The sequence below is a fragment of the Yoonia sp. R2-816 genome, assembly GCF_046762905.1.
Lineage (GTDB): Bacteria > Pseudomonadota > Alphaproteobacteria > Rhodobacterales > Rhodobacteraceae > Yoonia.
This window is the reverse complement of sequence record NZ_JBKQXN010000329.1, coordinates 228,286-285,956: the sequence shown is the minus strand read 5'-3', so window position 1 is coordinate 285,956 and position 57,671 is coordinate 228,286. Positions and strand designations below refer to the sequence as shown.

Below are 57,671 nucleotides of genomic sequence, written 5' to 3'. Positions count from 1 at the left end.
GCGTCAGCGTGCGGCGCTGTTGCGCACCGTGGTGCAAGGCCAGCCCGTGCAGCTTCTTGATGAACCGTTTGGCGCGCTTGATGCGCTGACCCGGACCCAGATGCAGACATGGTTCGAAGAACGCTGGCGCACTGCACGCTGGACGACGCTGCTGATCACCCATGACGTGCGCGAGGCCGTGGCGCTGTCCGACAGGATCTACGTCCTGTCACCCCGTCCTGCCCGCATCCGCGCCGAAATCGCGGTCCCCGCACAGCGCCCACGCCTTGGGCAGCCGATCACGACAGAGGCACATGCGCTCGAGGCGCATCTGCTGGACATATTACTTAACCAAACCGGAGAAACCTGATGAAACACCTGATCGCAACCGCATTTTTCTGTGCCACCCTTCCCGCCACGGCGCAGGAAAAGCTCAGCGTCGCGCTCGACTGGACACCCAATACAAACCATGTGGGCCTGTATGTGGCACAGGCGAAAGGCTGGTTCGAAGACGCCGGTCTTGATGTCGATATCCTGCCCTATACCGATACCTCATCCGGGGCACTGGTTGCGACCGGCATCGCGGAATTCGGCATTCTGAGTGCCGTTGGTTTTCACACCCAGCGCGCCACCGGGGCGGATATGACAACCGTGATGGCGATTGTGCAGCATGAAACCGGGCGACTGGTCTTCAATGGCGAGCGCGACGATATTCAGCGCCCTGCTGACTTGGATGGCATGATATATGCTGGTTTCGGTAGCGCGTGGGAGGAAGCTCTGATTTCAACCATTATCCGCAATGACGGGGGCAAAGGCGTATTTGACACGGTAACGCTTGGGACCTCGGCCTATGAAGCGCTGGCGAATGGCCGTGTTGATTTCACACTAGAGATCAGCACTTGGGAAGGCGTGAACTCAATTCTGCTGGACCGGCCGCAGCGCGCCTTTCGCTATGCTGATTACGGTGTGCCTGATCAGCACACAACGCTGCTGGGTGGCAATAGCACGTGGCTGGCCGCAAACCCGGATGCCGCGCGCGCATTCGTTCAGGCAACGCAGCGCGGATATGAATTTGCCCAAAACAACCCGGCGCAAGCCGCCGATATTCTGATCGCTGAAACTGCCGGTATGCTGCCGAACCCAGCGCTCGTTCACGCCTCAATGGAGGCACTGGTCGCGGGCGGATATCTTCAGGAGCCGGGGGAACCCATTGGTCTCATCGATGACGAGAAGATGGAGAGCATCAACCGATTCCTGTTCGATGCAAATATCCTGCGCGACAAAAATAGCCAACCACTGGACACGATACCGGACGTTTCCACATGGTTCACAAATGATTATCTGGCGCACTGATGAACCAATAGCAGCACAGTTCTGCCAGGGTGCCTCCGAATTCCTACCTTATTCCAACAAGATGAACGACCGAGACGCGACTTCTGTCGTCTGTTTTACAACAAATGGGATGCTGGACAGTCAGAGTTGAGGTCAGACAATGAGGATGCCCTTCCAAGCTAGGGTATATGGTCAATCAGCCGAATATCAGGACAAATACTGTAGCGCCCGCAATCATTCCATATATGAAAACGCCACTAACATACTTGCCTGACGACGCGCCGGAGTTCTGGTGACCCCGGCAGGATTCGAACCTGCAACCTGCCCCTTAGGAGGGGGCTGCTCTATCCAGTTGAGCCACGGGGCCACGCTAGACCATTCAATGCCCACCTTTGGGCATCTGGTCAACGGGCCAAAGGGCCGTTAACAATGACGGAACGAACAGCAGGATCGCCCCTTGACCCGACAGATCAAACGCCCGCTCACGCTCCGCGATGTTTCCGAAGCCTCGGGGGTCAGTGAAATGACGGTCAGCCGGGTATTGCGCAACAAGGGCGATGTGAGCGAGGCGACGCGCCAAAAGGTCCAGGATGCGGCCAAGCGGCTGGGCTACGTACCCAACAAAATCGCAGGCGCGCTTGCGTCCCAGCGAGTAAATTTGGTGGCGGTGATTATCCCGTCCCTTGGTAATATGGTTTTTCCAGAGGTCTTGTCAGGCATATCGGAAACGCTGGAAGATACCGAACTGCAGCCGGTCGTCGGTGTGACCGACTATATGCCCGAGAAAGAAGAAAAGGTCCTGTTCGAGATGTTGTCCTGGCGGCCGTCAGGCGTGATCATTGCCGGGCTGGAACATTCCGATGCCTCTCAGGCGATGTTGCGTCAGTCAGGCATTCCGGTGGTCGAGATCATGGATATCGACGGTGAACCTATTGACGCCTGCGTGGGTATTTCGCATCGGCGGGCGGGCCGGATCATGGCCGAGGAAATCATCACCGCCGGGTACAAGCGCATCGGTTTCATGGGCACCAAGATGCCGCTGGATCACCGGGCACGCAAACGGTTCGAAGGGTTCACCCGGACACTGGCCAAAGCAGGGATCGAAATTGCCGATCAGGAGTTTTACTCAGGCGGATCTGCCCTCGCCAAGGGCCGAGAAATGACAGCCAAGATGATCGAACGGACCCCGGACCTCGACTTTCTTTACTACTCGAACGACATGATCGGGGCGGGCGGGTTGCTCTACCTTCTGGAGAAAGGTGTTGATGTGCCCGGTCAGATCGGGTTGGCCGGGTTCAACGGAGTCGAGCTTTTGGACGGCCTGCCGAAACGACTGGCCACGATGGATGCCTGTCGGCGGGAAATCGGCGTCAAGGCGGCCCAGATCATTGCCGCGCGAAACGCGGGCGAAACGATATCAGATGACCCGATCGTCAAGCTGGAGCCAAAGCTGCAGCCGGGCGATACACTGCGCTGCAACTAGGGCGCGTCACGCCTTTACAGCATTCAATCAGATGCGGGCCGGACTCTGCGGAGCTTGCATAGGGCGGTCGCAATTCGCTATACAAAACATATGTTTAACGTCATCCTTTCCATATTGATTAAGATTTTACGAAACGCGGGACTTGGCCGCAAAATCTGGTAGAACACACCTCCTGTGTGTTGATTGAGTAGACGGGTGAAAGATGGCGACCGAACGTACGGCCCCTTTGGATCAGATGATCGAGTTTGTGATGGAAGAGATGTTGTCCGGCAACACCCAACGCAAACAGGCAATGGTGCGCAATTTGGCAGAACGCTGGCCGGACCAGCCTGCTCTCGCGCTGGTCTATGCAGTCACCTCCGCGACCGAAGCGATCGAAGACAGCTTTCGCGAAGCCGCGACCGAGGATCCGGTCATCCCGCTTGGCTACAGGCTGTCGGCCCTGATTTCTGCAGATGTGCATGCCGTCCAATCCATGGGCCAGACACCATCTGTCGCCGAAGATCTGCTGCATTTCTGGCGGCGCGTCGATCCGCAGTTCCTGCGGCTGCAATAGTATTTGAACCGTTCTATGCTGCGATCCCAGTGTTTTTTGTGATACGCAAAGGCTGCTCCATCAGCGCGAGCTTTCGGATTGCGGGCAAAAACAGGTTGTGCCGCTGCACCTGACCAAGTGCGGCCATCCCGATGCAGTATTTCGAGCATTTGCGCGTGGGGTGCAGGTGATGGCTGCGCAGGATCTTGTCGGCGATCCCGTTGCCACGCGCCGATTTGGTTTCGAGAATGAGCATATCGGCGGATGCATCCCGTTCCACATTGGCGGCGCGAAACTGCAACCTTGTGTCGATTGTCATCCGTTCGCCCCCTTCTTTGGCGACAAGAGTGATCCGTTCGTATTCCATCCCGATGGCCGGTTGCAGGTCGCGTCCCAGCGGTACGCCGTAAAGATCGGTATGGCAGGTATCGATGAATGCGCGGCTTTCCTCGCAGAGCCCGTCAGCGAATGGCGGCAGTTTGAGCCGCTTTTTGACGGTGACATTGCGGGTATCCTTGAGTTTGACCTCAAGATAGCTGAACCCGGCGTCGACATAGTGCCGGATCCGAACCTTGCAGCGTTTGCGCCGCCCCTGATGGTGGTCGTTGTAGGATTGCGCGGCTTCATTGTCGAAATAGTTGGTGGCATAGGTGAATGCCCGCTTACCCTTGATCTCAAGCACGTCAAACAACTCACCAAACTGCGTGAAGACCGGCACCAGCCGTACTGCGGGGACGATGTATTTGTTGTCCAGCCGTTCCAGCATGGCGGCTTTGCCATTCAGTCCATCGAGAGAGATCGTGTCGAAGGTCGACAGACATTCTGCAATTCGCGAGTCCATGGTCATTTCTCCCTTGTTTATTTGCGGTAGTAGACGTTGATCTGGGCCATATCGGTGATGTAGTTGAGCGCCGTAATCTGATAGCTCATCACCTCGACCCCCAGCCTTGCCGACAGGTCAGTGCGCATTTTTTGTGGGTCGGACAGGGCATCATGTTCGATCTTGTCCAGCGTGATTTTGATCCCATCGACGGATTTGAGGATACGGGGGTGGTCAAAGACAAAGGCCCCCAGCAGCACCAGCCCGACCACGACGGTCACAAATGGCAGCGTCGTGCCCTGGATCGAACAAATCACAGCGAGGGCGACCGACCCGAAAAAATAGGTAATCTCAATCTTGCTGATCTGTTCGGACCGGAGCGTAAACAGAGCCAGAATAGCGAAGAGGCCAAAACCGGCAGCCAGTGAGAATTCTACGGAGCCGAGGATTGACAGCACCCCGAACGCGAAGATGTTGAACAGCGATGCAGCGGTTGCCAGTTCCTTGTCCCTGTAGCGCGGGTAGAACAGCGCATAGATAAGCACCGTCATTGCGGAAAGATTGATCGCAAAGCGGATCACAACGCCAAGGTCCAGAAAATCAGTCATCATTCCACTCTTCATATCTTGCGATGCGCCGGGAGTTACCCGACCTACCGCGCTTGTTTTGATGAAGGGATATTCGGGCCGAATGGCATGCGCCTTTCGCCAAGATGACAGTTTTATGACAGGTGCATGAAGGTTTTGTCATAACGCCGCAAAATGACGTTTCAGCGGGCCGTACACATAGAAACGGCGACACCATAGGTGCCGCCGTTCAGCCGTGAGTGGCCGGGTATTTTCTAGCCGATGCGATAGCCCACGTTGCGCAAGGTCGTGATCACATCGCCGCATTGTCTCAACTTGCGGCGCAACCGTCCGATATAGACGTCAACAACATTCGTCAGAGGGTCAGAATTCATGCCCCAAACCGCGTTCAAGATCCGTTCGCGTGTCAGCACCCGCCCGGGGTTTGACAGGAACAGGACCAGGATATCGCGTTCCTTGGCCGACAGTTCGACCTGTTCGCCGCTCACCTCGACACGGTAAGACAGCCGGTCAAAAATGATGTCGCCGAACTGCAATGTCGTTTCCTCGGCAGATTGGGCATAGCCATTTGCGCGCCGGTGCAGACTTTCGATACGTGCCACCAGCTCATCAAAGTCGAACGGTTTCGGCAGGTAGTCGTCGGCCCCGATCCGAAGCCCTTCGACACGCTCTTCGGTTGCGTCCAGCGCGCTCAGCATCAGGATGGGGGTTTTGATCTGACGCGCTCGCAGTTTGCGGCACACATCCTGCCCGCTGATACCTGGCAACATAAGGTCCAGCAGCACGACATCGAACTTGTCTTGCGACAGCATCTCAATGCCGGTTTCGCCGTCAGGCGCATGCTGCACATTCCAGCCTTCGCCGGAGAGTCCGCGGCGCAAGAAATCTGCGACACGTGTCTCATCTTCGATCAACAGAATATTCATGTCACCCCCAACCAGTTTGCTGTGCATCTTCGGAATCTTTCGCGACTCTCATCAAACAACATACTTTCGTTGAGCTTCGTAAATCAGGTTTTGGTGTCTCACGTAAATCAACTTTGGGTGCACTCAGCGGGAATAAACCTTTGTTTATGACGAAGATCGGCGCATTGCCGCCCCCGATGTTGTCAAAGTCAGAGGTGCCATGGTCCGTTGTCGTCAGCCGCCATCGAAAGCTGAATTGGTATCGATGGTCCGAAAAGAGCTGAATGAATAAGCCGAGCTAGCGCGACGACGCCAGACAATGACTGACTTCAGAGTCCTAGCCAGTCTGTTTTAGGTCAACCAGCGACAGTGATTTTTTGCGCGACAGGGACAGCACGACGCATAGGCCGCCGGCATCGGCATCAACAAGCGATGCTGTGCCGCCATGTGCCTGCATGATCGCGCGAACGATCGGCAAACCCAGCCCGGTGCCTTCGGTCGGTGTCCGCGATGCATTCGTGCCGCGATAAAAGCGCTCAAATGCCTGCGCCTTGTCTTCATCGCTCATCCCCGGACCATTGTCGGACACTGCGATTTCGAGCGATTCACTGTTGTCCCGCACAGCAATCACAATGTCGGGGCCACCATATCGTAAGGCGTTATGCAGCACGGACAGCAGGCATTGACGCATGCGCAACCGGTCCACGCGCGCCCGGGTATTCTTGGCCTCGATCACGACCTTGATCGGAGCTTCGAACATATCCTGCGCATCGGTGATGACTTGGCGGATATCGATATCCTTGGGATCAAGGCGCAGTTCGCCTGCTTCGTGACGGGCGACCAGCAGCATGTCATCGACGATCTGCGAAGTGTGGCGTGCGGAATCGCGAATGCGTGCAAGCGTATCTGACACCGCATCCGGATCTCGCAGCGTACCGCGCAGCGCGACGTCTGCCTCGCCCCGGATGATCGTCAGCGGCGTCCGCAATTCGTGGCTGATGTCGGCCATCATCCTGCGCCGGTTTGCCTCGGACATTTCGATCTGGTGCAAAAGATTCTCCAGCTCATGTGTCCGCTCGGCGACCTTGCGTTCCAGCAGTTCATTCTGTTGCCTCTGGTCCAGTTCCCGCTGGCGTAAAAGAGCAGCCATATTGCTAAGTACGCCGGACATTTCACGCAATTCCTGCCCCCCGAGTTTGGGCACGTCTTTAGCGAAATCGCCGGTGCCATAGGTCTTTACGGCGCCGATGAGGTTGCGGAAGGGGAGGTGCAGCAATCTTGCATAGGACCAGAGCGCGCCGATCAATGCGACAACTGCTGCGGCAATGGTGGCCCATGTGACGATTGTCATTTCATTGCGAAAGGCAATCGCGGCCGCGCGGGTCTCTCTCACTTCTTCCCGTTCCTCTTCGACCGCTGCCTGAATGAGCGTGGCCAGTTCGACATCTATTGTCTGGTCCAGCAGATCCACCAGAACATCGCCATCGGCTGCATCTGCGTCCTCGGGGGTCAGGCGAGCCAGTACCCCGTCCACTTCGGCGATCTTGCTTTCGATCTGGGCAAGAAGTTCCAGTTCTTCATATTCCTCTTCGCCCACAAGTTCGATCTCACTGGCGATGATGGTTCTGATCCGCGAGATTGAGCCTTTGATCTTTTCATTCAACTCCTCTTCCAGTGCCCCCCCGTCAAGGTCACCGATAATCAGCGCATCCCCATGCTGCTTGAGTAACTGAAACACCTTGGATTGAAGCAACAGGTGTTCTTCAAGCGACGCATACGCCAGTTCGGTTCGTTCATCCCACCGTTGGCTTTGCTTGAGGTTACTGAGTGTCACGGCGGTCAGGCCAGTGATCAAAATAACAAAGATACCCGCATAAAATACAAAAAGTGTCGTCAGGCGCACGGTCGTCTCCTCAAGGAATCTTTGCGCTTCAAAAATGTTGGGGAAGCGTGTCCCATCACGCAGCCGCTATCAAGCCGGTGCAGGCCTGCCATCGGCTGCAGAACGATGGTGCATGTCGTCCCTTGCTGCATGATATCCAGATATCTTTCTGTTTGGGGCTCCAAAACGGCGCGGCTGCCCTCGATCAGGACAACCTCAGCCCGGGCAAGCGCAGCCCGGGCCAATTCAACGCGGACCTGTTCAGGTGCTGACAGATCGCGCCCCGCCTCGGCGACGCGCCGGTCCAACCCTTTGGGGCCATCTGCAAGATGCCGCAGATCAAAATCGGCCAGAACCCGGCAGATGCGGCGATCCTTGGGTCGGGGATGCAGACCAAGGGTCAGCGCCCGTCGCAGACTGCCCTGTAGGATAGCCGGTTGATCACCAATATACGCGCAGCGCGGTGTAACGGTGTGCCCTTCGGCTTGAAACCGGACCTTGAAATCGCTGTTCCGGTCAAGACCGGCCATGATGCGTAGAATATTTGCGTCTTTCGGCATCTGATGAGGGCAGAGTGTTATTCGCGCCGCTGCTGCAACTGATAACCTCACCGGCCCGTCAACCGAAATGGCGACAGCCCGCCCATGACCGGACACCTCGCGGTTAGCGCTGTCCTGCCGCAACAGGTTCTGCGCTTTTTCACCTGCCACCCGCCAGGCACAATACCGGTCCCAGACCAGCGCCAGCTCCCGCAAAGGTGCCACGAGAATGGCGATCATCGCCAAGGCGGCGGCCACTGCCCCGGTCATCGCGCCAATCATGCCTGCTGTGATCAGCACACACACGCCAGCGATAGCGGCACCCGCTTCGATCATACCCGACAGTCCATTGCGCAGCCCGGCCCGGCTCAGGCTGTTGCGGCGCAACCGCTGTCCATTCTCTGAAAGTGTTTCAATTTCCTTGTCGGTTCGCCCCAACAGATCAAGCATTGGTGCTACGGCAATCCGTTCGATCATTGATATTGATATTGTGGCCCGTTTGCTGCGAAGCGTCCGATGTCGCGTTTCCAGTCCGACCGCAATAGCGATGGTCAGGCCCGCCATTACCGCCAAAGGCAGAAATGCGGCCAGAGCAAGGTGCGGACTAAGAAGCCAAAGCACCGCCCCTGCGCCAGGCAACACAAATATCGCCGAAATAGCCAGCGGCAGGCCGCGACCGAACCAGTTGCGCGCCGCACTCAGATCGCCAACAAAGCGAAGCGACAGCGCACCGACCCGGCGCTGTTCGACTGCCGTAAGGTCCATTCCGGCAATATGCCGGTAGATGGTGATCCGCAGATCGTTGGCATAGCTTTGCCCCAATGCCTCGGCCCGCTGTTTGATGCACCATCCAAACAGGGCAACGGCCAGACCCGCACCCAGAAGTTGGGTCAGCACAGGCAGATCAGGCGGATAGCCGGTATGCAGTGCAGCGAATGCATCGCGGGTGGCAAAGGCACCCAACCCCATCGCGACCGCCTGCATAGTGCTGAATACCGGAATAAGGACCGCATCGCAGATGCGGTCCTTTGTCATCAATCTGGGAAGTTTTGTCATGCCACCTCTTGCATCTGTCTGTTCCGCATCAGGGGTTCCACATGTTCGGCAATCACGGCAGGGTCCCACAGGTCTTCGCGGGACAGGATGGGCAGGCCGGTAACTTCCTCGGCCTCGGTCGCCGCAAGCGGAGAGCAACTGACCATACCCGAGATCGCAAAGGGGCTGAGCCCGTGCCAATCCAGCACGATGACCGACCCAAGCGCGCTAAGCGCATCGGGGGCCGCAAATAATATCCCATCAAGCCGGTCCCGGATCGCCTTGCCCTGCAGGACCGCCCGCGTTTCTTGCTGAAACACACCGTCGGCGATCTCGACCACGATAACCTCGGCCCCTTGTTCGGCAGCCGCGGCCACCAGTGTATTAAACCCTTCCTCGATCCGCTCCATCGGTTGGCGATAGGTTGTCGCCATCCCCACATCGGTGAAGTCCGATACCGGCACGCCAGCATCCTCAAAGGAGTTGAAGTCACCGAATGCACCCGTACCGGTCGCCTTGACGCCTGCCACCTTGTAACCTGCAGATTTCAAGCCGTGAGCGAGGCTGGATGCCGCCGTGGTCTTGCCGGAATTCATCGACGCACCAAAGACACCAATGACGGTGGCCGTTTCATTGCGCGGCCGGCTGTCCAGCGCGTAGTCACCGACATTCATGATCCTGCCATCACCATTGATCAGCAATGCAAGGGGTTTCAGAAGGGTTGGTTCATCCATGCGGGCATGCGCGGCCTCAACTGTGCCGGCCACACCGCCGCTGGCGGCAAGGTGAATGAAATCGCTGCCGATCTCGGCCCGGGCCTGAAACTGGTCTGGTGCATAGCGGTCCGCCAGACACAGAACCACCAGATCGCCTGGGTAACTGGTTGAGTTGCGCCGGTCGGCCAATTGGATTTTCTTGTGCTGTCCGATCTCAACGATCCGGCAAAGCAGCAAGTCACCGGCGCTGGCAGCACCCAGATCGGTGCTGAAACTTTGAACATCAGCACGATTGACCCGCCGCGTTGTAAACGCCCATTTGACGGCATCGAGTAGAGTTGTGTCGAAAGAGGTCATAAAGGTCATTGTCATCTTCCTTGTCAGAAACTGTGTATGCTCTGACTTTTGGGCCATCGTGATGACACAAGTTCACCTGCTTTGATGAACTGGGGCGGGACGGTTAGATGAACATCAGATGAAAGCCTGACATCCTGACCACTGAAACCCTGACTTGTCTGCGATCCGATACCGTGCCAGCCTTTGGGCATATTTGACGAAGAGGTTTCGACATGACTCGCTATCTGGTCTCTGTTTTTTGTGCGATTTTCATCGGTTTTCTGGGCAACACGGCCGCAGCAGACGGGCCTGTCCCCGATACCCGCACGATTTATGAACCGGGGATTGATCTGGTTGGCACCGATCTGGCGAACATCTTTGACACTACCTTGCGCACCTGTGAGGCAGCCTGCCTGAATACTGATCGTTGCGAGGCGTTTACATTCAACCAACGTTCGAACGCATGTTTTCCCAAGACAGACATCACAGATGTGATTCCCTTCGATGGTGCCGTATCGGGGCGGGTCTACGCCACTGACCCCGAGGTTCTGGCCAATGCCCAGTCTCGTGCCGCTGATCTATCGTTTCTGAATGCACGCGAATTTATCCGTGCTGCGACATTCATGGAGCTGTCGAACTGGCCGGAACATAGCAACAATTTCCAGCTGCGTCGTGCGGCTGTGAAGGCCCGCGAAACTGACCTGGCCGCAGATTGGCTGGCCTACGGTCGCATTCGGGTTGGGTCGAACAACCGCCCGCATTCCGGTGCACTGACAGCAACCATCACGTCTTATCTGCGGGCAAAGGACGACATCGCGCGGCGCGCCGCAGCGGTATACATGGCCGAGGTTCTGGAAGATCAGGGGCGTGGGCGCACAATGATCCCCGCCCTGCGTCTGGCGCAGGATATCCGCTACAATCGCCAGACCGAGATTGCGCTGGACGATGCAATTGGCAAATACGGTTTCCGTGTTGCCGATACACGGGTGGAAAGCGACAGCGCGACGCCCCGTATCTGTGCCATCTTCAACGAAGATCTGATCAAGGTTGGCACCGATTATGCCCCGTTTGTCCAACTCGCCGATCCGCAATTGGTGGTCAGTGTCAGTGATGCCCAGTTGTGCGTTGAAGGGGTGGAGCATGGCAGCCGCCACCGCATCGTCCTGCGCGAGGGTTTGCCCGCGGCAAGCGGTGAAACCCTGGTGCGCCCGGTCGAACTGACCCTCTATGTCCGCGACCGTTCCCCTGCCGTGCGATTTGTCAGCCGCGCCTATGTGCTGCCCCGGTTGGGCGATATCGCCGTCCCGGTTGAGACCGTGAACCTGACCGAAGTCGAATTGCAGCTGCGCCGCGTCGATGACCGCAACATCATGCGCAGCATTCAGGAGGGTCTGCTGGGCAGCCCGATTTCGCAATATGAAGAGGACTACGTGTCCACCCAGATCGGGGTCGATGTCTGGTCCGGCACGGCAGAGGTCGGGCGCGAGTTGAACCGCGATATCCTGACCCGCATACCGCTCAACGAGGCGTTGGCGGGGGAACCTGCGGGGCTTTATGTTCTGACAGCTGCGGCCAAGGACGCGGATCGTGACAGCCCTGCGGCAACGCAGTGGTTCGTGCTGTCTGACCTGGGTGTGGCCACATATCTGGGCAATGATGGCCTGACCGTTGCCGTCAGATCATTGGGGAGTGCCGACGCATTACCAGAGGCGTCCGTGACCCTTATTTCGCGCAGTAACGCGGTGTTAGGAAATGTCGAAACAGATGCAGACGGCGTGGCCCGTTTTCCCGATGGCCTGACCCGTGGCACAGGCGGCAACGCGCCGGCGCTTGTTACCGTTGAACAGGGGGGCGACATGACTTTCCTGTCGCTGACCGACCCTGCCTTTGATCTTTCAGACCGTGGCGTCGAAGGCCGTGAGCCCAGCCCGCCGATGGATGTGTTTGTCGCCACGGATCGCGGGGCTTATCGTGCGGGCGACACTATTCATGTGACCGCATTGATGCGCGATCAGGGGGCTTATGGTCTGTCGGGTATTCCGCTGACGGCGGTGCTGACCCGCCCGGACGGGGTGGAATATCGCCGTGTGACTTCAACCGATGATCTGTCCGGTGGTCATGTGTTTGCTCTGCCAGTAGCCAGCACGGCCCCGCGCGGGACATGGCGCATTGCGCTATTGGCCGATGTCGATGCGCCGCCCCTGGCCCGCACATCGGTTCTGGTCGAGGATTTTTTGCCGGAACGCATTGATTTTGAAATGGAATTACCGGACCAGATCCGGCTCGGCGATGTGCCAAATCTGCGGATCGACGCCCGCTATCTCTTTGGTGCCATCGGGGCCGACCTGAGCGTGGAGGGTGAGGCGCTTTTGCGTGGGGCCAGCAATGTGGATGGCTATCCGGGTTATCGATTTGGCGAATATGATGCCGCCTTTGACGCCCGGCAAACCTATCTGGACGGAGCAAAAACCGATGCCGATGGTGTCGCCAATCTGGCCGTAGACCTGCCCGATATCAGCGCGTCACAACCGCTGGAACTGCGGGTCACTGCCCGCGTGAAGGAAGGGTCCGGCAGGCCGGTTGAGCGTCAACAGACCGCAGCTGTCCTGCCCGACAAGGTGATGATCGGGATCAAACCGCTGTTTGATGGCGTGATCGCAGAAAACACCGAAGCACCGTTCGAATTGATCGCGCTGAACCCTGACCTGTCGCCCGCCGACATGGAAGTCCAATGGACCATCAACAAGGTCCGAACCCGCTATCAGTGGTACTCGCTGGGCGGCCGCTGGGATTGGGAACCGGTCACCACCCGCACCCGTGTCGCAACAGGCAAAGCGACCCTTGGTGCGACACCCGTGCGCGTCGGGGCCGATGTGGATTGGGGTAGTCACGAGATCATCGTCGAAACCATCGGCGGAGATTATTCCGCCGCGTCGACCCGGTTCTATGCAGGCTGGTATGCAGCGGCGACAGCCGACGACACCCCCGACCTGCTGGAGGCTTCTCTGGACGCCGAAAACTATGTGGTCGGCGATACGGCTACCTTCCGGATCGTGCCTCGCTATGCGGGCACCGCAGTCGTGACCGTCATGTCGGACCGTGTGATTTCCATGCAGGCGGTTCCGGTATCCGAAGGTGAAAACCTGATCACCCTCCCCGTGACCGAAGAATGGGGGGCCGGTGCTTATGTCAGCGCGTCGGTGATCCGCCCGATGGATGTCGCCGCCGGGCGCAATCCGGCCCGCGCGCTGGGCCTGGGCTACGCTGGGGTGGCCCCGGGTGAAAAGGCACTGACCGTGTCCATGACCGCACCTTATGTCATGCAGCCGCGCGGCGCGCTGGATATCGGCATTCAGGTTGATGGGATCAAAGCAGGCGAGACGGCTTATGTCACACTCGCTGCCGTCGATCTGGGCATTCTGAACCTGACAGGGTTCCAGTCACCCGCGCCACAGGACCATTACTTTGGTCAGCGCAAGCTGGGTGTCGAATTGCGCGATGTCTATGGCCGCCTGATCGACGGGCTGAACGGGGCGATGGGCACGATCCGGTCCGGCGGCGACGCGATGTCAAAGGACGGGATGCAAAGCCCGCCACCAACCGAAGAACTGGTGACATTCTTTACCGGCCCGGTAACGGTTGATGCTAACGGGCAGGCGCAGGTCAGTTTCGACGTGCCCGCATTCAACGGCACCATCCGGCTGATGGCAATTGCATGGTCGGATACCGGTGTCGGACAGGCCGAGCAGGACGTCATCGTCCGCGACCCCGTAGTTGTGACCGCCAGCGTGCCACGTTTCCTCGCCCCCGGCGATCAGAGCCGGCTGCTGCTGGAGATCATTCATGCCGATGGTCCGGCAGGAGAGATGGGTCTGAATGTCAGCGCCAACGGTTTGGGCATGGTCTCGCAGATACCGGCAACATTCACGCTGGCTGAGGGTGGAAAGCAGGTGTTCGAAATCCCCTTTGCGGCGTTCGATCCGGGCAATCATTCAATCGACGTGGTCCTGACCACGCCGGACGGGCGCAGCCTGACCAAATCGCTCAACGTCCCGGTTGTGGTCAACGATCCCGAGGTCAGCCGGATCAGCCGATTCACCCTGGCCGCAGGCAGCACGTTCACCTTTAACGATGATGTGTTTGACGGGCTGGCCACAGGCACCGGCAAGGCCACGCTGTCCGCCGGACCCTTGGCGCGGTTCGACGCGCCGGGCCTGCTGAACGCGCTTGACCGCTATCCATATGGCTGCACCGAACAGATCGCATCGCGCGCACTGCCGTTGCTCTACCTCGATGGTGTCGCGACGGCGATGGGTCTGGCGACCCGTGACAAGATTGCCGAAAGGATCGATCAGGCCATTGGCGAGATCACGGCCAATCAGGCGGCCAACGGGGCCTTTGGCCTCTGGCGCCCCAGCTCTGGTGATTTGTGGCTGGATGCCTATGTCACTGATTTCCTGACGCGTGCCCGCGCAGCGGGATACGCAGTACCGGATGTAGCCTATGACAATGCGGTCGCCAATCTGCGCAACGCTGTGAACTACTATCCCGATTTCGACAGCGGTGGATATGATCTGGCCTATGCGCTTTATGTCCTGGCGCGCGAAGGTGAGGCTGCGGTTGGTGATCTGCGCTACTATGCGGATCAGAAAGGCGGGGCTTTTACGTCGCCGCTCGCGCAAGCGCAGCTTGGCGCGGCGCTGGCCCAATATGGCGACCAGCCACGGGCAGATGCCATGTTTGCCCGCGCCGGGCGCAGCTTGCAGGCCCGGTTTGCCCGCGAAGAGCAACTGAATTGGCGTTCTGACTACGGGTCATATCGGCGTGATACGGCGGCCGTTCTCGCACTTGCCGTTGAGGCGGGCAGCAACGCGATTGACCGCGACTCTCTGCTGACGCGGATCGGCAACAACGCGGCCCGCGCATCAACGCAAGAGGCTGCATGGACACTTCTTGCCGCCAATGCGCTGGTCGATGATCTGCGCGAGACCGGTCTGACGATTGATGGGCTGGCCCCTGATGGACCTGTGGTGCAACTGCGCGATGCGCAAGCAAACGCCGCCCCGGTGGCGATCACCAATACCGGCGACCGCCCGACCGAAATTACCGTGACGACATTTGGTGTGCCTGACCAACCCGAACCGGCAGGCGGCAACGGGTATGCGATCGGTCGGACCTATTTCACCATGGAGGGTGAACAGGTCAGTCTGGGCAACGTGCCTGTGGGCACACGTTTGGTTGCGGTGCTGAGTGTACGTCCCTTTGGCAGGCAAGAGGCACGGCTGATGGTCGATGATCCGCTACCTGCCGGGTTCGAGATCGACAACCCGAACCTGTTATCCGGCGGCGAGGTTCCCGTCCTGCAAGGGCTTGACCTGACCCGTGCCGAAAACGCCGAATTCCGCACCGACCGGTTCCTGGCCGCCGTCGACTGGCGATCAAACAAGGCGTTTCAACTGGCATACATCGTGCGGGCGGTGTCGCCCGGACAGTTCCATCATCCCGCCGCCTCGGTTGAGGATATGTACCGCCCGCAGATGCGAGCGCGCACCGATACCGGTCAGGTTACGATTTCCCAGTGACACGCTGGGTCTTCATCCTTGCATTGGCCCTATGGGCCGGTGCCATAGCCCGCGACGGGTTGGACCGGTGGGTTGATGCAACGGTTCTGCCGCCCTTGCAGGTCGCCGTCAGCACCGAACTGCGCGACCGCAACGGCCATCTGCTGCGCGCCTACACCGTCGCTGACGGCCGCTGGCGATTGCCCGTGACGGTGGAGGAGGTGGATCCAACCTATCTGCAAATGCTGATCCGCTACGAAGACAAGCGGTTCGATCACCACAACGGCGTCGACCCGCTCGCCATGACACGCGCTATCGGACAGGCCCTCTGGAATGGCAAGGTTGTGTCGGGCGGATCGACCCTGACAATGCAGGTTGCCCGCCTTCTGGAAGATGGCAGCACCGGTCGATGGTCCGGCAAACTGCGCCAGATCCGAGTCGCGCTGGCACTCGAACGCCACCTGAACAAGGACGAGATACTTGCGCTCTACCTGAACCGCGCGCCCTTCGGCGGCAATATCGAAGGGGTGCGCGCCGCATCTTACGCGTATTTCGACAGACCACCGCGCAGATTGACCCCGGCGCAGGCGGCCCTGCTGGTCGCCCTGCCGCAGTCGCCAGAGACGCGCAGGCCTGACCGCGCGCCCGACACAGCAACAGCCGCCCGCGACATGGTACTGCAGCGTTTGCACTCCGACGGGTTGCTGGATGATGCAACAGTCACCGCCGCCATGCGCGACCCCGTGCGGCCCACGCGGCACATCTTGCCTGCATTCGCACCCCACCTGGCGGATAGGGCAGTCACGGAACGGCCCGACAGCAATCGGCATGACCTGACCTTGCACCTGCCATTGCAAGTGGCGCTGGAACGATTGGCGGCTGATGCTGTCGCGGGCCGCTCCGACGGTGTGCAGATCGCCATGATCGTGGCCGATCATCAAAATGGGCATATGTTGGCCAGTGTTGGTTCTGCCGCCTACAGCGCCGATGCAGGCGGCGGATTCATCGATTTGACGCAAGCCGTCCGGTCGCCCGGGTCCACACTGAAACCGCTGATTTACGGATTGGGGTTTGATCGGGGCCTGATCCATCCCGAAACCCTGATCGCGGACCGGGCCACCGATTTTGATGGCTACGCGCCCCAGAATTTCGACGGTCTTTATCGGGGTGAATTGCGGGTGCGCACCGCCTTGCAGCATTCGCTGAACATCCCGGCGGTCGCCATCACGCAGGCGCTTGGTCCGCATCACCTGCTCGCCGGGCTGCGTCACGCCGGGGCGGACCCGCAGGTGCCGGGCGGTGCGCCGGGGCTTGCCGTGGCGCTGGGCGGGGTTGGCGTGACGCTCGAAGATCTGGTGCGGCTTTATGCGGCGATCGGGAATGGTGGCACCGCCGTCGATTTGCGCTGGTACGATGATGCAACGCCCGGCTTTGCCCCCCGGTCTGTAATCAATCGCGCTGCCGCCTGGCATATCGCTGATATCCTGCTTGATGCGCCGCGCCCGCCGAATGTGCAGGGGACCGGGATTGCCTTCAAGACGGGCACATCCTACGGGCACCGCGATGCATGGGCGCTTGGTTTTGACGGGCGGCATGTGGTCGGCGTCTGGATGGGGCGGCCGGACGGCACGCCGGTCCCCGGCGCCTTCGGGGGCGATCTGGCGGCACCGGTCCTGTTCGACGCATTTGCCCGGATCAAGCCGCAGGTGGACCAGATCAGCCCGCCACCGCATGAAACCTTGATGCTGCCTACCGCACAACTGCCCCGGCATTTACAACAATTCGGGGCGGCAGAGGTGGCAACCAATACACCCCGCATCGCCTTTCCACCGGACGGGGCAGTGCTGGAAGACGGGCTTTTGACACTGAAAGTGCGCGATGGCCGCGCACCCTATGTCTGGCTAGCGAACGGACAACCGGTAGCCCGCACGCACCGCACTCAGGTTGATATCGACGCCCCCGGTGTCGGTTTTTCTTCACTGACCGTGATTGATGCCGATGGGCAGTCGGCCCGCGCGCAAGTGACGCTGCGCTAATCAGTCAAGCGACCGCGTGAAGCTGGTATTTGCAGACCCCGAAGTCAGCTGGCTCAGCACCCGGCCCCACCTTGTAATCGGCTGTTCGGCGACAAAGATAATGTCACCGGGGCGCATTTCGAACCGGGGGGCGAGCGTGAAGTTGGCCGCATTGCGCCCGTCCAGACGCCACGCTGTCACGCCACTTGCATGCCTGCGCAAGACGTAGATTTGTGAAACGTCACCTGTGATAATCGGCACCCCGTCGCCTGCACCAACCAGTGCATCGGCAAGACTGGCCTGCTGTTCAAACGGGAGCGGATAGCGGGATTGCTTCGCGACCTCTCCCATCAGATAGACGTAATCGCGTGTTATGGCCCCAAGATCGGCGCGGGTGCGAAATGTCTCGCGCGCCTCGTTCAGTTCGTTGCGGCGCAGGGCAACCTCTGTCGAAAGTTCGAGCAGGGCGGTCTCGCGGGTCTCTGCCCGAAGTTGTGCCAATGCAATCTGCTGTTCGAAATAGGCTTGCGCCCGGGTCAGATCGGTGTCTGCATCGATATGAAGACTGTCACCATCCTTAAGTCGCAACCGTTGCAGGTCAGCCCGGGCGCGATACTGGTCCAACGGGATCTGATAGAGCGTGCCATCCCGGTATAGCCGCAGAACGCCGTCCTGCTGGCCGGACAAGGCCATGCCTCCCGCCCGCGCGACGGCTTCGTTGAGGTAAAGCGGCGTAAGGGTGACAGGAATGACGGCCGGTTCAGCCACAGCGCCACCAACGGACACCTTTCGCGCGTTAAACGCAGAAATCTCGAGCCCGAAGACAGGGTCAACCTGGCTTTCCGCAAAGCGCTGGAACAACAGCGCCTCGGCCTGTTGCAGGGTCATGCCAGCCAATTGGACACGTCCGACATTGGGAATGTTGATCGCCCCGTCATCCTGTACCGCGTAACCCTGACCAGCGCTTTGGGCAGCAAAACGACCTGACACATCGTCATTGGCCAATCCCGCCGCAGGCATGGTCAGTTGCAGAACGTCACTGACGCCGATCAGGTAAGGACCCGGGTCCACGTCTTCCGGAATGCGGGTGGGGAAACTAGGCATTGCTGCGGGAAGTGGCAAGGCGCCCTCTGGCACTGGCCCACTGCCGCGGGGGGCTGTCCCGGTACCTGCTGTGACATCGAAAACGGATGGCAGGGCGCGGGGCCGATAGATCGAACTGTTGGCCCTGGCGACGACCTCTTCCGTGATATCGACAACCTCGACCTGCGCCCCGGCGGTCACTTGCGGGCTTTGATATACCGCGCCGCACCCGCCCGACAGGGCCATGGCAAGGATGAGTGATAAAAGGCGCAAGACGAAATCCCTATTCCGGTTATGGGCATAACCCAATCCAGATTGGTGAAATATTCGTTAACTTTGCCTTAGAAAGGTTAATTTCCGTCAGATGTATGGCCCAAACGCTCAATACTGCCCAACAGGGCGTTAGCGCTGTTCAGCGCGGCCCCGGTGGCCTGCAGCATCTGTGGCAGAAGCATCCATTCGAGGGTCCACGCCGCGCCAGACCGTTCCTGTTCATGCACCATCGCCTGATGCATCCCGGATAGTTGCGTTGCGTTGAAGCGTGCCAAGGTTATCAAAAGCTCGGCGTGAATAGGGTTATTCTTGTGTGCCATCGCCGATGATTGGCCACCGGAGGACAACTGAATGTCATCAATACCCTGCTGCGCCATCAAAGCGATATCCTGCCCCATCTTGCCGAGCGATCCCGTTATCAGTGACAGGACATTCGCGAAATCGGCGACATGGGCGCGCATGGCATGAGGGGCCTTTCCCGGCAGGTCCAGCTGAAATGCGGTAGCCATATGCCGGGCGACGTCATCGTTAGTCCGTGTGCCGACAGGCCCACCTATGGACAGGATTTCGATCGGTCGGCGTGACGTCGTCAAACGATCCAGATGAGCCGCGAGCGGGATGCGCCATGTATCCAGCCTATCGGCGACGCTGACGGGCAGAGCGGCCTGCATCCGGGTGCGCCCCATCAAAATGCGGTCACCGTGGGTCTGACTGATTTGCTGCAGATCACTGACCAACCGGCGCAGCCTGCCCAGAAAATCCTCGATGATCGCCTTGATACTCAGGACAAACGCGGTGTCGATCACGTCCTGCGACGTCAGCCCGGTGTGAAGCGCATCATGGAATTCCTCTGGCAGTTGCGCCTTGAGTTGGCGGATCAATGCGGGAACCACCATACCGTCCTGCCCAGTGCCCTGCCGCAGCATGTCCATATCGAGATTTGGATTGGCAAGCAGTTCATCCACCACCGCCGCGGCTTCTGCCGAGATCTGACCAGTGGCATGCAAAGCGGCAGTATAGGCCCGTTCAACCCCCAACATGTTGTGCAATTGCTGCGGCGCTGCCAGTGCCGCATTGGTCGCGGCATCGCCGAAAAGGCTGCCAAGCCATGGGTGTGTAAAAACGTCAGCCATGGCTGCATCCCTTTCATTCAGTGCCCATACTGTTCAAAAACGTCAACCTTGCAAGTCACCAGCTAATCAGAATGATGCTCTGCATTACACTGCGCAACGGGTACGAAGACCGAAGGCACCCCCACCGTACTCCTTATTCATTGATGCCCCCATACAAGATTTCCATCACACAGAACTCATCAACATGATGGCTCGGTCTTATTGAAAGGTAAGGAGAAGCTGACTTGTCAAACAAGGCCGGACAGCGCTTAATCGGTTAAGTGGCTGCCGGATTCATGTCTGGCGGATTGCTGTTGTAATCGCAGGACGCCGTAAGGTGATCCGCGAACGCGGCAGCAAGAACAAGTCAGCTGTTTTGCAGGGGGTCAGGGGTGGCTCGCTTGAGCCGGAGTTCGGATCAAGAGAGCCTCAAAAAAACGATAAATGTCGGAAATCGCAAAATGGCTCAGTGAGGCCAATCTGGAAAAATACGCCGAGACGTTTCGCGCCGCCGCCATTGAGATGGATGTGGTCGGAGAGCTGAGCGAGGCGGACCTGATTGAACTGGGTCTGCCGCTGGGCGACCGGCGTCGTCTGCGCCGATTGCTGAAAATGCGTCCTCCGACAGGCGTCGGCACCGGCAGCACAACTGCCACCGACATAGCAACAATGACCGCTGAACATCGTCAGATCACCGTACTGTTTTGCGATCTCGTCGGTTGGACCGCCCTGTCCAGACGGCATAATCCTGAGGATCTGAGCGATGCCTTGAATGAGTGCCGCGCGCTTTGGACCGCAGCGATCGAGCGTTACGATGGCTTTGTCGCGCAGCATCTGGGCGATGGGCTGATGGCCTATTTCGGCCACCCGCAGGCCCATGAGGACGACGCGGAACGCGCCATTCTTGCCGGCCTTGATATCGTTGCCGCGATGGAGCAATTGCAGCAGTCAAAGGCACGCTCAATCAACCAGAGCCTTGCCATCCGGGTCGGCATCGCCACCGGCAAGGTGCTGGTTAACAAAACCACCACCGGCGCCCTGAAAGAAGTGGACGTTCTGGGCTATACGCCCAATTTCGCCGCCCGCCTGCAGGCGCTTGCCAGCGCAAACTCCGTCCTGGTCAGCGCAACAACAGCATCGCTCGCCCGGCACCGCTTTCACTTTGCCGAACGCGCCGATGTGGAAATCAAAGGGGTTGAAGGCAAGGTCAGCATCTTCGAGGTGATCCGCCGCGTCCGCAGTGATGAGGTGCTCGCCAGCTATGTTGACAGCCTGCATTTGCCGGTCGTCGGGCGGATGCACGAGATCGGGCTGCTGGAAGATCGCTGGCATGCATCGCAGCAGGGCGAAGGGCAGGTCGTGATCCTGTCTGGTGAGGCTGGCATTGGCAAATCGCGCACTGCTGACACGTTGTTTGAAAAGGTGAACGGGTTTGGAACCATCCGCATCCGGCTGAACTGTTCGTCGTACTATTCCAACAGTTCGCTGCACCCGATCGTCGACTATGTTCTGACCCGCGCCTCCATCGCCGACAACGATCCGCCGACCGAAAAGTCAAAGAAGCTGAACAGCTTTCTTCTGACGCGCAACATCTCTGATGAGCAGGATCATTTGCTGTTCGCCGACCTTCTGTCGATCCCGGGTGATATCGAACGCCTGCCCACCATGTCGTCAGAGCGGCAGAAAAAGGAAACCTTCAAAAGTATTGCAAAGCTTTTGCTGCACGCGGCTGATATTCGTCCGACTGTGATCATCTTTGAAGACGCCCATTGGGCCGATCCCACATCGCTGGAACTGCTTGAGGCTCTGTCGGTGCAGGTCCAGTCCCGCAGCGCATTGCTGATCGTCACCACTCGGGATGATCAGGCAATGCCCTTCAAAAAACTGCCCAACGTCACCAGCCTGCAACTCAGCCGTCTGACCCGGTCACAGGCCAGTGAAATCATCCGCAATATCTCTCCTCAGGTGCCGTTGGCCGACATGCTTGTCGATCAGATCCTCGAAAAGTCCGATGGTATTCCGTTGTTCCTTGAGGAAATCACAAAGACCGTCTGCGCCAATGTCAGTACCGACGGCAATACTGACCCTGCGGACACGTTCGGACAGATGTCCATTCCGGCCAGCTTGTATGATTCCCTGATGTCGCGTTTGGACAGCTTTCCCGAAATGCGGAACACTGTTGGTTGTGCTGCAACCATCGGCCGGGAATTTTCCGGCGCACTTCTGGCTGATGTCCTGAAGATTGGGCAGCAAGAGGCCCAACGCAGATGTACCATCCTGATCGAGGCCGGCCTTGTTTTTCAACATCGCCGCCGGTCAGAGGCGAGCTATATCTTCAAGCATGCGCTGGTGCAGGATGCCGTTTACGAAAGCATGACCCGCAGCGACCGCAAGGCATTACACGGCAAAATCGCCGCCAGTTTGCAAAGTGCATTTCCCAATGTGGTCGAACAGGCGCCCGAAATTCTGGCACAGCACTACGACAGGGCTGGCGATGCTGAAAACGCGGCCACTTACTGGGAAAAGGCCGGCCGTTTCGCGATGGAGCATTCTGCCACCAAGGAAGCAACCGCACATCTCAAGCGGGCGATCGACATCCTTGACACGCAGCCCGACGAACCTACCCGCATCCGTCGCAAGATGTCTTTGCTGACGGCCTATGGGGCCGCCCTGACCAGTGTGAAAGGTTACACCGCGTCCGAGACGGTAGACGCCTATCAGCGGGCCTGGGCGCTTTCAGAAGCATTCGATGATCCATCCTATTTCCACGAAATCATCTATGGGATGTGGAATTCTGCGCAGGTCGGGTCCGACTATGACTATGCGCAGTCGCTGGCGGACATGTGTCTCAAATACGCCAACAAGAACGGCGATGATGTATCCTGCCTTGTGGCCTATAACCTTTGCGGTGTGACCGCAGTTCTGCGCGGACAGCATGAAAGCGCAGGCAAGTATCTGGAAAAATCTGTCGAGATTTATGATCCCGTCCGCTTCCAGTCTCTGGCGCTCAGCACCGGCGAAGATCCGGGCGTGGAAAGCATGTCGTACCTGGCATTGAACCGTTGGTTCGTTGGCGATGCTAAGGCGGCCCTCGGTTATGCGGACCGCTCAATCACAATGGCCCGGGAACTGGCCTATCAGCATTCGCTGATCTACGCGCTGTCGATGACAGGCGCGTTGCTGCACTTTGTCTCCATGCCCGATGACCTGATCCGCCGGGCCGATGAGATCATCAGCCTCGCCAAGAAGCAGGATTATCCGTTCTTTGTCGAATGGGCGCAGAACCTGAAGGGCTGGGCGCTGGTCGAAAACGGCCAGCATGATGAAGGCGCGGCCCTTATGGCCAACAAATGGGATCAGGGATTTTCAAAACTGCTGCTGTCCAAGGTCTGCCTGCGCACCGGACAGATCGACGAAGGGCTGGATGGGATCGACAGATTGATCGCAAGCCAACCCTGCTATGCCCCCGAGGCGCAGCGGGTCAAGGGCGAGTTACTGCTGCTGGGGTCGGATGAAGACCGTCAACGGGCACGGCAGTGTTTTCTGGACGCTCTGCGTATTGCCAAAGGCCAAGGCGCTGCATCATTGGCATTGAGGGCCGCGATTAGTCTTGCCAGATCAGAGACAATAGTGGGAATGTCAGACGAGACGACCGATACGCTCAGGCAGTCATTGACGGCTGTGAAGGACAATTTGGTTACTCGTGACCTATTGCAGGCGAATGAATTATTGAACGCACGCATGAAAAGGATTTCCACGGATGCATAATGCTGAAGTCGATGACCGCTTCGCTGCCGAAGCTGAGGCATTGCAGACATTTACAAAATTGGCCCGTAACGACCAGACGCTTCGGATGCACAACGTATCCGCCGATCAGCTTTTCGCAAAGCAGCTGACGCCAACATCGTATGATCGCCAGACCTTGTTTCATAAAATGGCGCGCCAGGAACCAGCGCTTTTTGACGATTTCCCTGACCCACTGCAACCCACCACCATGGGCGTATTTCAGAACGGTGCCGACGGGGTGGTCAAACGGCTTTTGCGCAGTGAAAGCACCGACAGCTATCCGGTGCGGTTCGGGCGTGGCGATAGTCAGCAACACCTCACAATCTCGGAGATCATGCGCCGCTGGCGCGCGTCTGGCACGGTGCTCGGGATTACCGATCTGCCGGTCAGGACCAGCGATTTGGGCGACATCTTCGATCAGGATTTCCTGGCCCCTTGGAACATGATGCCACTGGCGAGCGCTCCGATCAAAGAATTGGAGATGCTGACCTCGGTGATCAGTACTGCCGGTAAACTGACCGATTCACATTCCGACGACATGGCAGTCTGCAACCATTGCTTTGTCGGCAAGAAGCTGTGGTTTGCCTGGGACACATATGAAGGTCTGGAAGCCGGGATCGAGGATGTGGAGCGCGTCGAGGTGCAGGGCCGGGCGGCATTCTCACTTGAACAGTTTTTGACCCTTGATGAAGCGTTCTGGTTCTTTGTCGAACCGGGCGAAACGATCTTTCTGCCAGGCAAGTACACGCATCGCGTCTACACTCTGGAAGACTACATTGGCGTAGGCAGTTTCTACGTCAGCTTGCTGAACGTCCTTCACACCGCATCACGCTGGCACATCAACGGCTCGCTTTGGGACAAGGACACCAGCGACCAGAAGGGCCAGCTTGTCGATGACCTGTTCATGATCGCGACAGAATGCCTTGCCGCACTTGATGATGCCGATCCAGAGCTGCGACAGGCCTGGGGCTGCGATGCCATACCTGATGCGATCCGGCATTGGGAAAACGCCTACGCGCCGCGCGTTACGGGACGTCCATCAATGAAGGCGTTTGTCGGTGCCATGAAAGACGCCGCACAAAGGTCGTGAAAAAGCGTCTGGGGCCAGCATGGCTGTCGGCCCCAAAATCATCCTCTTACTTATGAGGGTTCTTCCGCGTTGGCGCTTCTTCATCCGGCTGTGGCGGTGCCTCTTCCGGGGTCTCCTTACCGGGTGTTTTCTTGGTGGGATTCTTTTTCTTCTTCGTCGGCGTCTTCTTGGTGCCGCCGCCACCCGCACGCAGGTCATGCAGGCATTTCAGTGCCGCCGTGATATCCTCGATCTGGGCAACTGCAGAGTTCTGGGATCGCAGCAAAATTTCTTCGATTTTTCCAAGATGCTCCGGTGACAATTCGCTCAGGTCTGTTTCAAGTACAAATAATGTAAGATCGCTCAAAGCCATTCTCCTTTTAACTACATAAGAGCATGCTTCGCTCGTGACGCCCGGTCAAGTGAATAGAACAACGATCATTTGCTGGATCGGTCAGCAAAATACTTTAACCTCAGCGACGAGAGGTGCAGCTGGGCATCGTCTGCACCATAGATGGAGATCCGCTTGCGACCTGACGGCTTTGATTGCACGAATTGCCCCGGCTATTGCTGCACTTATGACGAAATCCCGTTGACCGACGCGGATCTGGTCCGGCTGTCCGATCACCTTGGCGCTGCGCCGGACGATGTCATCACCCGGCACACAAAATATGGTCAGTTTCACGGCAAAAGCCGGTATCCCCTTCTTCTCAAACACAAACCGGATCGGCATTTCGGGACAATCTGCACATTCTTTGACGAAGAGCAGCGGCGATGCACAGTGTATGAGGGCCGCCCGGATACCTGCCGCAATTACCCCCATGCACCGAATTGCGGTTACTATGATTTTCTGGTCTTCGAACGTCAGTTGCAGGGCGACGATGATCATGTGGCCGTCACCCGCTAGATGTCACGGGACTGAACTGACGTATTGATGTCACATCCGCGCCATTGTCAGCACATGATCTAACATCACGTTTGCGGCGCAGTTTCCATCAAGGGTATCACCGCCAAATGCATCGCTTCGGTTGTTTGATCCTTACCGGTTTTCTATTGCTGGGCGGTTTCCCCGCAACGCCGCAGGAGGCGGTTCAATCCCCCGCTGAAATCGGACCGTCAGGCGACGCCTATCTGAACGCCATCAATCGGAGCGGCATTGATCCCAATGTCGCCTATTACGATCCCACCGCGGCGGTCCCCCCACTGGAAACGGCACAACAACCCGAACCGGAACCTGATCGCTCGGACCCAAGCGGTATCAATGGCAACAACATCAGATGGCCGTCGGCCATTGTCGCTGCGCTTATCATCGCTGGCATCATCTATCTTTTCGCGCGCTTTGGCGGCGGGTTCCTGGTGGCATTGAACCCCGATGCCGACAATCCGCACGTAAATGCCCGTCAGGGCCGAAGAAGCGCCAAAAAACCGTCAGATGCGCCACCGCGCAGCCTTAAGGAAATTCTCAGCATGGCAGACCGGCGCGATGCGTTGGTTGCATTGGCACAGAATGCGCTGCGCGTCGCGGTCACCGCCAACGGGCTTTTGCTGCAGCAAAGCTGGACAAGCCGTGATGCCCTGCGCCGTCTTCCCGCCGACCAAAACCATCTCGCGGCCCTGCGCAATCTGGTTCGCGCCAGTGAACGGGTCCAATTTGGCGGACGCGATGTGACAGAACCCGAGTTCAAGGGTCACGTCGAACAGATCAGCCCGCTGTTTCGGGAGTTGTCGGGATGAGTGACAGCACAAACCAGCCCAAGGCCACGCCACTACGCCCCGAAATGCTATTCATCGGCCTTTTCGCCATGCTTGGCCTTGCAGTGCTGTGGTTCTTCTCAAGCCAACAACAGCAGCAATTGCGCGGGTCTGCCACCGGGTTTGACGGATTGCAGGTGTGGCTGTCGAGCGAGGGCCACGACGCCAACAGCTTCGCTGGTGGCTGGACAATTGACGCGGATACCATCGGCCTTCTGGTGATGCCGCTTTACGATACTGATCTTGGCGAAGACCGGGTTGCCCCGCAGACCAAGGAAGAGCTGATTTTCCAGCAAGACGAATATGATCTGGACCAGTTTGGCATCGGGCGCAGGGCAGATCTTGTGCAAACAATGGTGGTTCTGCCCAAATGGCGGACCGGCCTGCGCCTGACCGGGCTGGGCCATCCCGCGCTTTTGGTTGACAGAACTGCCGCACAAAACACGCTACAGGATGTGGCCGGTGTGTCGGTCGGAAAGCTGCGGCACATACCGCGCCCCTTCAATGACTTCGCCTATACCGCAATCGATGGAACCCGCCTGACGGCACGGCTTTATGTGGCACAGGTCTTTGATGGCAACGGTTGCGCTCCGATCATCGGCGATGTCGGTGAAATGGTTCTGGGCTGGTGCACCAGCGGCGGTGGCGCCGATATCCTCGTCCTGTCCGATCCGGATCTTTTCAGCAATCACGGCCTGCGTCTTGGCGACAATGCCCTGATCGCGGCAGACCTGCTGCCCAGCCTGGCGCAAGACGGCAAGATCCTGATCGATTACAGCCGTAGCGTCTGGATCACCGAAGACAGCCAGGTTGTTGCCCGCGACCGGACATGGGCCGATCTGAAGCGGTTTTTCGAATTTCCATTCTCGGTCCTTTGGTTGGGTGGCGCGATCCTCATGCTGATTGTGCTGTGGCGGTCCGGGTTGCGGTATGGCCCCATCGGTATGCCACAATCAAAACTGGGCGCCAGCAAGCTGCAGGCGATTGCCGCTCGCGCCCGCCTGATGCGGCTGACCGGTCAGGATGGGGCGTTGCTGTCCGACTATGTGACGGCAAGGATCACAGCCGTCAGTTCAGCCATCTTTGGCGCGGCCTATCCGGGGGCTGCAGCAAAGGAAGCGGCATATCTCAAATACATCGCCCGCTCCGACCCGGCACAAGCCGAAAACCTGAGCACCCTTCTGGCCGAAATACGATCTCTGCCGCCACAGATTTCATCCACACAAGCCATCACCTACGTCAACGCCTTTGAACGAACATTGGAGCAACTCGCCCATGACACTTGAAACACTCAGCACCCGCGCCGATGCCCTGCGGGACGAGATCGCCAAAACCGTTCGCGGTCAGGAAGAGATCGTCGATATGCTTTTGGTCGCGCTTTTCGCGCGCGGTCACGTCCTGCTCGAAGGGCCGCCCGGCACTGCCAAGACCCTGCTGGCCCGCAGCTTTGCCGCCGCCTTTGATCTGGATTTTGGACGCATCCAGTTCACGCCTGACCTGATGCCGGGCGACGTGCTTGGCACCTCGATCTTCAACTTCCAGACCAACGATTTTACTCTGACCAAAGGGCCGGTGTTCAGCCAGGTGCTGTTGGCCGACGAAATCAACCGCGCCCCGCCCAAAACTCAGGCAGCCCTGCTGCAGGCGATGAACGAACGCATGGTCAGTATCGACGGCACCGACCATTCGCTTGGCGACGAATTCATCGTCGTTGCAACCCAGAATCCGATTGAACAGCAAGGCACCTATCCTTTGCCCGAGGCGCAGCTGGATCGTTTCCTGTTCAAGCTGGTTGTCGATTTCCCGCCCGAGGCGGTCGAAATGGAAATACTGCAGGCCCACGCCGCCGAACCGATCGAATCCCGCGCCTCGATGGACGGCAAAAATAAGGTCATGGGTGCCGAAACATTGGCGGAAAGCCGTGCGGTCATCGACAGTATCATCCTGAAAGACGACATTCTGGCCTACATCCTGCGGCTGGTTCGGGCAACGCGCGAGAATGCTGAAATCTCCTACGGGGCCTCCACCCGTGCGGCAGATGCCATCGCCACCGCTGCCCGCGCCGCCGCCGCACTGGCCGGTCGGGACTTTGCCATCCCTGACGACGTGAAACGCCTGTTCGTGCCTGCGCTGCGCCATCGGATCGTGCTTGGCTCGACAGCCGAAATCGAAGGTCGTAACGCCGTGCAGGTCCTTGAAAACATTCTTGACCAGATCGAGGCCCCCCGCTGATCCGTCCATCCCGCAGATTGCTGATCTTCGGCGGGGGTGCCCTGCTGATGTCGCTGCTGGCGACCTTCGTCGGCGACGCGCCCATGAGCGCGGCAATTGGGCTGTGGGTCATCCTTGGGGCCGCAGTCATCATCGATCTTGCTCTGTCCCTGTCGCGGGGAAAGGCTGTCGCGGTTGATTACCCACCAGAAGTCTTTGTGGGTGAAAATGTCGATCTGACTCTGACGGCCCAGAATGCGCCCAAAGGCCTGAAAGGGCAGATCGAATGGCCCGATGGCCTGTCGGGCCAACTGGACATCACATTCGCCCCGGCCGCCAAAGGCACCGCTAAGGCAAAGATCACCTGCCGTGCCGTGCGGCGGGGAACCTGGCGCTGCGAACAGCTTTGGCTCCTCTGGTCGTCCCGCTTCGGCCTGTTCGAGTTTGTGCCAAAGGTCCCTCTTGGACTGGAACTGAAGGTCGTACCGAACATTCGGCTGATCGAATCGGGCCAAATCACCACGTCGGTCAACTCAGCACTGTTCGGGATCAAGGAAAACCGCGCCATCGGCGAAGGGTCGGAATTTCACCAGTTGCAGGATTTCGTGCATGGCATGGACGTCAAATCCATCGACTGGAAACGGTCCGCCCGCCGCCGGTCACTGGTGGCCAAGGAGCTCAGGGCCGAACGTAACCACCACGTCATCATCGCGCTCGATAACGGGTATCTGATGCGCGAAGAAATCGGCGGCATGCCCAAAATCGACCACGCCATCACCGCAGCCCTTGCCACCGCATGGGCGGCAACAATCGGTGGCGATCTGGTGGGCTTTTATTCCTATGATGTGCGCCCGCGTGTTTTTTCTGCCCCTGCACCCGGACGGCTGGCCTTTGCGCAGATGCGCACGCGCACCGCCGATTTGTCTTATGTCAGCCGTGAGACAAACCACACGCTGGCCATGACAGAGCTGAACGCGCGAACACCCAAGCGCAGCCTGATAATCGTCTTCACTGACTTCGTTGATACGACCTCGGCCGAACTGCTCATCGAAAATATCGGCATCCTGGCCCGCAGGCATTTGGTGATTTTCGTAACCATGCGCGACCCCCAGCTTGAGGCGCTCACCGGCGAACCACCCGCTGACATGGCCGGGGTCGCGCAACTGGTTTCCGCCGATCAGTCGATCAATGAACGCCGCATCGTGCTGGAACGTCTGACCCGGCTTGGGGTGACCGTGATTGACACCGAACCGGGCAAGGTCACCGCGCAACTGATCTCGCACTACCTCGAAATCAAAGCCAAAGAGTTGATCTGATGGAACAACCTGATCTCATCCGCTCGGCCCGGTTTCGCAAGGAACGCGAAGAAGACTGGGCGCGGCTGGAAAAACTGGTGGCCAAGGCCGAAAGCCAGGGTCTGCACCGGATGAGCTTTGACGAGGCGCGCGATCTCGCCGCCCTCTACCGCGAGGGGACGACATCGCTGGCCATCGCCCGCGAAATCTCGCTCGACAAGGCGCTGCTGCATTACCTCGAGGCGCTGACAGCGCGCGCGTATCTGAGCGTCTACGCCCCACAGGAAAGCGTGCGTGGCGTCTTCAGCCGATTCCTGCGCCGGGGCGCACCGCAAGCGATGCGACGGTCATGGCTGTTCATCGCGCTTGGGTTCCTTTGCATGGGGCTGGGTGCGCTGGCGGGCTATCTGCTCTATTTCGAAGACCCGGCCTGGTACTATGTCATGATGCCGCCTGAACTGGCGGGCGGACGGGGACCGGACGCATCAACGTCCTACCTGCGGTCGGTCATCTATGACGAGGATCCTGATGCCTCCGGGCTTGGGGCCTTTGCGACCTTTCTGTTCTCGCACAACACCCGGATCGCGATTTTTGTCTTTGGGCTAGGTGTCTTCCTTTGTGCGCCAGCCATCGCGCTGACATTCTACAACGGGCTGATCTTCGGGTCTTTCATCGCCCTTCACGTCGATCGGGGGCTGGGCTGGGACATTGCCGGTTGGCTATCCATTCATGGGGTCACGGAACTATCCGCCATTTGCATCGCCTGCGGCGGCGGGCTGCAATTGGGGGCCGCAATCCTGTTTCCTGGCCAACTCAGCCGGATTGAATCGCTCAGGCAGGCCGGGCGAGACGCTGCAAAACTGGCCATCGTGGCCGCCGTCATGCTGGTCGCCGCAGCACTACTGGAAGGGTTCGGGCGTCAATTGATCCAAGATATGAACACCCGTCTGGCCATCGGCTGGGGGATCGGGCTGCTCTGGCTGCTCTGGTTCGCGCTGGGCGGGAGGGCGCGGTCATGAAGTGGCGGCGGCGGGAAAAGAAGAAGCCAGCGCTTTACAATAGGGACGAGCTGATGCCGCCCGAAGGCGTGCCGCTGCACCTTGAAGTCGCAGGCGTCGGCGCACGCATGGCAGCCCAGATCACTGACATCCTGATCACCGGGATCGGCGCCATCGCCATCATCATTCTTTTGGCGATGATCAATCTGACCTCACCACAGACACTGGGCGCGGTGGGCATGATGCTCTTTTTCATCATCCGCATCCCCTATTACGTGCTGACCGAACTGGCATGGAACGGCCAGACACTCGGCAAGAAACTCATGAAAATCAAAGTCGTGTCACATGACGGTCTGTCGCTCAGCGCGCATTCCCTTGTCGTGCGCAACCTCATGAAAGAAGCCGAGATTTTTCTGCCCGGCACCTTGCTCTTTACACTCGATGCGGCCTCTCCCATTGCATCGCTGATCGCATTTGCCTGGATCATCGGCACCCTGCTCGTCCCGGTGCTGAACAAGCGTCGTCAGCGGTTGGGTGATATGATCGCAGGCACCTATGTGATCCACCTGCCGATGCCCGTCCTGCTCAAGGATCTGGCGCAATCCGTACCGCAGCCGCAGCTGAAAAAGGGCAAATTCACCTTCCTGTCACACCAGTTGGACCATTACGGGGCGTTCGAATTGCAAACGCTTGAGGATTTGCTGCGCGCGCAGGAAAACCGGACCAGTGCCCAGATGAACGCCCACCAGAACGCCACGATTGAATCCGTCATCGAAAAGATCAGGCGCAAGATCAGCTATGCCGATCCTGTCAGCGCGCCCGACAGGGTCGCCTTCCTGCGCGCCTTCTACAACGCCCAGCGCGCGCATCTGGAACAGAAGCAATTGTTCGGCGAACGGCGCAAAAACAAATTTCACGCAGAACAAGACGATGAGAAGTGATGCAGTTTTGCTGCAACCCTGATCCATCGTCATTTTCATGCCTTTTTTCGGCATGATTATTCGCCGATGTAGCAAAGGAAATATTTAAACGCCGTCCAAATGTCCCTGATCCGGGCGGACCTATCAACGAAAAAGGACCCTTTATGACAAGCAACCCTTCCCTTTCCGCAAATGCCGCACTTGGTGTCGGACGCATCGTATCGGAAAGCTTCTCAATCCTGTTCCGCAACATCTTGGCGGTCATGATCCTTGGCTTTATCCCGTCTCTGATCGGGCTTCTGATCTCGGTCTTTATGAATGGGGCCGAATTGACGCTCGGCATCGGATCCGCAGACCCCTTCGCTGCGGGTGACCCGTTTGCAGGTCCATCAATATCCGGCATCGTCATCTCAACTGTGCTGCAGTTGGCCATTCAGGGGATCACAATCGCCCTCCTGGTACAGATGGCCTATGACGCCAAGCTGGGTAACCCGGTTACGCCAGGCAAGTACATCTCGCCTGCGATCAAGGCTGTGGTTCCCATCGCCGTGTTGTCGCTGGTTATCGGTATCCTCGCCGGTATCGGCTTTCTGCTGCTGATTATCCCCGGCCTGATCATCTATGCGATGTATTCGGTCACTACCCCCGCCATCATGATCGAAGGGGTCGGCTTTGGTGGCATGAGCCGTTCGGCACAACTGACCAAAGAATACCGCTGGCCAATCATCGGTGCGCTGGTCCTTTTGGGCATCTGCACAATCATAATCGGCATGATTGTCGGATTTGTCGTTGGTATCATCGTTCCGATTTTCGGCACAGGTACCGTTGGCATTGCTATTGGCATTCTGCTTTTTGCAGCCCTGAATGCGTTTATCTACGGTCTGTCCGGCATCGGTTCGGCCCTGATCTATGCCCGCTTGCGCGAGATCAAAGAAGGCATCGGCATCGACAAACTGGCAGCAGTCTTCGACTGATCAGCAGCTTTAGATAGTTGAATTCGGGCCGCCATCCTCTGCTGGATGGTGGCCCGTTTCGTTTCAGTCGACGGACAGATAAGTAGCTGGAACCTGATCAGTCAGCCAGACACCATTGTCTGCCTGAAAGAATAAATGACCGTCCTTTGACATCTGGCCTGCTTTGATCTGCAGGATCACAGGCTTACCATGGCGCATACCAACTTTGATTGCGGTGTCGGTATCCGCCGACAGATGTACCTGCTGGCGGCTCCCGGGCAGCAACCCATTAGCCATAATCGATGCGACTGATGTGGTGGCAGTCCCGTGATACAAGACATCAGGCGGTGTCACAGGCACCAGTCCCAGATCAACTGGTACGGAATGACCCTGCGCTGCACGAATGCGCTTTCCGTCATCAGACAGGCTGAACCGCTTCTTGTCGGATGTGGCGACGATTTCAAACAATGTATCGCGCGTCATGGCGTTGTTCGTGCGTGCCAGGGCCGCCAGCAGATCGTCAACATCCACCCATCCCTGGGGATCAAGAACCAGCCCGATCTTTCCCGGGTCATGGCGGAGCACAAGGCTCAGAAATTTACTTGCCTGTTTCATCATTCATGGGGGCGGCTCAACGCCGCCCCTTCCTCTTTTTCTTGTCCATCCAGAACGGCGGGATATCCCCGGCCATCATGCAGCCATAAGGATCGATATAATCGTCGATCTCGGCCAGCCCGAACTGGTCGATCTGGCGCACAACCGACCCCGCGTTCTTGTAGGACGACGGCAGTTCAGACGCATCCACAGCACCCGCAGGAAAGCGGATATCAAGACCCGCCGTTTCCGCGGCAAGCGCCTGTTCTGGCGTCACCTCGCCCAACCGCCGCTTGTGTTCGGAGCGCGAGAAATTGCGCCCCGCCCCGTGCGGCGAAAAGCCCAGCGCATGATCCGCATCCTTGCCTTTCACGACCAGCACAGGCTCCGCCATGTTCAGCGGGATCAGCGTCAGACCCGTCGCATCATGGGCATAATCGCCCCAGGCCGGGGTGGCACCCTTGCCGTGGTAGTACAGATCACCCCGCCGAAAGACGAAATTATGTTCGTTCCAGAACCGGTCGCCCGGCTGGGCCTTGGACCCTTCCACGGTCGCCTGATGGATCGCGTTATGGTTCGCCTTGGTCCACTTGCGGATCAGTTGCAGGGCGGCCCAGTATTCGCGGCCATCCTCGCTATCCGCCGGGATCCAGGCATTCTGCTTCAGCGTCTCGAGCGACAGCCGCCTGCGGTATTTCTCCGCAACTTCCATCCCCAGCTTGTACAACACCGCCCCCGGCCCGCGAGAGCCGTGGTGGGTCACAATCGCCGTCCGCCCGGTCTTGCGCGACCGGCCGACAAACAGAAAATGGTTGCCATCGCCTTGGGTGCCCAGATGTTCGACCGCCATGCGCAAGACTTTGGGATTGTTCAGGAACCTGTTTTCCCGAAACTCATCCATCAGATTTTGCGACATGGTGAACCGCTTGCCATTGGGCCGCCCGCCGGGGCCGAAATGGGTCACCTGCTCGGCGGCGTCCAGCACCGCTTTCGGGTCAATCTTGCCCAAATCGGTCATCATGACGGAACAACAGATATCCGCCGAATGCATCCCCGGATGGATCGCATTGTAGGCCGCCACGACACCGCCCACCGGGATCGTCCCGACAGGACCGGCAGGGCAGGCATCAGGCATCACTGCAGCCGCCGCGACCGTGGGGGTGCGCATGACAGCCGTCATCGTTTCACGCACCTGTTCGAGGTTCCTGATCTCGTCAGCATCATCTGACGCTTCGATATTGAAATGAAACGGCACATCACCCGCCTTCTGCAACGGCAGCGTGGGCGGAGGAGGCGGCGGCTTCATCGTATCAAGCTTCGCCCTGATCTGGTCCAACTTATAGCCAGCAGCGGCCGCAGCCTGCGCAATTTCCAGCGCACGGCCAAATTCCTTGCCGGGTGTATGGCCCCATTCCTTGAGGGTTTCACCTGTGATTTCTACTTGTGTCATTGTCTTACTCTTTCTTGGGCGGACGGATTTCTCACCCATTTCTTTTCAAAATACGCCATCCGTTCCTGCACCGTCTTCGCCTTGTCATCACGCAGAAGCGCCAACAACGCGGCCTCACTTGGCGGACCTTCCTTGATGAAAAAGTCTGCGGCGAGGCATCGGACTTTCGCGCTTTTGTCAAAGCAGGCAGACCTCAGAACAAGACGCTTCGTTTCATCTGTGACGACAACCTGTCGCTTGGCATAGAGATTCACCTTGCGACGCAGATTGAATACCTTGTCATGCCAAACCCATTCGTGCCCATCCAGCCAACGGGCCGCTTCGTCCAGCAGCGTTTCGGTGGCCACAGCACGAACGAATGCAGAGCTGGCACTCATTGCCAGCTCTGGCAGCGCCCAGTCAAATTCAGGATGACGCAAAAGTTGGCGTAGCGTCTTGGCCAGCGGGCCATTTGTCGTCGTCATCAGCATGGCTTTGACAGCGGATGGCCAAGCGGGATGTGCGCTCATTCTTTCGAGCACCTTCGCCCCGCCGCGTCGCCAGCGAACACTGCGATCCAGAACAAACAAACTTAGCGGTGCCAGTGCACGCTGATCCAAAACGCCCAAAACGGTTTGCAATCGCTTGAACGCCCCGTCCCGCACTGGGGCCGCCCAATCATTGCAACGCAAAAGAAGCGCCGTCACCGCAGCGGTGTCATTCATTGGCGCCGTCTGAACCGCACGTTCACGCAGCATTCCATCAGGGGCGTGCAGCGCCAACAGCGCCGCGTCTGGCTCTGTTTCCAATTTCGATGCCAAATCGACGACCGGGGCCCTTGCGAACATCCGGGCAAGCCAGGTTCTCGGCTCGGTCGGCATGAAACGTGCCCGTCGACGAAAAGGTTCATCAAGTCGCGCAAGCTGGAACGGGCTAAGTTGGCCCCTGCGCTTTTCAAAGCGGTAGCCGGCAAAAGGCGCGGTTTGCCCGTTCAAGGCACCCCAGGCAGCTTCGAAAAGTGCCAAATCTTTCTTCAGTTCCATCTCGTTCACTCTCAAATCAAACCACGATCGGAACAAGGCGTTTGCAGGATGATTTTCCGCCACCGGATTGCTCCGGGCTGGGGTTGAACCAGCACGGGCCTGATGGCCCCGCCCCTTGGGGCTGCGTCTACCTGTAATCCTGCAGGCATTTCCAACTCGTAGGTCCGGGGGACAAGGATATCGTGAGATGCCTTTCGGCGACCGTTTTAGAGCGATGTAATCCCACGGGCATTCCCCCGGATGTTTTCCCTTCAACTTTGGCTGGAAGGGCAGGACTCGAACCTGCGACCTGCGGTACCAAAAACCGTTGCTCTACCAACTGAGCTACCTTCCAATATTGGCTCGGCTGGTAGGGGTCGAACCTACGACATCCTGATTAACAGTCAGGCGCTCTGCCGCTGAGCTACAGCCGAATAGTGGAGGACAAGAGTTCAGTGAGACGCTGACATTTTGGCTAGATGTAGTCCCACGGGCATTCCTCCGGTTTGGGTGGTCAGGGATAGAGGATTTGAACCTCCGGCCTCTGCAATCCGAATGCAGCACTCTACCAGACTGAGCTAATCCCTGGCCGTTTTGATCCCGAACGGGGCCGTCATGGGCGACACATTTTTAGCACCACTCGATTTGGCCCCGCAAGGGGGTGATCCAGTGCCCCGGCGACAAGAATAGGTGAAACGTTACGCGCTCTCTCCGCTGAGCTACCCTGCCATGGAAGCAGGGGTGGGATTCGAACCCACGACCTCGACATTCGTAATGTAGTTCCAACTAGCATTCGCCAGGGTTTGGTTTTGGGTCCGGCAACAAGGGTACAGTGAAACATTCGCGCTCTACCAGCTGAGCTACCCTCTCGGGGCGGGACTCGAACCCGCGACCACGACACTAAGAATGTAGTTCCACCAGCATTTGCCGGAAGTTTCGGGTCTGGCGACAAGAGTAAAGAAACAGCTTCGGGGCCCCGCCCCCATTTCCGCAGAAATGGTTTTCCGTCTGGGCGTGTCGCAAGAGGGGAGTTGAACCCTCGGGTGATCCCGCTTTGGTGCGATGTAGTTCCTTTGGCATTCGCCAGTGATTTCGGGTCTTGGCAACAAGGGTTTGATGAAACAGCTTACGCGCCCGTGATCTGCAAGCAGAACCGGCATCGCGTCCTGGATGTAGTTCCATCGGCATTTGCCAAGGTGTTTGTGTGTCGGTCCCGGCGACAAGCGGGGATGAAACGTTCACTGAGCTACATCATCTGCATGATAGCGGGAGTTGAACCCGCGACCTCCGGCCCGTGCGGACCGGCGCTCTATCCCTGTAGTTCCACCAGCATTCGCCGGGTCAGTCATTCCTTTCTATTCCAGCAGTCTCGCGACTGCCTCTTCCAATTTCATCGGGGCGAAACCAGTAGCATCAACCCCCACATTTCCACGCCGTTCCCCCGAAACAAATTCAGGTTTGTGCGTATGGCAGTGCAGATGCACCGCCCCTCTGTACCAGCCGTCCCACTCCTCAATCGGGTAGTGAAACAGGACCGCGCGGGTCTTGTGGCATTTGACCCGCATGTAATCCGCGCCCCAGCCATTGGGGTCATGATTGCCCTGCAGGCGGATGATCCGACCGTTCAGGCGTTTCAGATATTCCTCATCCGGCCCACCCCGAAAGGCGAAATCGCCCAGATGATACACCGTGTCCCGGGGTCTCACGACCGCGTTCCAGTTGGCGATCAGGGTCCGGTCCATCTCGTCCACATCAGCAAACGGGCGGTTTGCCAACCTGATGATATTGGCATGCCCGAAATGGGTGCAGCCCGTTACAAAATCAGTCATTCCCTTCTTCCTTCGATTGGGTCAGGCGCAACCGCCTGACCCGTTCTCAAACGTCAATGGCTTCGATCTGGCCAACCCAGTGGTCTGGTCCCATCTCGCCACCCGCAAAGGCGGCAATCTGGTCAAAGACCGTGTCCGAGAACCCGCCGATGTTCAGCACATCGGCACGCTCTTTCGCCTGGGTCGTCCCGTATGGGGCGATGTCGATGCAGACCAGCTTGGCCTGCGGGTTCCGCTGTTTCAGCTTCTCCCACGCCTGCATCATCACCGTCCCGGCATTGCCGTACTGGTTATGCGCCCAAGACTGGTTGTCCGAGACGATGATCACCAAATCCGGGGCACGCCCCTTCTTCAGCAACCATTGCAGCGGTGCCGCACAGTTGGTCCCGCCACCCCACTGATCCGCCAAACGCGCCGCGTTTGTCAGGATCGTGTCGCGTGGTTCCAGCCGTGTTTCACGCACCTTCACCTCGAACGGCAGCACCGTCGCGGACGGGTTACGCCGCAGTACAGCCGCAGACACCAGACCAGCCACATCCACGAACCGGGTCGCTGTTGTGGCCCCCTTGCGGAAACCGGTCACAGCGCCGGACATGGACCCGGACACGTCCGGGGCGACAACCACCTGACCGCGCAGCTTTGGCACGTTTTGCACCGAAAGCTCCATCGCGTCATGCAGCGCCTCCCGGATCTCCTCGGGCATCTCAGCCGACAAGGCCTGATAGGCCGTCATCAGCTGGTACGGGAACACCCGTGCCTTTGCGATCAGGTCCGGATCACGCAAACGGTCCGCGATCATGCGCCGCATCTTCGGCAGGGCCAGAACCCCGTGCCGCAGGAACGTGTTCAGGTTCATACGGGTCATCTGCCAGGATGCATTTTCGGCAATCCCTGCCCACTGCTTGGTGGACAACTCAAGCTGCGTCAGCATCTGGAACGGCACATCCGGCACACGGCCACGCCCCGTTTTCTTGAACCGCAGGAAATCCTGCACATTTTCCGGCAGCAAGGCCACGTCACACGGTTTCCCGATGATCCACGCAAACAACGCTTCTCGCGCCTTTGACGCAGGCTTCGGGTGGACCATCCTGATCACATCCGCCAGCGACGGGTCGTTACCCACATTGGCCTGCAACAGCGCCCGGTCGGACGCGCCGGTCAACCAATTCGCGACCATCCGCTTAGGCGCAGATCCCAGCGATTTCCGCCCTGTCTGCCCTGACCGCATGACCTGCACAAATGTGCGCAGCATCTTCCCGTTATCCACAACACGCCCGAAAACGCGCTGAAACAGGATCGGGTCACGGCCCGACAGCACCGCCAACAGGACCGCAGGCATATCCTTCATATGCCCTTCAGCCCGGGTATAGACCGCCGCCTTTGCAAGAAAGGACGGATCAACCTTTTGCGCCAGTTCCAGCGTGCGGGACAGCTCCTGCATCGGGTCCTGGTAGAATGTCTGCCCGAACGTGCCGGTCATCGCCAGCTGCGCCAAGGCATGCGCATCGGAATAGGTGTAGGCCGGTGCCCCCGCCAGATTCTTGGCAGAAGCCGCCGGAAGCAACCGGCCCTTCAACGATGCAAACACGGATTTGTTTGCCATTTCTCTCTTGTCCTTCTCTCTTTCAGTAAGGCTGTTTTCGCTGATTTGCGCCGCGGGACGAAGAAAAAACAAAAATTCAGTAACGCACTGTTTTTATTCGAATATTTTCGGAAGAAAGAAATAGTTAGTTAGAAAAACGATTGATATGTATCGTATCTTATCTGTATGGATAACACCATGAAGAACAACGTGGTCATCGGCTTTCTCGGCACGAATCTGGATGCGGGCAAACGCCGGCGCTGGCGCCCCTCCGTCCAGATCGCCGAACATCCCGATTTTCCGATCGACCGGCTGGAACTGATCTATTCCGGCCGCTGGCGTGGCCTTGCCGAAAAGATCAAGGGCGAGGTGACACGCAAAAACCCTCAGACCGAGGTGCTGCTGCAGCGGATCGACATCGCGGACCCCTGGGATTTCGAGGAAATGTACGGCGCGCTTTACGATTTCGCGCGCGACTACGGGTTCGACGACGAACGCGAAGACTATCACGTCCATCTGACGACCGGCACGCATGTCGCCCAGATCTGCTGGTTCCTCCTGACCGAATCCCGGCACATCCCGGCCAGGCTGGTCCAGACCGGGCCGCCAAGGGGCGATGACACTGGCCCCGGCACCCTGCAGGTCGTCGATCTTGACCTGTCGAAATACAACGCCATCCAGCAGCGGTTCGATCTGGTCACCCGCGAATACAACACCCTGCTGAAAGGCGGAATCGAAACGCGCAATGCGGCCTTCAACGCCATGATCGACCGGATGGAGGTGGTGACCTCCAACTCCGACGCCCCGCTTTTGCTGATGGGACCCACGGGCACCGGTAAATCCGATCTGGCCGCACGGCTTTACGAGTTGAAACTGCAACGCCGACGGATCAAGGGGCGGCTGGTGCATGTGAATTGTTCAACGCTCAAGGGTGAACGGGCCATGTCGACCCTGTTCGGACATCGCAGGCAAGCCATCCCCGGCGCTGGCGCCGACCGGCGCGGGCTGCTGCAAGAGGCGGATGGCGGTGTGCTCTTCCTCGATGAAATCGACGAACTCGGCCTCGACGAACAGGCGATGATCCTGCACGCGATCGAGACCGGAAAATACTTCCCCCTTGGATCGGATTACGAGGTCACCAGCCGGTTCCACCTGATCGCCGGGGCCGGGCGCGATCTGGCCGCGCAGGTCGCCAAAGGCCGGTTCCGCGCCGATCTTTTCGCGCGCCTCAACCTCTGGACCTTTGCCTTGCCCGCCCTGCGCGACCGGCCAGAGGATATCGCCCCGAACCTCGAATACGAACTGGCCCGCGTCGAAAAGCTGCTGGGCACGCGCGTCAGTTTCAACGCCGACGCCTTCACCCGCTATCAACGGTTCGCCACCGACCCCGGCACGCTCTGGCCCGGCAATTTCCGGGACTTGTCGGCGTCCGTGCAACGGATGTGTACCCTCGCCCCGCGCGGGCGGATCACGCTGGTCATGGTCGAGGATGAAATCACCACGCTTCAATCCATCTGGACGCAGGCCAGCCGCAACCCGGACATGCAACTGCTGACCGAACATCTGGGCGAGGCCGCACAGAACATCGATGAATTTGACCGCGTGCAACTGGCCGCCGTGATCCGGGTCTGCCAGCAATCCGCCAGTATCAGTGCGGCAGGACGTCGGCTATTTGCTGCGTCCCGTGCAACCAAGACCAGCCGAAACGATGCCGACCGCCTGCGCAAATACCTTGACCGGTTTGGTTTGGACTGGGCGCAATGCCAGCAATAGGCGGTCCGCTGGATTTTCCGCATACAAAAGCGCACCATACCTGTCGATTTGCAGTTGAAATTTGGCCGTAACACCTAATTTAACATCAAACATCTTTGACCATTTGGAAACAAATTACGTCGCGTCCCCTTGAGGATAGCGCCGATTTAGCACAAACAGGTCAAGGTCGAAGACCCTTAGATATGGAGTGCGCGTGTCTCTCTTTCTTGTCGTCGCTGTACCTTTTCTCGGGGCGCTTCTTCCCGGTTTGATGTATTCAGCAGGCCGTGCCGCCTGCGCGGGTGTGACCTTTACCGTCACGCTGGCCGCTTTTGTGGGGCTTCTGACCAATCTGCCAGCCATTATCGCGGGCGAGGTTGTGACCGTCGGGGTCGATTGGCTGCCGTCACTGGGCCTGAATGTGACCTTCATGCTGGACGGGCTGGGGTTCTTCTTTGCGTCACTGATCCTTGGCATCGGCCTTCTGATCATCACATATGCCCGCTACTACCTGTCGCGCGACGACAATATGGGCGAGTTTTTCACCTACCTGCTGCTCTTCCAGGGCGCGATGGTGGGGATCGTTCTCAGCAACAACATCCTGCTTTTGCTGATCTTCTGGGAACTGACATCGCTGTCGTCCTTCCTGCTGATCGGCTACTGGAAACACCTGCCCGAAGGGCGGCAAGGCGCGCGGATGGCGCTGGCCGTGACCGGTATGGGTGGCCTCGCCATGGTCGGCGGCATGCTGATCCTTGGCAATATCGTGGGCAGTTATGACCTGACCGTCATTCTGGAAAACCGCGATTTGATTCAGGCTTCGCCGCTTTACCTGCCTGCGCTGATCCTGATCCTGCTGGGCTGTTTCACCAAATCCGCCCAATTCCCGTTCCATTTCTGGTTGCCCCACGCCATGGCAGCACCAACACCCGTGTCGGCCTATCTGCACTCCGCCACCATGGTAAAGGCCGGGATTTTCCTGATGGCGCGGATGTGGCCGGTTCTGTCCGGAACCACCGAATGGTTTGTCATCGTCACCACTGCAGGCCTGATCACGATGGTTCTGGGGGCCGTCATCGCGCTCTTCAAACATGACCTCAAGGCGCTGCTGGCCTTCTCAACAGTCAGCCATTTGGGGCTGATTACCATGCTTCTTGGCACCGGCACGGCCTTCGGCGCCATGGCAGCGGTATTCCACATCCTCAACCACGCCACGTTCAAGGCCGCGCTCTTTATGTCCGCCGGGATCATCGATCACGAGGCGCATACACGCGACATCAGGCGCTTGGGCGGTTTGCGGCACCTGATGCCGATCACCTTTGTCATCGCAACGCTTGCGGCGCTTTCGATGGCAGGCATCCCCTTCCTCAACGGCTTCCTGTCCAAGGAAATGATGCTGGAAGAGGCGAACCATACGGTCCTGTTCAACTCGCCCATGCTGGTGCCGGTTCTGGCCACCATCGGGTCGCTCTTTTCCGCCGCCTATTGTTTCCGCCTGATCGGGCATGTCTTCCTCGGCCCGGTCCGCGATGACTACCCGGCCAAACCGCATGACCCAGGTTTCGGGATGTGGGGGCCACCATCGCTACTGGTCATTCTGGTGGTCGTCATCGGCTCCGCCCCGTTCCTCGCAGAGCCATTTGTGAAACTGGTGACCGCCTCCGTTCTCGGCACTACGGCAGAGGTGCCATCGAACTATCTGAAAATCTGGCACGGTCTGGTGCCTGCCCTTTACACGTCGATCATCGCGGTCGTGGGCGGTCTGATCGTATTGGCGATCTTCAAGCCGCTGCTGAAAGCATGGGACGCAACCCCACGGCCCGAGGCGAAAACCATATTCGACGCCATCATCGCCGCTGCGGTCACACTGGCGCGTGGCTTCACCCACACTCTGCACAACGGGGCCTTTACCAGGTATGCCGCGATCTTTGCGGTCACGGTGATCGGTGTCGGCTATCACGCCTGGGCCACTGGCACGGTCGGCCCCGCCACGCGCGAGATGCAGCCAGTCGGCATTGTGCCCATCGCCGGCTGGTTGATGCTGGCTGCGGCCACCATCGGCATGGTGTTCATGCATCGTAACCGCCTGATGTCATTGATCCTGATCGGGATTGTGGGGCTAATGGTATCTATCGGCTTTGTCTTCTTCAGCGCACCGGATCTGGCGATGACCCAAATCACGGTCGAAGTGGTAACAATCATCCTGCTGCTGCTGGCGCTGAACTTTCTGCCCAACCAGACCCCGGTGGAAAGCACTGTTTTCCGGCGCATGCGCGATATCACCGTTGCCGTGGCGGGTGGTCTGGCAACAATGGCAATATCCTACCACTATCTGCTGCGGGATACGGTCGCGCCGACGATCTCCGATTTCCACCTGGCCAATTCCTACAAGGGCGGGGGCGGCACCAATGTGGTGAACGTGATCCTTGTCGATTTCCGGGGCTTTGACACCTACGGCGAAATCATCGTGCTGGGGATCGCGGCGCTGCTGATCTATGCCCTGACCGAAACGCTGCTGTCAGGCCCGGTCCGGGCGCGCCTGTTGAACCGTAAACCCGATCAGCCGCGCGCAGGCGATATGCATCCGATGATGATGGTTGTGTTGACACGGGTGATTATGCCGGTTGTCCTGATGGTCGGTTTCTACATCTTCCTGCGCGGCCATAACGAACCGGGCGGTGGTTTCATCGCCGGGCTTGTGGTGTCGATCGGGGTCGTGATGCAATACATGGCCAGCGGGTTCAGCTGGGCATCGGCGCGGCTGCGCTATCCCTATCACGGGATCATCGGGGCGGGCGTGCTGGTCGCAGGCCTCACCGGGATCGGGTCATGGTTCGTCAGCAAACCGTTCCTGACCTCCGACTTCGAATATGTACGCATCCCGCCGTTCCAGGAATTCGAACTGGCAACCGCCGCGGCCTTTGACCTTGGCGTGTTCCTTGCCGTTGTCGGCGCGGTGATGCTGTCACTGGAAAGCTTCTCGCGACTGGCGCGGCGCGCCCATGTCGCCGACAGCGATTACCCGATGGATATCGACCCATCCCGCGACGAAAAGGCGGAGGCATAATATGGAACTCCTCGTTGCTTCCGCCATCGGCATTCTGACGGCTGCGGGTCTGTATCTGGTCATGCGCCTGCGCACCTTCCCGGTGATCATGGGCATATCGCTGCTGACCTACGCGGTGAACGTGTTCCTCTTCGCCTCCGGCAGGCTCAAGGTCGGGGCACCACCCATCCTGACGGATGCCACCAACTATACAGATCCACTGCCGCAGGCGCTGGTCCTGACCGCCATCGTGATTTCCTTCGGGATGACAGCCGTTGTGGTGATGGTCGCTCTGGGGGCCTATTTGGGATCCGACGACGATCATGTTGACGACCCGGTCGACGACACGACCAAGCCAGAGGACGCAGCATGAGCCACTGGATCATCCTTCCCGTATTGCTGCCTGCCTTCGTGGCACCGTTCATCGTTCTGGCAGCGCGCTATCACATCGGAATCCAGCGGGTCCTGTCGGTCGCAGGCGTGATCGCGCTGGTCTGCATCTCCGCCGGTCTGGCCTGGCAGGCCTCTGATGGCACCGTCACGCTTTATCAGTTAGGCGACTGGGCGGCACCCTTCGGGATCGTATTGGTCGCCGACCGACTGTCCACGCTGATGGTCCTGCTGACTTCGGTTCTGGCGCTCTTCGTGCTGCTCTACGCCATCGGATCGAAATGGGACGAACGGGGGCGGCATTTCCACGCGCTCTACCAGTTCCAGCTGATGGGGATCATGGGTGCCTTCCTGACCGGCGACCTTTTCAACCTCTTCGTCTTCTTCGAGGTGCTGTTGATCGCCTCCTACGGCCTGATGATCCATTCCGGCGGCAATGTGCGGCTCCGGGCAGGCGTGCAATATGTGCTGTTCAACCTGCTCGGCTCGACCCTGTTCCTGTTCGCGCTGGGGTCGATCTATGCTGAAACCGGCACACTCAACATGGCCGACCTGGCACTGCGGGCACAACTGATCGACCCGGAGGCCACGGTCGGCATCCGCATCGCCGCCGTCCTGCTGCTGCTGGTCTTCGCCATCAAGGCCGCTGTCGTGCCGCTGCATTTCTGGCTGCCCTCCAGCTATGCAGAGGCACCAGGCCCCGTCGCCGCCCTGTTCGCGATCATGACCAAGGTCGGCGCCTACGCCATCATCCGGGTCTACACCATCGTCTTTCCCCCGGATCTTGAGGCAACGGCAGGGTTGCACGGGCTCTGGCTGCTACCTGTCGCACTTCTATCGCTCGCCGTCGGCATGGTCGGCGTCCTCGCCGCCAAGAAACTCGACCGGCTCGTGGCTTTCTCCGTCATCGGGTCGATGGGCATGGTGATGACGGCCACAGCCCTTTTCACGCCCGACGGGATCGCGGCGGCCCTTTACTACATCGTGCATTCCACGCTAGCCGCCGGGGCGCTATTCCTCATCGCCGATCTGGTGCGCACAGGCCGGGCCAATCTGGCGTTGACAACGGCCCCTCCGGTTGCAGGCGCGGCCCTGACCGCCGGGCTATTCTTCGTGGCCGCCATCGCCATGACCGGTCTGCCGCCACTGTCAGGGTTCCTTGGCAAGCTGCTGATCCTCGATGCGACGTTCAACTCACCGCTGGCGGTCTGGGCCTGGGCGGTGATCCTGTCGGCCAGCCTGATCAGCGTGATCGGCTTTGCCCGGGCAGGCAGCGTCGTGTTCTGGAAGGCGCACAGTATAATGCCGTCCGACGACACACCGCCGCAACCAGCCCCCGCCACCCTGTCATACGTCGCGGTCGGCGGCCTGCTGACCCTTCTGGTGGCGCACACGGTCTTTGCCGGACCCGCTTACAGCTACATGACCGCCACATCCGCCCAGCTCTTTGCGCCGGAACCCTATATCAGCACCGTGCTGGACACACCGGGCAAGCTCAGCGAACCAAAGGAAGGGTATTGATATGATCAGATCACTACGCTGGCTGATGCCGCACCCCTTCCTCACCCTGCTGCTGGCAGTCGTCTGGACATTGCTGCAAAACAGCGTCTCGGCGGGCATGGTCGTGTTTGGGATCATCCTTGGCATCCTCATCCCCTGGGCCACGGCAGTCTGGTGGCCGGACACACCGCGCAGCTTCCACCTGACCAAGATGATGCGCTACGCCGTGGTCGTCATCTGGGACATCATGGTCGCCAACGTGCAGGTCGCATGGATCGTGCTGACCGTGCCGAATGCAAAACTCAGACCCGCATGGATCGTCGTACCGCTTGAACTCAAACAGCCCGAGGCGATCACCATGCTCGCAGGGACGATCACCTTGACACCCGGCACCGTATCGGCGGACCTGTCCGACGCCGGTCACAGCCTTTTGGTGCATGTCCTGCACACCGATGATCCTGACGCGGTAAGGGACGAGATCAAGGACCGCTATGAACGGCGCCTGAAGGAGATTTTCGCATGAGTTTTGCCGAGGATTTCATGAACATCGCCCTGATCATTGCATTCTGCGCAGTGGCAATTGCGCAAGTCATGTCGATGGTCCGGCTGGTGATGGGGCCAACAACCGGCGACCGAATACTGGCGCTGGACACGATGGTGATCAACGCGATCGGGTTGATCGTGCTTTTGGGCATCGCCCAAGGGATACGCATTTATTTCGAGGCATCGCTGATCATCGCCATGCTCGGCTTTGTCTCAACCGTGGCCTATGCGCGGTTCGTGCTAAGGGGGGACATCATCGAATGATCTGGCAAATTATCGGTATGTATGCTGTCGGTCTGGCCCTTTTGATCGGGGCAGGCTTTGCACTGGTCGGGGCCATTGGCCTGATGAAATTCAATGACTCCATGACCCGGCTGCACGCGCCGACCAAGGTGGGCACGGTCGGCATCGGGTCGCTCCTGCTCGCCTCCATGATCCATTCCTATGTCTATGCGGAAGGGTCGATGCACGAATTGCTGATCATGGCGTTCCTCTTTGTGACCGCGCCGATTTCAGCAAACTTCATCGCCAAAGTGAACATCCACAAACGGTCCTGCGACACACCACCTTCGCCACCGCGTGACGATACATGGTCAACGCTCAACGTGCCCGAGGCCGACCGCGAAGTTGCCGCCGAATAACTCAGGATAGTGCCGCAATCGCGGCCTGACCCAACGATATGCCACCGTCGTTTGCCGGGACTTGGCGGTGGATCAACACATTGAAACCGTTTGATCGCAGGCGGGCATACAAGCCCTCCACCAGCAAACGGTTCTGCATCACGCCACCCGACAAAACAACGCGATCCGTCCCCGTCTCACTGGCGACACGCATCACGACATCAGCCAACGTCGCCACCAGACCGCCGTGGAACCGGGCCGCGATCACACAGTGATCGACCCCGGACCGCAGATCATCCAGCAATGCCATCCACATGGGCCGCCACGATAGGACGTTATCCGCAACACGCACCGGATAACCCGTTGCTGGCACTGAACCGGTCACCAGCGCCTCAAGCTCCATCGCCGCCTGTCCTTCATAATGCTGACGATCAAACACAATGCCCAGCGCTGCGGCGACAGCATCAAACAACCGGCCCGCCGACGACGCAAGGGGCGCGTTCAGGCGCTGGGCGATCATTCGTTCAATCAGATCGACGGGCTTTTCATCCGTGGGGCCCGCCAAACCAGTCCCGACAAGATGGACCTGCCAATCAATGCCAAAAGCGGCAACCAGATGCGCGACAAGATTGCGCCACGGTTCCAAAACGGCCTGTTCACCACCTGGCAGGGCGACAGGCGCAAAATGGGCCTTGCGCTCAAAGCCGGCATAATCACCCAACAGAATCTCGCCACCCCAGATGGTTCCATCCGTCCCAAGACCCGTACCATCCAGGATCACACCAACAGTCTTGGCGTCATCCGGGTCAACCTGCTGTTCGGCCAAACAGCTGACCAGATGGGCATGGTGGTGCTGTACCCGGATCAGCGTCGCGCCGGTTTCCTCTGCCAGCCGCTCACCCCATTTCGTCGACAGGTAATCAGGATGCAGATCAACAGCGACCACCGTTGGGTCAAACTGATAAAGGTCGCGAAACAGCGTGACCTTCTCGCGATAATCCGCATAGGTTTCCGCGTTCTTCAGATCACCAATATGCTGGGAAGGGACCGCCTGACCACCCTTCACCAGACAGAATGTCGATTTCAACTCGGGCCCCATGGCCAGTGTGGGCGGCGCCTCTGCGAAACGCTCGTGCAGCCGGATCGCCGCAGGTGCCATGCCCCGGCCACGTCGCAAGACAACAGGGGCCGCCAGATCAACCCGCATGATGCTGTCATCCAACCTGTTCACGATATCGCGGTCATGCAGCAGCCACGCATCAGCGATGCCCGCCAAGTCAGTGCGCGCCTGCGCATTATCGGTGACTTGCGGCGTATTGGCGGCATTTCCCGATGTCATGACCAGCGGCCCGCCAAATTCTGCCAGCAGCAAATGATGCAGCGGCGACTGGGGCAGCATGACGCCCACACAACTTAGCCCCGGCGCAACGCCGATCAACCCCGCATGGTCCCGGTTTCGCAACAAAACAATGGGCGCAATGGATGAACTCAGCAAATCCGCCTCCGGCTCAGTCACATGACAAAACCCCCTGATCTGATCCAGACCCCTGGCCATCAGCGCCAATGGTTTGGCGACCCGGCGTTTGCGCCGCCGCAATTCCGCCACCACATCCGCATTCGTCGCGTCGCAGGCCAGATGAAAACCGCCAATGCCCTTGACCGCAATGATCTGGCCTTCCCTCAACCGGCGAACGGCGTCATGAATGGGATCACCCCCTGCGACTTCCCCTCGCACATCCTCGATCCAAAGCCTTGGCCCGCAGACCGGACAGGCATTCGGCTGCGCATGAAACCGGCGGTCAGCCGGGTCCGCATACTCCCGGCGGCAGTCATCGCACATGTCAAACGTCCGCATAGACGTGCGCGCGCGGTCATACGGAATACCCTGCACAATCGACAGACGCGGACCGCAATGGGTGCAATTGGTAAAGGCATAGCGATAGCGCCTGTCAGCCGGATCGCAGATTTCTCTCAGGCAATCGGGGCATGTTGCGGCGTCCGGCGTCACCTGAGTATTGATGTCGCCACCACCGCTCTGAACAATCTGAAACTGGTCAGGGGGCAACCCTTCAAGCACCGTCCAGACAACCGCCTCAATCCGCGCCAACGGGGGCGGATCACGCTCCAGCTCATGCAGGAGCCGATCCAGATCAGCGCTTTTCCCCCAAACCTCAATACGGACACCCGCACCATCATTCAGCACATGACCGGTCACAGCCGCCTCATGCGCCAAGCGCCAGACAAATGGGCGGAACCCGACACCCTGCACGCGACCTCGCACGGTGATCTGCCGACCAACCACACCCACCTTGGTCAACAGATGCGCGGCAATTGCTCGCCCGCCAGCCAATCGACAATGCGGGTGCCACCGAACGCGGTCCGCATCTGCACCAGATGCGCCGAGTCCTCAATCACCTCACCGATGATCGACGCATCACGCCCAAGAGGATGCGCACGCATCGTAGCCAGCAACGCTTCAGCATCACCAGCAGGACAAATCGCGATCAGCTTGCCCTCATTGGCCGTATTCAGCGGATCAAGGCCCAGCAATTCACATGCCGCCGCCACATCGGGCGCGACGGGAATCTGCGCCTCATCCAGTATCATCCCAACGCCCGCCGTCGTCGCAATTTCATTCAGCGTCGCAGCCAGCCCGCCGCGCGTGGGATCGCGCAGCATGACAATACCCGGCACAGCCGCCACCATATCCGCAACCAACCCATGTAGCGCAGCCGAATCCGACAATATCTCGGTCTCAAACTCCAGATTTTCGCGTTTGGACAAAACAGCCACCCCATGATCGCCCATCGTCCCTGACACCAGCACCGCCTGACCGGCCCGGACATGGCGCGCGGACAGGTCCAGACCGTCAGGCACAACGCCAAGCCCGGTGGTCGTGATGAACACACCATCACCCTTGCCCCGCTCGACCACCTTGGTGTCACCGCTGATCACCTGCACATCTGCGGCGTTCGCGGCACCGGCCATGGACCGGACGATGAGATCCAGATCGTCCAGCGGAAACCCTTCCTCCAGAATGAACCCGGCCGTCAGATACAGCGGCCGCGCCCCCATCATCGCCAGATCATTGATCGTGCCATGCACCGACAGCGCACCAATATCGCCGCCGGGAAAGAACAGGGGCGAAATCACATGGCCATCGGTGGACATGACCAGCCGCTGCCCCGGCACACTCACCAGCCCCGCATCATCGCCCCGATCAAGGATCGGATTGGTCAGGTGCCGCTGAAAGACATTGCGGATCACATCGGCCATGGCCCGACCACCGCCGCCATGGGTCATGTCGACCGTACCGGTTATCATGCGGCTGTTTCCGGTTGGCGCTGGCGGCCATAGCTCCAATAGGCGGCACAGGCCCCTTCGGACGACACCATGCACGCCCCCATCGGGTTGTCCGGTGTGCAGACCGTACCGAAAAGCTTGCAATCGGTGGGTTTCTTCACACCCCGCAGGACGGCCGGGCATTCGCAGGACTTCACCTCGCGCGACTGCTTGTCCGACACGGCAAAGCGTCTTTCGGCATCAAAGTCCGCATAGGCGTCCCTGATCCGTAACGCGCTGTCCGGCACGGCCCCCAGCCCCCGCCATTCAAAACTGTCGCGCAACTCCAGCACATCATCCACCAACGCTTGCGCCTTCTGGTTACCATCACGGGTCACCACGCGGGTATACTCATTCTCCACCTCGGCGCGGCCTTCATTAACCTGACGGATCAACATCAGCACCGATTGCATGACATCCAGCGGCTCAAACCCTGCAATGACAACCGGTTTGCGATATCTCCGCGCCGCCACTTCATAGGGCCGGGAACCAACCACCGCACTCACATGCGACGGCCCCAGAAACCCGTCGATCCGCGCAGGCCCGCCCGGCGCAAAATCCGGGGAATCGAGGATATGCCCAATCGCCGCCGGTGTCAGGACATGGTTGCAGAACACCGCAAAGTTGGTCAGCCCCTCCGCCTTTGCCATCTTGATCGCCACCGCTGTCGGCGGTGTCGTCGTCTCAAACCCGATGGCAAAGAACACAACCTGTCGGCTCGGATTGTCCCGCGCAATCTTCAGGGCATCCAGCGTGGAATAGACCATGCGGATATCAGCCCCATCCGCCTTTGCCCGGATCAGCGACCGCCGCCCGGTGCCGGGCACGCGCATCATGTCGCCATAGGTACACAGGATCACGCCATGCTTTTCGGCCAGTTCCACCGCATCATCCAACCGGCGCACCGGCAGCACGCAAACCGGGCAACCGGGGCCATGCACGAAATGCACATTCTTTGGCATCAAATCCTGCACCCCATAACGAAATATCGCATGGGTATGACCACCGCAAAACTCCATAAAGTGATAATCGCGCGCCGCATCCGCCTCCTGCGCGATGCCCTTTGCCAGCTTTTCCGCCAACGCCCGATCCCTGAATTCGCTGATATAGCGCATCAGGCGTCCCCCCTGATGTCCGCCAGTTCTTCCTGCAGAACACCCGCTTCGGCCATCAACGCGAGCGTATGCGCCGCCTCCTCCTCGCTCAGCAGATGCAGGGCATAGCCCACATGCACGAGCACGTAATCGCCCTCTGCCACCTGATCCAGCAACGCGGTCGAGATGCGCTTCTTCACGTTCTCAACCGCGACGACGGCCATGTCATCCGGCTCAATGCTCAAAACGCGGGCAGGAATTGCGAGGCACATTATTCCGCCGCCGTGGCAGGACGCATGGCCGCCTGCGCCGCGCGGATCCAGTCCAGCCACTCCTGCATCCCTTCCCCCGTCCGCGCAGATATCCGGATAATACCCAGCTGTGGATTGATCCGGCGCGCATTGGCGACAATCCGGTCCATGCCCACATCCAGATGCGGCAACAGATCGGCCTTGTTGATCAGCGCCAGATCGGCAGCAGCAAACATATCTGGATATTTCAGCGGCTTATCCTCGCCTTCAGTCACGGACAGCACAACCACCTTATGCGCCTCGCCCAGATCAAAACCGGCGGGACAAACCAGATTACCCACATTCTCAATAAACAGGATCGACCCCGACCGGGGCGCCAGATCATCCACCGCATGCCCCACCATATGCGCATCCAGATGACAGCCCTTGCCGGTATTGATCTGCACCGCAGGCGCGCCTGTCGCACGGATACGGTCGGCATCATGCGATGTCTGCTGATCACCTTCGATCACGGAACAGGCCGCATCGCCCAGAATCTCAATCGTCTTCACAAGCAATGACGTCTTGCCAGACCCCGGGCTGGAAACCAGGTTCAGCGCCAGAATACCACCGTCACGAAACCGCTGGCGATTAACGTCCGCATAACCGTCATTCTTGGCCATGATATCGCGTTCCAGCACGATCTCGCGCGCATCGCCATGGTGGTGCCTGCCGTCAATCTGCACCTGCCCTTCACCGCATCCGCATGTACCGCACATCACACGACCTCCAATTTGCTGATCTTCAACGCATCGCCCTGGGTCACCTGCATCTCCACCGCGCCGCAAGCGGGGCACGGATCATAACGATGCGCAACCACAGCCACCTGTCCGCAAGCCAGACACCGCGCCTTCGCCGCCGGCGTCGCAATCTCCAGCGCGGCACCCTCGGCCACCGACCCACGCATGACGACATCAAAGCCAAAGCGCAGCGCGTCCGGTTCAACACAGGACAACGGCCCCACCTCCAGCCAGACACGGTTCACCCGAACAAACCCGCTCTCCGCGGCCTGCGCCTGAATGATATCGCGAATATTCTCGCACAGGGACATCTCATGCATGGGCAAATCCCCCGTTAGACCGCACCAGCCAATCGTCAAAAAACGCCAGCGCCAGACGCAGGTTCTCCTCTGCCCTCGCGCTCAGCCCCTCTTTCACCTCACCAAATTCATACCCCGTGATCCCCAGCACAAACGCTTCCGGCGTGGCCCCGAACAAAGTCCCCGACAAGGCCAGAACAGCCGCCGGGCTCAGGCTGTGACTGGTCACATCATGCCTGTCAGACGGCACAACCGGCGCGAATTCAAACGGCGCATCCGACCGGATCAGCGCATCGACAAACACAACCTGCTCCGCCTCGGCAATCCACAGCGCGTGATCAACGGTCAGCTGATAATCAGTCGACACCACCACCCCCGGCACATCGCCCATTCGCGCGGCAAAGGCCGGGCCCAACCCGTCATCCCCCCGCCCCGGGTTGCCATATCCGATCAACCTGATCATGTCGCCCGCGCCCGTTTGTCCAGGGTCTGACCCGCGGCATCCAGCAGCTCCACCTCCAGCGGCATCTGCCCCAGCGCATGGGTGGCGCAGGACAGGCACGGATCATAAGCGCGGATCGCCACCTCAACATGGTTCAGCATCCCCTCGGTAATCTCCGGCTGCCCCGAGATATGCTTGACCGCCACATCCTTGACCGCGCGGTTCATCCCTTCATTGTTATGGGTCGTCGACACGATCAGGTTGCAATAGGTCACCTGATCATTCTCATCGACCTTGTAATGGTGAATCAGGTTACCGCGCGGCGCCTCGATCACACCAATCCCCTCCTCGCGCCTCTCACCGGTCGCCTTCAGGTCGGTCCCCTGCAGATCCGGGTCATGCAGCAGTTCGGTAATCTTCTCCACACAATGCAGCACCTCGATCATCCGTGCCCAGTGGTTGGCAAGAACCGCGTGAACCTTCACCGTATCATGCGCCGCCATCAACTCCTCACGGGCGGCATTCGCCAGCGGCGTATCAATCAGGCTGACAGTATTCATCCGGGCCAGCGGGCCAACGCGATACCAACCCGTGTCCGGCCCGATCTCCTTGATGAACGGGAATTTCATGTAGGACCATGACCGCACATCCTCGACCAGCACCTCATGATACCTGTCATAGGGCAACTGATCAAAAATCGTGCCGCCCTCGGCATCAATCATCCGCAGATTGCCGTGGTATAGGTCCAGCGCACCATCACCTTCGCGGACCAGCGACATGTATTTCGACGGGAACGCGGCAAAGCCACCCACCATTTCGGCATGGTCCAGCGTATAATCCCGCGCAAGCGCCAGGGCATCCATCGCCCAGTCCTGCATCTCTGCCACGGTTTTCAGAAATCCATCGCGCGTCTCAATCGGCAGGTTGCGATTGATCCCGCCAGGGATCGCGGCAGTGCCGTGGATCTTCTTGCCCGCCGTCGCCTCGATAATGTCCTGCCCGAACTTGCGCATCATGATCGCGCGGCGGCCCAGCTCCGGCTTTTCGCGCAACACCTCAAAGATATTGCGCCGGTCAGCCGGGGCATCAAAGCCGAACAGCAGATCGGGGGCGGCCAGATGAAAGAAATGAAGTACGTGGCTTTGCATCACCTGCCCGTAGTGCATCAGGCGGCGCATCTTTTCGGCCGTGGGCGGCAACTCATCGACCCCGCAAATCACATCCATCGCCTTGGCGGCGGCCAGATGGTGACTGACCGGGCAGATGCCACACAGTCGCTGCACGATCACCGGCACCTCCCACAGCAAACGACCATGAATGAAACGCTCAAATCCGCGAAACTCCACGATGTGCAACCGGGCTTCATCGACCATGCCATCCTTATCGAGGTGGATCGTCACCTTGCCATGCCCTTCGACCCGGGTAACAGGAGAGATTTCGATCAGTCGTGGTTCAGCCATCCATCGGCCCCCTAGTCAAAGCGGATATGTGCGCGTTCGAACCCCTGAAACCGGCCACTCAGCAATCCGGCCAACGCCTCGTAAATCACGTCACCCGTCGGCGCGCAGCCGGGGATCTGGTAGTCAATCTCGACCACTTCGGAACACGGGTAAACCTTGTCCAGCAACAGCGGCAGGGCCGGATCATTCGGAATGATCTGGGTCTTGTTCTGCGTGAACGGACCCCTGATATACGCCTCTTCCAGACATTCGCGCAGGGGTTCGTCCGAATGCATGATCGCATTACGCATCGCTGGCAGCCCGCCCATGATCGCACATTGCCCGATGCCGACAAGGATATCACAATTGCGCCGGAAATCCTGCAGTACATGCACGTTTTCCTCGTTGCAGCAGCCACCCTCGATAATTCCGATATCGCAGCGGCAAGTGAACCGTTTGATATCCGTCAGCGGCGAACGATCAAACTCCACCAGCTTCATCAGCTCTATCAGCCGCTCATCAATGTCCAGCAGCGCCATATGGCAGCCGAAACAGCCCGCAAGCGATGCGGTGGCAATACGGGCTTTGGGCAGGTCACTCATCGCGCTTCTTCTCGATGTCATAGCCGATCAGGTGGTCGTCATAATCCCGCTCACCTATGGGCCGGGCAAAGCCCTCGCGCTTGCGAATGATGCAACCCACCGGGCACACCTCGGCCGATATGGCAAAGTCCGTCACCTCGGCATCCGTATGCCGCAAATCCGGGCCATTTGCTGCGATATGGCGGTGAATACCACGACCGACATAGCCAAAGATGCCTTTGCCATCGACATCCTGCGACGCCCGCACACAACGCCCGCAGGAAATGCAGCGGTTGTTATCCAGCGCGATATCAGGGTGGCTGGCATCAACCGGGCGGCAGGGTTCCAGATAGGGAAACTTGGTCGGCTCCGTCATCCCCAGCCGGTACGCCATCGCCTGCAACTCACAATTCCCGCTGGCCTCGCATATCGGGCACAGATGGTTGCCCTCGTTGAACAGCATACCCACGAGATCGCGGCGTAGCTTGTTGATATGCGGCGTCTCGTTCTCGACCACCAGATCAGGCGCGGCTGGCTGGGTACAGGCCGCCACACTGCGCCCGCCCGCCTTGACCGTGCAGACCCGGCAACCGCCCTGATGGCGCAAGCCTTCATGATCGCAGAGACGCGGGATATAGATACCCGCCTCATCCGCCGCCTCCATGATCGTCTGGCCGGGCTTGGCGGTCACCTCAACACCATCAATCTGAAAGCTGAACCCGCTCATTTGGTGAAATCCTTGTCATAGATCGAAGAGCGGCGTTTCGCGAGAACACGCGCGTCGCTGATGGCGGACTGAATGTCAAAGGTCGCGCGGATACGATCCTTGGGCGGCTTGACCATCGCCGAATAAACCAGCGGAAAGTTTTCCAGGGTCGACAGGATCGGATTGGGCGATGTCATGCCCAGCCCACAGCGGCTGGTCTCGATAATCGTCGCGGACAGGTCCTTAAGGTAAGCAATGTCGGCAGGGTTGGCGAGGCCCTGACGAAACTTCGCCACCGCCTTTTGCAGAAACACATTGCCCACCCGGCACGGCGTGCAATAGCCGCAGCTTTCATGCACGAAGAACGACATGTAATATTCGACGATCTCCAGAATGTTCCGCTCGGCAGAGAAAACAACAATGGCCCCGCCGGTCGCCAGATCGTCAAAGGTCAGCCTTCGATCAAACGTATCACGGGCAATCATCGTCCCGCTCGGGCCACCAACCAGCACGGCGGCAGCATCCTCACCCCCCGCCATCTCCAGCAGCGCGCGCACCGACAGGCCATAGGGCAGTTCGTAGATGCCGGGATTGATGCAGTCGCCGGAGACACTGAACAGCTTGGTGCCGTGGCTGCCCTCCGTCCCCATGTCGAAAAACCACTGCGCACCGCAATCCAAAATGCGCGCCGCATGGCAAAAGGTCTCAACATTGTTCACGACGGTCGGAAACCCCAGATATCCGCAGGTCACAGGAAAAGGCGGCCGCGTCTTCGGCTCACCCGGCAACCCCTCGCAGGAGCTGATCAGCGCACCTTCTTCGCCACAGATATAAGCGCCCGCGCCCATCTGCAGGCGGATATCAAAATCAAACCCCTCAACCCCCACAATGGCTTTACCCAAAAGACCTCTCGCACGCCGTTCCGCCAGAACCTCCTCGATCAGCGGGCGCAAATACACATACTCGCCACGCAGATACAGAATACCTTCACGCGCCCCAACCGCCCGCGCTGCAATCGTCATCCCTTCGATCAGCAGATGCGGGCGCTCGGTCAGCAGCACACGGTCCTTGAACGTCCCCGGCTCACCCTCATCAGCGTTACAAATGATGAACTTGCGGTCAGCGTCGGCCTGCGCCGCAAACCGCCATTTCATACCCGTCGTGAAACCGGCACCGCCGCACCCCCGCAACCCGCTCGCCGCGATCTGATCAATGATCCCGGCAGGCGTCTGCGCCAGCGCCTTCATCAGCCCG

48 protein-coding genes and 5 tRNA genes (2 of these 53 only partly in view) are annotated in these 57,671 nt (G+C 59.1%); 23 read left to right on the top strand and 30 right to left on the bottom strand.

Annotated elements, in window-relative coordinates; all coding sequences use genetic code 11:
- Nucleotides 1-349: the final stretch of an ABC transporter ATP-binding protein gene (locus ACFWW2_RS25180; protein ID WP_393933126.1), read on the top strand. The gene continues 404 nt to the left of window position 1, outside the view; only the last 349 of its 753 coding nucleotides appear in the window; its start codon lies off the left edge, out of view; it ends in the stop codon at nucleotides 347-349.
- A complete protein-coding gene (locus ACFWW2_RS25175; protein ID WP_393933124.1) occupies nucleotides 349-1,332 on the top strand; it encodes an ABC transporter substrate-binding protein in 984 nt (327 codons plus the stop codon). The genes ACFWW2_RS25180 and ACFWW2_RS25175 overlap by 1 nt, the downstream gene beginning before the upstream one ends.
- Before the next feature lie 269 nt (nucleotides 1,333-1,601).
- Here the strand turns inward: ACFWW2_RS25175 and ACFWW2_RS25170 are convergent.
- Nucleotides 1,602-1,678, bottom strand: a tRNA-Arg gene (locus ACFWW2_RS25170).
- 90 nt (nucleotides 1,679-1,768) lie between these two features.
- Here ACFWW2_RS25170 and ACFWW2_RS25165 point away from each other — a divergent pair.
- Nucleotides 1,769-2,794 carry a LacI family DNA-binding transcriptional regulator gene (locus ACFWW2_RS25165; RefSeq protein WP_393933122.1) on the top strand — a complete coding sequence of 342 codons (1,026 nt, stop codon included), beginning with the start codon at nucleotides 1,769-1,771 and terminating at the stop codon, nucleotides 2,792-2,794.
- A 202-nt stretch (nucleotides 2,795-2,996) separates the two neighbouring features.
- Nucleotides 2,997-3,350, top strand: a complete 354-nt coding sequence (locus tag ACFWW2_RS25160; RefSeq protein WP_393933120.1) for a hypothetical protein — start codon at nucleotides 2,997-2,999, stop codon at nucleotides 3,348-3,350.
- A 13-nt stretch (nucleotides 3,351-3,363) separates the two neighbouring features.
- Here the strand turns inward: ACFWW2_RS25160 and ACFWW2_RS25155 are convergent, their stop codons facing one another.
- From ACFWW2_RS25155 to ACFWW2_RS25130, 6 genes are all read right to left on the bottom strand, one after another.
- Nucleotides 3,364-4,170, bottom strand: a complete 807-nt coding sequence (locus tag ACFWW2_RS25155) for a polyphosphate polymerase domain-containing protein (RefSeq protein WP_393933118.1) — start codon at nucleotides 4,168-4,170, stop codon at nucleotides 3,364-3,366.
- A gap of 17 nt (nucleotides 4,171-4,187) precedes the next feature.
- Complete coding sequence (locus tag ACFWW2_RS25150; RefSeq protein WP_393933116.1) at nucleotides 4,188-4,757, bottom strand: DUF4956 domain-containing protein; 570 nt, start codon at nucleotides 4,755-4,757, stop codon at nucleotides 4,188-4,190.
- A 233-nt stretch (nucleotides 4,758-4,990) separates the two neighbouring features.
- Nucleotides 4,991-5,689 (bottom strand): response regulator transcription factor, encoded by a 699-nt coding sequence (locus tag ACFWW2_RS25145; RefSeq protein ID WP_393933114.1) that lies wholly within the window; start codon nucleotides 5,687-5,689, stop codon nucleotides 4,991-4,993.
- Between the two features lie 289 nt (nucleotides 5,690-5,978).
- Nucleotides 5,979-7,544 (bottom strand): sensor histidine kinase, encoded by a 1,566-nt coding sequence (locus ACFWW2_RS25140; RefSeq protein ID WP_393933112.1) that lies wholly within the window; start codon nucleotides 7,542-7,544, stop codon nucleotides 5,979-5,981.
- Nucleotides 7,535-9,097 carry an ABC transporter transmembrane domain-containing protein gene (locus tag ACFWW2_RS25135; protein WP_393933110.1) on the bottom strand — a complete coding sequence of 521 codons (1,563 nt, stop codon included), beginning with the start codon at nucleotides 9,095-9,097 and terminating at the stop codon, nucleotides 7,535-7,537. Before ACFWW2_RS25135 ends, ACFWW2_RS25140 begins: the two co-directional genes overlap by 10 nt.
- Nucleotides 9,098-9,114: 17 nt before the next feature.
- On the bottom strand, nucleotides 9,115-10,179 hold the full coding sequence (locus ACFWW2_RS25130) for a hypothetical protein (RefSeq protein WP_393933108.1): 1,065 nt from the start codon (nucleotides 10,177-10,179) through the stop codon (nucleotides 9,115-9,117).
- Between the two features lie 203 nt (nucleotides 10,180-10,382).
- On the opposite strand from ACFWW2_RS25130, the gene ACFWW2_RS25125 reads away from it, so the two are divergent.
- Nucleotides 10,383-15,731: an alpha-2-macroglobulin family protein gene (locus ACFWW2_RS25125; RefSeq protein ID WP_393933106.1), complete on the top strand. Its 5,349-nt coding sequence runs from the start codon at nucleotides 10,383-10,385 to the stop codon at nucleotides 15,729-15,731.
- On the top strand, nucleotides 15,728-17,746 hold the full coding sequence (gene pbpC, locus ACFWW2_RS25120; protein ID WP_393933104.1) for a penicillin-binding protein 1C: 2,019 nt from the start codon (nucleotides 15,728-15,730) through the stop codon (nucleotides 17,744-17,746). The genes ACFWW2_RS25125 and pbpC overlap by 4 nt, the downstream gene beginning before the upstream one ends.
- Here the strand turns inward: pbpC and ACFWW2_RS25115 are convergent, their stop codons facing one another.
- Complete coding sequence (locus ACFWW2_RS25115; protein ID WP_393933102.1) at nucleotides 17,747-19,081, bottom strand: polysaccharide biosynthesis/export family protein; 1,335 nt, start codon at nucleotides 19,079-19,081, stop codon at nucleotides 17,747-17,749.
- Between the two features lie 77 nt (nucleotides 19,082-19,158).
- A complete protein-coding gene (locus ACFWW2_RS25110) occupies nucleotides 19,159-20,214 on the bottom strand; it encodes a 3-carboxy-cis,cis-muconate cycloisomerase (RefSeq protein ID WP_393933100.1) in 1,056 nt (351 codons plus the stop codon).
- Between the two features lie 423 nt (nucleotides 20,215-20,637).
- Between ACFWW2_RS25110 and ACFWW2_RS25105 the strand changes: the two genes are divergently transcribed.
- Nucleotides 20,638-23,961, top strand: a complete 3,324-nt coding sequence (locus ACFWW2_RS25105; protein ID WP_393933098.1) for an adenylate/guanylate cyclase domain-containing protein — start codon at nucleotides 20,638-20,640, stop codon at nucleotides 23,959-23,961.
- Nucleotides 23,954-25,069 carry a hypothetical protein gene (locus ACFWW2_RS25100; RefSeq protein ID WP_393933096.1) on the top strand — a complete coding sequence of 372 codons (1,116 nt, stop codon included), beginning with the start codon at nucleotides 23,954-23,956 and terminating at the stop codon, nucleotides 25,067-25,069. Before ACFWW2_RS25105 ends, ACFWW2_RS25100 begins: the two co-directional genes overlap by 8 nt.
- Before the next feature lie 46 nt (nucleotides 25,070-25,115).
- Here the strand turns inward: ACFWW2_RS25100 and ACFWW2_RS25095 are convergent, their stop codons facing one another.
- Nucleotides 25,116-25,415, bottom strand: coding sequence for a hypothetical protein (locus tag ACFWW2_RS25095; RefSeq protein ID WP_393933094.1), 300 nt, complete (start codon nucleotides 25,413-25,415; stop codon nucleotides 25,116-25,118).
- Nucleotides 25,416-25,562: 147 nt separating this feature from the next.
- Here ACFWW2_RS25095 and ACFWW2_RS25090 point away from each other — a divergent pair, with 147 nt between their 5' ends.
- From ACFWW2_RS25090 to ACFWW2_RS25055, 8 genes are all read left to right on the top strand, one after another.
- On the top strand, nucleotides 25,563-25,955 hold the full coding sequence (locus ACFWW2_RS25090) for a YkgJ family cysteine cluster protein (protein WP_393933092.1): 393 nt from the start codon (nucleotides 25,563-25,565) through the stop codon (nucleotides 25,953-25,955).
- Nucleotides 25,956-26,062: 107 nt separating this feature from the next.
- On the top strand, nucleotides 26,063-26,782 hold the full coding sequence (locus tag ACFWW2_RS25085; RefSeq protein WP_393933090.1) for a DUF4129 domain-containing protein: 720 nt from the start codon (nucleotides 26,063-26,065) through the stop codon (nucleotides 26,780-26,782).
- Nucleotides 26,779-28,086 carry a hypothetical protein gene (locus ACFWW2_RS25080; RefSeq protein ID WP_393933088.1) on the top strand — a complete coding sequence of 436 codons (1,308 nt, stop codon included), beginning with the start codon at nucleotides 26,779-26,781 and terminating at the stop codon, nucleotides 28,084-28,086. Before ACFWW2_RS25085 ends, ACFWW2_RS25080 begins: the two co-directional genes overlap by 4 nt.
- The gene (locus tag ACFWW2_RS25075; RefSeq protein WP_393933086.1) at nucleotides 28,076-29,032 is read left to right on the top strand and encodes an AAA family ATPase; all 957 of its coding nucleotides are present in this window, start codon (nucleotides 28,076-28,078) and stop codon (nucleotides 29,030-29,032) included. Before ACFWW2_RS25080 ends, ACFWW2_RS25075 begins: the two co-directional genes overlap by 11 nt.
- 47 nt (nucleotides 29,033-29,079) lie before the next feature.
- The gene (locus ACFWW2_RS25070; protein ID WP_393933084.1) at nucleotides 29,080-30,327 is read left to right on the top strand and encodes a DUF58 domain-containing protein; all 1,248 of its coding nucleotides are present in this window, start codon (nucleotides 29,080-29,082) and stop codon (nucleotides 30,325-30,327) included.
- Nucleotides 30,327-31,325: a stage II sporulation protein M gene (locus ACFWW2_RS25065; protein ID WP_393933082.1), complete on the top strand. Its 999-nt coding sequence runs from the start codon at nucleotides 30,327-30,329 to the stop codon at nucleotides 31,323-31,325. The genes ACFWW2_RS25070 and ACFWW2_RS25065 overlap by 1 nt, the downstream gene beginning before the upstream one ends.
- Nucleotides 31,322-32,245 (top strand): RDD family protein, encoded by a 924-nt coding sequence (locus ACFWW2_RS25060; RefSeq protein ID WP_393933080.1) that lies wholly within the window; start codon nucleotides 31,322-31,324, stop codon nucleotides 32,243-32,245. The genes ACFWW2_RS25065 and ACFWW2_RS25060 overlap by 4 nt, the downstream gene beginning before the upstream one ends.
- 143 nt (nucleotides 32,246-32,388) lie before the next feature.
- Nucleotides 32,389-33,198: a hypothetical protein gene (locus tag ACFWW2_RS25055; protein ID WP_393933078.1), complete on the top strand. Its 810-nt coding sequence runs from the start codon at nucleotides 32,389-32,391 to the stop codon at nucleotides 33,196-33,198.
- Nucleotides 33,199-33,261: 63 nt separating this feature from the next.
- Here the strand turns inward: ACFWW2_RS25055 and ACFWW2_RS25050 are convergent, their stop codons facing one another.
- The 9 genes from ACFWW2_RS25050 to ACFWW2_RS25010 all read right to left on the bottom strand — a co-directional run bounded on the left by ACFWW2_RS25050 (nucleotide 33,262) and on the right by ACFWW2_RS25010 (nucleotide 39,654).
- Nucleotides 33,262-33,792, bottom strand: a complete 531-nt coding sequence (locus tag ACFWW2_RS25050; protein ID WP_393933076.1) for an RNA 2'-phosphotransferase — start codon at nucleotides 33,790-33,792, stop codon at nucleotides 33,262-33,264.
- 16 nt (nucleotides 33,793-33,808) lie between these two features.
- Nucleotides 33,809-35,221 carry an RtcB family protein gene (locus tag ACFWW2_RS25045; protein ID WP_393933074.1) on the bottom strand — a complete coding sequence of 471 codons (1,413 nt, stop codon included), beginning with the start codon at nucleotides 35,219-35,221 and terminating at the stop codon, nucleotides 33,809-33,811.
- Nucleotides 35,218-36,243, bottom strand: coding sequence for a hypothetical protein (locus ACFWW2_RS25040; protein WP_393933072.1), 1,026 nt, complete (start codon nucleotides 36,241-36,243; stop codon nucleotides 35,218-35,220). Before ACFWW2_RS25040 ends, ACFWW2_RS25045 begins: the two co-directional genes overlap by 4 nt.
- 258 nt (nucleotides 36,244-36,501) lie before the next feature.
- Nucleotides 36,502-36,577: transfer RNA gene (locus tag ACFWW2_RS25035), tRNA-Gln, on the bottom strand.
- Nucleotides 36,578-36,581: 4 nt separating this feature from the next.
- Nucleotides 36,582-36,656 (bottom strand) — tRNA-Asn (locus ACFWW2_RS25030).
- A gap of 77 nt (nucleotides 36,657-36,733) precedes the next feature.
- Nucleotides 36,734-36,810, bottom strand: a tRNA-Pro gene (locus ACFWW2_RS25025).
- 142 nt (nucleotides 36,811-36,952) lie between these two features.
- Nucleotides 36,953-37,092, bottom strand: a tRNA-OTHER gene (locus ACFWW2_RS25020).
- Between the two features lie 485 nt (nucleotides 37,093-37,577).
- Entirely contained in the window at nucleotides 37,578-38,051 is a 474-nt protein-coding gene (locus tag ACFWW2_RS25015) for a hypothetical protein (RefSeq protein ID WP_393933070.1), read from the bottom strand.
- Between the two features lie 46 nt (nucleotides 38,052-38,097).
- Nucleotides 38,098-39,654, bottom strand: a complete 1,557-nt coding sequence (locus ACFWW2_RS25010) for an RNA-binding protein (RefSeq protein ID WP_393933068.1) — start codon at nucleotides 39,652-39,654, stop codon at nucleotides 38,098-38,100.
- A gap of 177 nt (nucleotides 39,655-39,831) precedes the next feature.
- On the opposite strand from ACFWW2_RS25010, the gene rtcR reads away from it, so the two are divergent.
- The 7 genes from rtcR to mnhG all read left to right on the top strand — a co-directional run bounded on the left by rtcR (nucleotide 39,832) and on the right by mnhG (nucleotide 47,505).
- A complete protein-coding gene (gene rtcR, locus ACFWW2_RS25005; protein WP_393933066.1) occupies nucleotides 39,832-41,406 on the top strand; it encodes an RNA repair transcriptional activator RtcR in 1,575 nt (524 codons plus the stop codon).
- A gap of 193 nt (nucleotides 41,407-41,599) precedes the next feature.
- Nucleotides 41,600-44,452: a monovalent cation/H+ antiporter subunit A gene (locus tag ACFWW2_RS25000; protein WP_393933064.1), complete on the top strand. Its 2,853-nt coding sequence runs from the start codon at nucleotides 41,600-41,602 to the stop codon at nucleotides 44,450-44,452.
- A gap of 1 nt (nucleotide 44,453) precedes the next feature.
- On the top strand, nucleotides 44,454-44,804 hold the full coding sequence (locus ACFWW2_RS24995; RefSeq protein ID WP_393933062.1) for a Na+/H+ antiporter subunit C: 351 nt from the start codon (nucleotides 44,454-44,456) through the stop codon (nucleotides 44,802-44,804).
- Nucleotides 44,801-46,342 (top strand): monovalent cation/H+ antiporter subunit D, encoded by a 1,542-nt coding sequence (locus tag ACFWW2_RS24990; RefSeq protein ID WP_393933060.1) that lies wholly within the window; start codon nucleotides 44,801-44,803, stop codon nucleotides 46,340-46,342. The genes ACFWW2_RS24995 and ACFWW2_RS24990 overlap by 4 nt, the downstream gene beginning before the upstream one ends.
- Nucleotide 46,343: 1 nt before the next feature.
- Nucleotides 46,344-46,844: a Na+/H+ antiporter subunit E gene (locus ACFWW2_RS24985; protein ID WP_393933058.1), complete on the top strand. Its 501-nt coding sequence runs from the start codon at nucleotides 46,344-46,346 to the stop codon at nucleotides 46,842-46,844.
- The gene (locus tag ACFWW2_RS24980) at nucleotides 46,841-47,128 is read left to right on the top strand and encodes a K+/H+ antiporter subunit F (RefSeq protein ID WP_393933056.1); all 288 of its coding nucleotides are present in this window, start codon (nucleotides 46,841-46,843) and stop codon (nucleotides 47,126-47,128) included. The genes ACFWW2_RS24985 and ACFWW2_RS24980 overlap by 4 nt, the downstream gene beginning before the upstream one ends.
- Complete coding sequence (mnhG, locus tag ACFWW2_RS24975) at nucleotides 47,125-47,505, top strand: monovalent cation/H(+) antiporter subunit G (RefSeq protein WP_393933054.1); 381 nt, start codon at nucleotides 47,125-47,127, stop codon at nucleotides 47,503-47,505. Before ACFWW2_RS24980 ends, mnhG begins: the two co-directional genes overlap by 4 nt.
- A gap of 1 nt (nucleotide 47,506) precedes the next feature.
- Here the strand turns inward: mnhG and hypF are convergent, their stop codons facing one another.
- The 11 genes in view from hypF to ACFWW2_RS24920 are tightly spaced (at most 11 nt apart) and all read right to left on the bottom strand, a layout consistent with a single transcriptional unit that may run on beyond the window.
- Nucleotides 47,507-49,792, bottom strand: coding sequence for a carbamoyltransferase HypF (hypF, locus tag ACFWW2_RS24970; RefSeq protein ID WP_393933160.1), 2,286 nt, complete (start codon nucleotides 49,790-49,792; stop codon nucleotides 47,507-47,509).
- Nucleotides 49,793-49,797: 5 nt separating this feature from the next.
- Nucleotides 49,798-50,808 carry a hydrogenase expression/formation protein HypE gene (gene hypE, locus ACFWW2_RS24965; protein ID WP_393933052.1) on the bottom strand — a complete coding sequence of 337 codons (1,011 nt, stop codon included), beginning with the start codon at nucleotides 50,806-50,808 and terminating at the stop codon, nucleotides 49,798-49,800.
- Nucleotides 50,805-51,941 carry a hydrogenase formation protein HypD gene (gene hypD, locus ACFWW2_RS24960; protein ID WP_393933050.1) on the bottom strand — a complete coding sequence of 379 codons (1,137 nt, stop codon included), beginning with the start codon at nucleotides 51,939-51,941 and terminating at the stop codon, nucleotides 50,805-50,807. Before hypD ends, hypE begins: the two co-directional genes overlap by 4 nt.
- Nucleotides 51,941-52,192: a HypC/HybG/HupF family hydrogenase formation chaperone gene (locus ACFWW2_RS24955; protein WP_393933048.1), complete on the bottom strand. Its 252-nt coding sequence runs from the start codon at nucleotides 52,190-52,192 to the stop codon at nucleotides 51,941-51,943. The genes hypD and ACFWW2_RS24955 overlap by 1 nt, the downstream gene beginning before the upstream one ends.
- A complete protein-coding gene (hypB, locus tag ACFWW2_RS24950; protein WP_393933046.1) occupies nucleotides 52,192-52,929 on the bottom strand; it encodes a hydrogenase nickel incorporation protein HypB in 738 nt (245 codons plus the stop codon). Before hypB ends, ACFWW2_RS24955 begins: the two co-directional genes overlap by 1 nt.
- Nucleotides 52,929-53,270, bottom strand: coding sequence for a hydrogenase maturation nickel metallochaperone HypA (gene hypA, locus ACFWW2_RS24945; RefSeq protein WP_393933044.1), 342 nt, complete (start codon nucleotides 53,268-53,270; stop codon nucleotides 52,929-52,931). The genes hypB and hypA overlap by 1 nt, the downstream gene beginning before the upstream one ends.
- The gene (locus tag ACFWW2_RS24940; RefSeq protein WP_393933042.1) at nucleotides 53,263-53,712 is read right to left on the bottom strand and encodes a hydrogenase maturation protease; all 450 of its coding nucleotides are present in this window, start codon (nucleotides 53,710-53,712) and stop codon (nucleotides 53,263-53,265) included. Before ACFWW2_RS24940 ends, hypA begins: the two co-directional genes overlap by 8 nt.
- Complete coding sequence (locus tag ACFWW2_RS24935) at nucleotides 53,709-55,151, bottom strand: Ni/Fe hydrogenase subunit alpha (protein WP_393933040.1); 1,443 nt, start codon at nucleotides 55,149-55,151, stop codon at nucleotides 53,709-53,711. Before ACFWW2_RS24935 ends, ACFWW2_RS24940 begins: the two co-directional genes overlap by 4 nt.
- 11 nt (nucleotides 55,152-55,162) lie before the next feature.
- Nucleotides 55,163-55,732, bottom strand: a complete 570-nt coding sequence (locus ACFWW2_RS24930; protein WP_393933038.1) for an NADP oxidoreductase — start codon at nucleotides 55,730-55,732, stop codon at nucleotides 55,163-55,165.
- Nucleotides 55,725-56,438, bottom strand: coding sequence for a 2Fe-2S iron-sulfur cluster-binding protein (locus ACFWW2_RS24925; RefSeq protein WP_393933036.1), 714 nt, complete (start codon nucleotides 56,436-56,438; stop codon nucleotides 55,725-55,727). The genes ACFWW2_RS24930 and ACFWW2_RS24925 overlap by 8 nt, the downstream gene beginning before the upstream one ends.
- A protein-coding gene (locus ACFWW2_RS24920) for an NAD(P)H-dependent oxidoreductase subunit E (protein ID WP_393933034.1) crosses the window boundary here: on the bottom strand, nucleotides 56,435-57,671 show its 3' portion. Its footprint extends 602 nt past the window's final position; the window shows 1,237 of its 1,839 coding nt (coding positions 603-1,839); its start codon lies beyond the right edge, outside the window; it ends in the stop codon at nucleotides 56,435-56,437. The genes ACFWW2_RS24925 and ACFWW2_RS24920 overlap by 4 nt, the downstream gene beginning before the upstream one ends.

Bases quoted from the DNA above. Each gene is read 5' to 3' on its own strand.
- ACFWW2_RS25175 (WP_393933124.1), top strand. From the start codon at position 349: ATGAAACACCTGATCGCAACCGCATTTTTCTGTGCCACCCTTCCCGCC.
- ACFWW2_RS25160 (WP_393933120.1), top strand. From the start codon at position 2,997: ATGGCGACCGAACGTACGGCCCCTTTGGATCAGATGATCGAGTTTGTG.
- ACFWW2_RS25155 (WP_393933118.1), bottom strand. From the start codon at position 4,170: ATGGACTCGCGAATTGCAGAATGTCTGTCGACCTTCGACACGATCTCT.
- ACFWW2_RS25150 (WP_393933116.1), bottom strand. From the start codon at position 4,757: ATGACTGATTTTCTGGACCTTGGCGTTGTGATCCGCTTTGCGATCAAT.
- ACFWW2_RS25145 (WP_393933114.1), bottom strand. From the start codon at position 5,689: ATGCACAGCAAACTGGTTGGGGGTGACATGAATATTCTGTTGATCGAA.
- ACFWW2_RS25135 (WP_393933110.1), bottom strand. From the start codon at position 9,097: ATGACAAAGGACCGCATCTGCGATGCGGTCCTTATTCCGGTATTCAGC.
- ACFWW2_RS25130 (WP_393933108.1), bottom strand. From the start codon at position 10,179: ATGACCTTTATGACCTCTTTCGACACAACTCTACTCGATGCCGTCAAA.
- ACFWW2_RS25125 (WP_393933106.1), top strand. From the start codon at position 10,383: ATGACTCGCTATCTGGTCTCTGTTTTTTGTGCGATTTTCATCGGTTTT.
- ACFWW2_RS25110 (WP_393933100.1), bottom strand. From the start codon at position 20,214: ATGGCTGACGTTTTTACACACCCATGGCTTGGCAGCCTTTTCGGCGAT.
- ACFWW2_RS25105 (WP_393933098.1), top strand. From the start codon at position 20,638: ATGTCGGAAATCGCAAAATGGCTCAGTGAGGCCAATCTGGAAAAATAC.
- ACFWW2_RS25100 (WP_393933096.1), top strand. From the start codon at position 23,954: ATGCATAATGCTGAAGTCGATGACCGCTTCGCTGCCGAAGCTGAGGCA.
- ACFWW2_RS25090 (WP_393933092.1), top strand. From the start codon at position 25,563: ATGGAGATCCGCTTGCGACCTGACGGCTTTGATTGCACGAATTGCCCC.
- ACFWW2_RS25085 (WP_393933090.1), top strand. From the start codon at position 26,063: ATGCATCGCTTCGGTTGTTTGATCCTTACCGGTTTTCTATTGCTGGGC.
- ACFWW2_RS25080 (WP_393933088.1), top strand. From the start codon at position 26,779: ATGAGTGACAGCACAAACCAGCCCAAGGCCACGCCACTACGCCCCGAA.
- ACFWW2_RS25075 (WP_393933086.1), top strand. From the start codon at position 28,076: ATGACACTTGAAACACTCAGCACCCGCGCCGATGCCCTGCGGGACGAG.
- ACFWW2_RS25070 (WP_393933084.1), top strand. From the start codon at position 29,080: ATGTCGCTGCTGGCGACCTTCGTCGGCGACGCGCCCATGAGCGCGGCA.
- ACFWW2_RS25065 (WP_393933082.1), top strand. From the start codon at position 30,327: ATGGAACAACCTGATCTCATCCGCTCGGCCCGGTTTCGCAAGGAACGC.
- ACFWW2_RS25060 (WP_393933080.1), top strand. From the start codon at position 31,322: ATGAAGTGGCGGCGGCGGGAAAAGAAGAAGCCAGCGCTTTACAATAGG.
- ACFWW2_RS25055 (WP_393933078.1), top strand. From the start codon at position 32,389: ATGACAAGCAACCCTTCCCTTTCCGCAAATGCCGCACTTGGTGTCGGA.
- ACFWW2_RS25050 (WP_393933076.1), bottom strand. From the start codon at position 33,792: ATGAAACAGGCAAGTAAATTTCTGAGCCTTGTGCTCCGCCATGACCCG.
- ACFWW2_RS25045 (WP_393933074.1), bottom strand. From the start codon at position 35,221: ATGACACAAGTAGAAATCACAGGTGAAACCCTCAAGGAATGGGGCCAT.
- ACFWW2_RS25040 (WP_393933072.1), bottom strand. From the start codon at position 36,243: ATGGAACTGAAGAAAGATTTGGCACTTTTCGAAGCTGCCTGGGGTGCC.
- ACFWW2_RS25015 (WP_393933070.1), bottom strand. From the start codon at position 38,051: ATGACTGATTTTGTAACGGGCTGCACCCATTTCGGGCATGCCAATATC.
- ACFWW2_RS25010 (WP_393933068.1), bottom strand. From the start codon at position 39,654: ATGGCAAACAAATCCGTGTTTGCATCGTTGAAGGGCCGGTTGCTTCCG.
- rtcR (WP_393933066.1), top strand. From the start codon at position 39,832: ATGAAGAACAACGTGGTCATCGGCTTTCTCGGCACGAATCTGGATGCG.
- ACFWW2_RS24995 (WP_393933062.1), top strand. From the start codon at position 44,454: ATGGAACTCCTCGTTGCTTCCGCCATCGGCATTCTGACGGCTGCGGGT.
- ACFWW2_RS24990 (WP_393933060.1), top strand. From the start codon at position 44,801: ATGAGCCACTGGATCATCCTTCCCGTATTGCTGCCTGCCTTCGTGGCA.
- ACFWW2_RS24985 (WP_393933058.1), top strand. From the start codon at position 46,344: ATGATCAGATCACTACGCTGGCTGATGCCGCACCCCTTCCTCACCCTG.
- ACFWW2_RS24980 (WP_393933056.1), top strand. From the start codon at position 46,841: ATGAGTTTTGCCGAGGATTTCATGAACATCGCCCTGATCATTGCATTC.
- mnhG (WP_393933054.1), top strand. From the start codon at position 47,125: ATGATCTGGCAAATTATCGGTATGTATGCTGTCGGTCTGGCCCTTTTG.
- hypE (WP_393933052.1), bottom strand. From the start codon at position 50,808: ATGATAACCGGTACGGTCGACATGACCCATGGCGGCGGTGGTCGGGCC.
- hypD (WP_393933050.1), bottom strand. From the start codon at position 51,941: ATGCGCTATATCAGCGAATTCAGGGATCGGGCGTTGGCGGAAAAGCTG.
- ACFWW2_RS24955 (WP_393933048.1), bottom strand. From the start codon at position 52,192: ATGTGCCTCGCAATTCCTGCCCGCGTTTTGAGCATTGAGCCGGATGAC.
- hypB (WP_393933046.1), bottom strand. From the start codon at position 52,929: ATGTGCGGTACATGCGGATGCGGTGAAGGGCAGGTGCAGATTGACGGC.
- hypA (WP_393933044.1), bottom strand. From the start codon at position 53,270: ATGCATGAGATGTCCCTGTGCGAGAATATTCGCGATATCATTCAGGCG.
- ACFWW2_RS24940 (WP_393933042.1), bottom strand. From the start codon at position 53,712: ATGATCAGGTTGATCGGATATGGCAACCCGGGGCGGGGGGATGACGGG.
- ACFWW2_RS24935 (WP_393933040.1), bottom strand. From the start codon at position 55,151: ATGGCTGAACCACGACTGATCGAAATCTCTCCTGTTACCCGGGTCGAA.
- ACFWW2_RS24930 (WP_393933038.1), bottom strand. From the start codon at position 55,732: ATGAGTGACCTGCCCAAAGCCCGTATTGCCACCGCATCGCTTGCGGGC.
- ACFWW2_RS24925 (WP_393933036.1), bottom strand. From the start codon at position 56,438: ATGAGCGGGTTCAGCTTTCAGATTGATGGTGTTGAGGTGACCGCCAAG.